The following is a 55,168-nucleotide window of genomic DNA, read 5'->3' as shown; positions in this document are numbered from 1 at the left end:
GATGAGCTCGGGGTTGGTCATCAGCGCCCGGCCGATGGTCAGCATCTGCTGCTCGCCGCCCGACAATTGCTGGCCGCCGTGGCGGCGGCGCTCGGCGAGGCGCGGGAACAGGGCCAGCACGCGCTCCAGCGTCCAGGGCCGGCGGCCGTCGCGGCCCGGCCGCGCCGCCATCACCAGGTTCTCCATCACCGTGAGCGAGCCGAAGATGCCGCGCCCCTCCGGCACGTAGGCGATGCCGCCGCGGGCGATCGCCTCCGGAGGGCTGCGGGCGATGTCGCGGCCGGCGAGGCGGATCGACCCGCGCCGGTCGGCGACCAGGCCCATGAGCGAGCGCAGCAGCGTCGTCTTGCCCATGCCGTTGCGGCCGACGAGGGCGATCGCCTCGCCCGGGGCGACCTCCAGGTCGAGGCCCTTCAGCACCTGGCTCGCGCCATAGAAGGCCTCGAGCCGCTCGACGGCCAGCAAGGGCGTCATGGTGATCCTCCGTCGCCCAGATAGGCTTGGCGCACCTGCGGGTCGCGGCGCACGTCGTGTGGCAGGCCGCTGGCGATCACCCGCCCGTCGGCCATCACCGTCAGCCGATCGGCCAGCGCGAACACCGCATCCATGTCGTGCTCCACCAACAGCACGGCGCGTCCGGCCTTGAGTGTGCGGATCAGCGCGGTGATGGCGCGGGCCTCCTCCGCGCCCATGCCGGCCAGCGGCTCGTCGAGCAGCAGCACATGGGCGCCGCCGGCGACCACCATGGCGATCTCTAGCGCGCGCTGCTCGCCGTGGCTCAGCAGCTCGGCCCGCACGGCGGCGCGGTCGGCCAGGCCTACCGCCGCGAGCGCGGCGGCGGCCAGCCCCTCGATCGCCGCTTCGTCCCGGCGCCGGGGTAGCAGACCGAGCGGGCGGGCGGCCCGCGCCTGCGCGGCGAGCCCGGCGTTCTCCAGGGCGCTCAGGGCGCGGAAGATCGTCGTTTTCTGGTAGGCGCGGCCGAGGCCCAGGCGCCCGCGGCGGTCCGGTCCGAGGCGCCGCAGCGAGCGGCCGTCGAGGAGGATGTCGCCGGCGCTCGCGGCCAGATCGCCGGACAGCAGGTTGATGAGCGTCGACTTGCCGGCGCCGTTGGGGCCGATGACGGCGTGGATCTCGCCGCGCCGCAGCTCGAGGCTGACTCCCGCCACGGCGCGCAGGCCGCCGAAGCGGCGCTCGAGGTTCTCGGCCCGCAGCGCGACCTCAGGCATGGCGCACCGGCCTGAGCGCTTCCATCTGATCGGGTGGAACCGCCCGATCAGATAGAAGTGCTCCAGATTCAATGGCTTGGAGCATTTCTGTCCGATCAGATGAGTCCATCTGATCGGGAAATGCTCTTGCGGGCGCACCCGCATCCTTGGCCGCGGTAGGCGGCGGGGTGCCGTGGCCACGTGGCGCCGCGCCCGCGCCGAAGGCGACGCCGGCGAGCCGCCGCAGGCTGCCGGGCGCCGCCAGGACGACCCCGATGATGACCAGTCCCTCGATCAGTTTCCAGTGCTCGGTCGTGAGCTTCAGCACCTCCTCCAGGCCCATCAGCACGGCGGCGCCGAGGAGCGGGCCGGCCACGGTGCGCAGGCCGCCGAGCAGGACCATCACCAGCAGCACGGCCGAGAGGTGCCAGCCCAGCATCTGCGGCGCCACGAAGCCGAACTGCGCCGCGGCAAAGTAGCCGGCCAGCGCCGTCAGCGCGCCCGACAGCACGAAGGCTGTGAGCTGGAGGCGGTAGATCGGAAAGCCGAGCGAGCGGGCGCGCCGCTCGTTGTCGCGGGCGGCCTGCAGCGCGCGGCCGAAGGGCGCCGCGACGAGGTGGCGGAGCAGGGCGATGACGCCGCCCGCCAGCGCCAGCACGAGCCAGAAGAACTGCGCCGGCTTCTCCAGATCCACCAGGGTCAGGCCCGCTACGGCGACCTCGGGCTTGAAATAGATGAAGGTGCCATCCGAGCCGCCGGCGAACGTCGCGTCCTGGAACAGGTAGAACAGCATCTCGCCGAAGGCGAGCGTCACCATGATGAAGTAGAGGCCGCGGGTGCGCAGCGACAAGGCGCCGATGACCAGCGCCGCGAGCGCCACGGCGGCTAGCGCCAGCGGCAGGCTCCACCACAGGGACGCCGGGTCGTCGCGCGGCGCCGTCAGCGCCAGCACGTAGCCGGCGAGGCCGAAGAAGGCGCCGTGACAGAGGCTGACCAGGCCGCCGAAGCCGACGACCAGGTTGAGCGCCATGGCGGCGATGCCCATGAGCAGGATCTTGGTGGCGAACTGCACATAATAGCCGGGCGCCAAGAGCGGCAGCGCGGCGAGCGCCATGAGCAGCGCGAAGACGAGCCAGGAGCGTCTGCCGGCGGCGCTCATCATGCCTCCCGCCGGCCGAGGATGCCGGTCGGCCGCCAGATCAGGACGAGGGCCATCACCACGTAGATCAGCATGCTCGACAGGCTGGGGAAGAACACCTTGCCGAAGGTGTCGGTGAGCCCGACGAGAAGCGCGCCGATGGCGGCGCCGGTGACCGAGCCGATACCGCCGAGCACCACCACGACGAAGGACAGGATCAGCATGCCGTCGCCCATGCCGGGGAAGACGGTCGAGATCGGCGCCACCACGAGGCCGGCCAGCGCGGCGAGCGCGATGCCCGCGGCGAAGACGGTGCGGTTGACGGTGTCGAAGGGGATGCCCAGCGCCCGCGTCATCTCGCGGTTCTCGGCGCCGGCCCGCACGATCATGCCGATGCGGGTGCGGTGGATGAGGGCGAATACGCCGGCCGCCACGACGAGGCAGAAGGCGCAGACGGCGAGCCGGTACACCGGATAGGTCTGCACATCCGTCAGCCGGATGCCGCCGTCGAGCAGCGCCGGCACGGCGACCGAATGCACGTCCTTGCCGAACAGGATCTGCCGCGCCTCGTCGATGACCAGGATGAGGCCGTAGCTCATCAGCACCTGGGTGAGGTGGTCGCGACCGTAGAGGCGCTTGACCAGCACCTCCTCCAGCGCCAGGCCGAGACAGAAGGCGATGGCGACGCCGCCCACCAACGCCAGCCAGAAGCTGCCGGTGGTCACCGTCAGCCAATACGCCAGGTAGGCGCCCAGCATGTAGAAGGCGCCGTGCGCCAGGTTGATGACGCCGAGAATGCCGAAGATCAGCGTGAGGCCGCTGGCCACCAAAAAGAGCACCAGCCCGTACTGGACGCCGTTCAGCAGTTGGACGGCGAAGGTCTGCAAGTCCATGGAATGATGCCCGGGCAGGAGGGGGCTGAAACGCTTCCCGTTCGGGTCGTCTACCCGAACGGGAAGCGTTCCGGATTCAAAGACTTGGAGCATTTCTACCGATCAGATGGTTCCATCTGATCGGGTAATGCTCTAGGCAGAGGCGACGGGCGCGCCGCTGCCGCGCGCCCGCGTCCGGTCACGAGGCGATGCGGCAGCCGCGGGCCGGATCGTCGACGTTGGCCTGCGCGACCGCCACATAGGCGTTGGCGCCGTTGCGGACCTCGCGCAGATAGATGTTCTGGATCGGGTTGTGGGCCTTGTTGAAGCTCACCGGGCCGCGCGGGCTGTCGAGCCGGGCGGCCCCCATGGCCTTGATCAAAGCGTCGCGCTGGCTGAAGTCGCCCTTGACGGCGGCGAGCCCGACGGCGAGCAGCGCGGCCGCGTCGTAGCCCTGCACCGCATAGATGTCGCCGACCTCGTTGGTCTTCGTCTTGAAGGCGGCGAGGAAGGCCTTGTTGGCGGGAGTGTCGAGGTCGTCGGCGTAGTGGAGCGTGGTGCGGATGCGGTCGGCCGCCTCGCCCTGCGCCTTCAGCGTGCCGTCGGTCAGGAAGCCCGGCCCGTAGAGCGGGATCTGCCCCTTGAGGCCGGCCGCCGCATAGTCGCGCACGAACTTGACCGCGCCGCCGCCGGCGAAGAAGGCGTGCACTGCATCCGGCTTGATGGCGGCGATGCGGGTGAGCAGCGCCTGGAACTCGACCTCCGGGAAGGGCAGGGCGAGCTCCTCGACCACGGTACCGCCCGCCTTGCCAAAACCTTCCTTGAAGGCGGCCATCATCTCCTGGCCGGCGGTGTAGCGCCAGGTGATGGTGACGACCTTCTTGTGCCCCGCGTCGGCAATCACCTTGCCCATGGGGAAATTGACCTGCCAGTTGGAGAACGACGTCCGGAAGATGTTGGGCGCGCAGAGCGGGCCGGTGGCATCGTTGGCTCCGGCGTTGGGGATCAGCAGCAGCGTGCCCGTGTCCCGCGCCACCTTCACCATGGCCATGGCGACGCCGGAATGGACGGTGCCGAGCACCACGTCGACCTTGTCGCGCGAGACCAGCCTGTTCATGTTGTCGGTCGCCGCTTCCGGCTTCGACTCGTCGTCGACCTGGACGAAGCTGATGTCGCGGCCGCCGAGCTTGCCGCCGTTCATCTCGACGAACAGGCGGAAGCCTTGGTCGCAGAACTGGCCGAGCTTGGCGTAGGTGCCGGTGTAGGGGAGCATCAGGCCGACGCGCAGGGGCACGGCCTGAGCCAGGGCGGGCTTGGCGAGCGAGCCCGCCGCGCCGAGCGCGCTCCACGCCGCGGCGCCCTTCAACAGCCCACGCCTCGTGCTGCGCAGCCGGCAGTCGTCCTCGGCCTTCATGCGATCCTCCCTGGCCCTTGCTGCGGGCGTGCCTGGCGCCGCGCATGTGTTGTCATGCATCATAGTGCGTATATTTTTTGAATTGCAAGAATTATAATGCATAGTACGAACCGCCGCGGCCCGTACCCGCCGCGCCGAAGGCCGAACGGCCGAACCCGCACCGACGTGCCAACAGGAGGGGGAGAGAGATGCCAAACGAGGGCGCCGCCGTGTCGGCTCCATGGACCAGTCCGGCCGTGCCGCCGCCCTCCACCCGCTTCGCGCCGGCGCGCGTCGACGTCGAGCGCCGCGCCGACGGCGCCCTCGTGCTGCGCTCGCCCCTGCCGCTCGACGAGGCGCCGCGCAGCCTGGGGGTGCTGCTGGACCAGTGGGCGGAGCGCGCGCCCGACCGGACGTTCCTGGCCCAGCGGGCCGGGGCTGCGCCGGCGGAGGAGTGGCGCATCCTCACCTACGGCGAGGCACAGCGGCTGACCCGCGCCGTCGCCCAGGCCCTGCTCGACCGCGGCCTCACGGCGGAGCGGCCGATCCTGATCCTGGCCGAGAACGGCATCGACCACGCGGTGATGATGCTCGCCGCCATGCATGTCGGCATCCCGGTGGCGCCGGTGTCGACCGCCTACGCCCGGCTCAGCCGCGATTTCGCCAAGCTCCGCCACCTCGCGGAGCTCGTCGCGCCGGAGCTCGTCTTCATCGACGACCTCGCGGCGTACGGGGCGGCGCTCGAGGCGGTGGACTTCGGCGGCGCCGAGATCGTCGCGGCGGCGGGGGCCGAGGGCCTCGGTGCAACACCTTTCGGCGAGCTCTGCGCCACGCTGCCGACCGCGGCGGTCGACCGCGCCCATGCGGCCGTCGGCCCCGACACGATCGCCAAGATCCTGTTCACCTCCGGCTCCACCGATCTGCCGAAGGGCGTCATCAACACCCAGCGCATGCTCTGCTCCAACCAGGAGAGCACGGCCCAGATCTGGCCGTTCCTGGAGGACGAGGCGCCGGTCATCGTCGACTGGCTGCCCTGGAACCACACCTTCGGCGGCAATTACAATTTCAACCTGGTGCTGCGCAACGGCGGCACCTTGTTCATCGACGAGGGGCGGCCGACGCCGGCGCTGTTCGCCCGCTCCGTGGCCAATCTGAAGGCGGTGGCGCCGACCGCCTATTTCAACGTGCCGCGCGGCTATGCCTGCCTGCTCGACCAGCTCGAGGTCGACCCGGCCTTCAACGCGCATTTCTTCAGTCGGCTGAAGATCGTGTTCTATGCCGCCGCCGCCCTATCGCAGCCGCTGTGGCAGCGGCTCGAGGCGTGCTCGCGCGCGGCGCGCGGCCATGTGGTGCCCATGCTGTCGGGCTGGGGCATGACCGAGACGGCGCCCTGCGTCACCAATGGCCATTTCGCGGTGGACCGGGCCGGCATCATCGGGCTGCCCATGCCCGGCTGCGAGCTGATGCTGGCGCCGTCCGGCGAGCGGCTGGAGATGCGGGTGCGCGGCCCCAACGTCACGCCCGGCTATTGGCGCCGCCCCGACCTCACCGCCGCCGCCTTCGCCGACGGCTGGTTCAAGACCGGGGACGCCGCCCGCTTCGCCGATCCGGAGGTGCCGGCCAAGGGCATCCTGTTCGACGGGCGCGTGGCCGAGAACTTCAAGCTCAGCACCGGCACCTGGGTCAACGTCGGCATGCTGCGCCTCGCCGTGCTCGCCGCCGCCGCGCCGCTCATCGACGATGCCGTCATCACCGGCCACGACCGCGACGCGATCGGCCTCCTCGCCTTCCCCAACCTCGCCGCCTGCCGGACGCTTTGCGCAGATCTGGCCGCCGACGCGCCGGCCGAGGCCGTGGTGGCGCATCCGGCGGTGCGCGAAGCGATTGGCGCTGCGCTCGCCCGCCACAACGCCGCCGCACCGGGGAGCTCGACGGCGGTGGCGCGCCTGCTGTTCACGCTGGAGGCGCCGTCCATCGACGCCAGCGAGATCACCGACAAGGGCTACATCAACCAGCGGGCGGTGCTGCTGCGCCGGGCCGCGGAGGTCGAGCGGCTGCACGGCGACGCGCCGGACGCCGCGGTGATTGCCGCGGCGTCGGCGGGGTAGGCCTCGCGGCTTCGGTCTCCAAAGTCGATGGATGGCCGGGTCAAGCCCGGCCATGACGCTGGGAGGTCGGCACCTCACGCCTATGGTGTCATGCCCGGGCTTGACCCGGGCATCCATCCGCTCGAAGGCCCCCCGGGTTCGTCCTCCCGATCCGCTATACCTGCTGCGGGGCGCGGCGGCGTCCGGAGGATCGGTCAGCCCATGTCCGGCAGCGTCTTCGCCATCATCCTGTTCGCCGCGGCGCTGCACGCCACCTGGAACGCCATCATCAAGGGCGCCGGCGACAAGCTGATGATGACGGTGCTGGTGGCCGGCGCGGCGGCGCTCATCGCCGGGCTGGCGCTGCCGCTGCTGCCGGCGCCGGCCGCCGCGAGCTGGCCCTACCTGGCGGCCTCCGCCGTCGTGCAGGTAGGCTACTACGTGCTGGTGGCGCGCGCCTACCACGTCGCCGACATGAGCCAGACCTATCCGCTCATGCGCGGTGCGGCGCCGCTGCTGGTGGCCCTGGTGGGGGCGCTGTGGATCGGCGAGGCGCTGTCGCCGCGGGCCTGGCTCGGCATCGCCGTCACCTGCCTCGGCATCCTCGCCATGGCGGCGGGCGGCCGCAGCGGCAGCCGCCAGGGCATCGCCGTGGCGCTCGCCAATGCAGTGGTCATCGCCGCCTACACGCTGATCGACGGTGCCGGCGTGCGCGCCTCCGGCGCGCCGGCCGCCTATACGCTCTGGGTGTTCCTGCTCACCGGCCTGCCGCTCGCCGCCTGGGCGCTGCTGCGCCAGCGCGCGGCCCTCGGCGCGGCGATCGCCCACCGCTGGCGGCTCGGGCTCGTCGGCGGTGCCTGCACGCTCGTCTCCTACGGGCTGGCGCTATGGGCGATGACGGCGGCACCGGTCGCCGTCATCGCCGCCCTGCGCGAGACCTCGATCCTGTTCGGCACGGCGATCTCCGGGCTGTTGCTCGGCGAGCGTGTCGGCCGGGCGCGCCTCGCGGCGGTGCTGACGATCGCCGTCGGCGCGGCCGTGCTGCGGCTCGCCTGACGTCGGGCTCCCGCTCGTGCGGTGGCGCGGTTCTTGCGGATAATCCTGCGGCACGATTAGCTTGGTCTTCCATCTCCAGCGGGCGTCGCGGCATGGCACGTGGCAACGAGCACGCAGCGTTGAGCTCCATCCGCCCCGGCGTGGCCGCGGCGGGGCGCGAGATGGCGCCGATCGGCGCTTTCGACGAGGCGCTGTTGGCGCTCCATGCGCAGACGGACGTGGTGCTGTCCGATGCGTTCCTCGACGGCGCCATCGGCCGCCTGTCCATGAGCCTGGGTTTCGATGCGGCCTGGCTCGGCCATGCCAGCTTCGACGGCGCGGGGCTGCCGCTGCTGCTCGGCGAGTATCGGCACAAGCTGCCCAAGGGCTTTGCCCAGGAATGGCGGCGCATCCGCGATCTCGACCCCCTTGCCGCCGAGTTCGCCCGGCAGCGCGACCATGCGGTGGCGCAGTTCGGCGAGGAGACGCCGGCCGCGCTGCGTCGCGTGCTCGACCGGCACGGCATCCGCGCCGCCGTCTCGGTGACGGCGCCGGGCCTCGTGACCGACGGCTTTCTGTTCCTGTCGCTCTACCGCGGTGCGGACGGCGCAGCTTTCACCGCGGAGGACGTCGGCCATGCACGGCTGTTTCTGCGCCATCTCGCCGTGGCGCTGCGCAACCGGCTGGCGGCGAACGCCTGGGGGGCGGGCTCGTCGACAGCGACGCTCACCCTCGACGGGCGCCTCGAGCACGTATCGGGCGCCTTCCTGAAGCGGCTGGCGGACGCTGGCATCGAGGCGCCGGGCGGCCGCCTGCCGGCGCGGCTGACGCAAATGCTGGTCGCCCGCGGCTGCTACGGCGACGAGCAGATCCGGCTGCGGCTGCGGGAGCTGTTCGGGCTGGGGCTGCTGGAGATCGACGAGGCGGAGCGCGCCCGGCCGCTGACGCCGCGCGAGCGGCAGGTGGCCGAAGCCTATGCGCGCGGCGCGAGCTTCCGCGAGATCGCCCGGGCGCTCGACGTCTCGCCGCACACGGCCCGCAACCACATCCGGGCGATCTTCGGCAAGCTGCACGTCACCAGCAAGCTGGGCCTCGCCGCTGCCCTCGGCCATCGGCCGGATCAATAGCGCAAATGCGCTATCGGGGCGGCTCCTCCGCCGTTGCAGGCTAGCGCCTCCAACGACGAGGGAGCCAGGTCCGATGAAGCTGTCCGAATATGCCGCGCACGACGCCGTCGGCCTGAGCGAGCTGGTGCGCAAGGGCGAGGTCACCGGGGACGAGCTGGCCGCCTGCGCCAACGCGGCCATCGATGCGGTGAACGACCGCCTCAACGTGATGGCGCGCCGGCTGGAGACGCCGCTCGCGGGCGCGGCGGACGGGCCGTTCGCCGGCGTGCCGTTCCTGGTCAAGGACATCGTCCTGCACCTGGCCGGCGTGCCCCATCGCATGGGCACCCGGCTGCTGGCCGCCGGCCAGTACGTGCCCGAGCAGAGCTCCGAGCTGTTCGCCCGCTTCCGCCAGGCGGGGCTCAACACGGTCGGCGTCACCACGACGCCCGAGTTCGGCTTCAACGCGACCACCGAGGCGCTGCTCTACGGACCTACCCGCAACCCGTGGGACGTCACCCGCTCGCCCGGCGGCTCGTCGGGCGGCAGCGCCGCCGCCGTGGCCGCCGGGGTGGTGCCGATGGCCCACGCCAACGACGGCGGCGGCTCCATCCGCATCCCCGCCGCCAGCTGCGGCGTCGTCGGGCTGAAGCCGACCCGCGGGCGCACGCCGATCGGGCCGGACTACATGCTGCCGCTCATGGGCATGGGCATCGAGTTCGCGGTGACGCGCAGCGTGCGCGACGCAGCCCTCCTGCTCGACTGCGTCGAGGGCCCGGAGATCGGGGCGATGTTTGAGATCCAGCGACCGGCGGAGCACTACGCCGAGGTCGTCGGCCGGCCGACGCGCAAGCTCAAGCTCGCCCTGGCCACCCATGTGCCGGGGCTGCCCGAGCCCGATCCGCACGTCGCCGAGGCGGTGCGGGCGACGGCGCTGCTGCTGGAGGGGGAGGGGCATGCGGTGGTCGAGGCGGCGCCCGCCTTCGACCGCGAGGCCTGGAGCCGGGCGAGCTACGTCGCCTGGATGGGCTTCCTGGCGGCCGGCGCCTTCGGGCTCGCCGACATGCTCGGCGTCACGCCGTCGGCCGACAACCTGGAGGCGGCGACGCTGGCCTGCGCCGAGGCCGGCGCCAAGCTCACGGCCATGGATTACGAGATGGCCTTCGTGCAGATGAACGCCGTCAACCGCGCGCTGGGCCACTTCATGGCCGGCTACGACGCGCTCATCATGCCGTGCCTGCGCCATTCACCGGTGAAGCTCGGCTTCCTCGATCAGAACGCGCCGCTCAGCGCCGAAGGCTGGTTCAACCACCTCTTCGACACGGTGCCCTACACGGGCCTGTTCAACATGACCGGACAGCCGGCCATCAGCGTGCCGGCCGGCTGGCACGACGGCCTGCCGCTCGCGGTGCAGATCGTCGCGCCCATGGGCGACGAGGCGACGCTGCTGCAGCTCGCCCGCGATCTGGAGGCGGCCCGCCCGTGGGCACAGGTGCGCCCGCCGGTGTTCGCGGCCTGAGCCAGGAGGGCTCCAGGTCCACAGGTTTAGGGAAACTCTGCACAGACGTCTTGACGCTTTGGCGCCGTCGTTGCCGCAGCGCACCCCGCGTGCGGCTGTCGCATGCACATCGCGACGAGGCACGTTCTGCTGGCGTTGAGGCGGCTGGACCCCACCCCCACAAGCCCCTCCGCTTTGCTCGGGACAGCCTCCCCGCAAGGGGGGAGGCCGTTCGTCTGGCCGGCTCGCCTACTCTCCCAAAGGCTGCAAGCATGTGCTCCTCCCTCCCCCCACGAAGTGGCGGGGAGGGGTAGGGGTGGGCGGCGGTCCAGCTTGCAATACGATTTCAGAGCAAGGGCTTACGCTACAGCGTCCAGATGCGTGAATCCGATGGCCGCAGGCGGGGCGAGGTGCGCAGCGGCCGCGCCGCACGCCGTCTGCCGCGGCGGAGCGAAGCGTCGACATCACTGTGCGAAAGCGCCTAGAGCATTTCTCTGCAATTGGATGAGATCATCCAATTGCAGAGAAATGCTCATAACTTTTTGAATCTGGAGCGCTTTTCTGCGATTGGGTGGGTCCACCCAATCGCAAAGCGCTCTAGCGGGCCGCCGGATCGGCAGTCCCGCCGGCCTCCGCCTGCGCCAGCCGCTCCACCTCGGCGCGGATCTGCTGGCGGACCGACACGTGCTGGGCGGCGACGGCGGCGCTCATGCCGCGCAGCGCCCGGCGCAGGCCGTGCACCTGGTCGACGAGATCGAGGATCACACCGATGCCGTCGTCGTTGACGCCCATCGGCCCGGTGAGGTCGCGGATCAGCTGCGCCCGCGCCACGTCGATGGCCGAGTAGCCGGCGCTGGCGGCCGCGCCCGTCTGGCGGACCCAGCCGGTGGCGACCCACAGCTCCAGCACGCGCGGCTCGATGCCCGCCTGCCGGCACAGCTCCGTCGCATCGATGCTCATATCCCCATCTCCTTGCGCGGATCGTGGGCCTTGCCGGCCGCCCAGCCCTCGGCGAAGGCTTCGAGCTCCGGATCGGGCGTCTCGGGCAGCACCACCCGCAGGGTCAGGTATTCGTCGCCCCGTCCGGCCACGCCCTTGCCCTTGAGCCGCAGCACGCGGCCGGTGCTGGACCCCTTGGGGACGGTGACGCTCACGGCCCCGGTGGGCGTCGGCACCGTCACCTTGCCGCCGAGCACCGCCTCCACCAGCGAGATCGGCACCTCCAGGCGGATGTCGTCGCCGTCGCGCTTGAAGTGGGGATGCGGCTTCACCGCGATCTCGATCAGAGCGTCGCCGGCTTCGCCGCCCTCCGGTCCGGGCTCGCCCTTGCCCTTGAGCCGCAGCGTCTGCCCGTCCTGCGCGGCGGGCGGCATGGCGACGTCGAGCGCCGAGCCGTCGGGCAGCACGATGCGCCGGGTGGCGCCGTTCACCGCGTCGAGGAAGTCGACGTCCAGGTGATAGTGCCGGTCGCGCCCGCGCAGGCGGACGCCGCGCGGGCCGCCGCCGCGGGCGAAGAAGGCGGCGAGGATGTCGTCGGCATCGCCCATGTCGGCATAGCCGGCGCCGCCGCCGTAGGCCCCGGCGGCCTCGCCGGCGTCGGCGAAATCGCGGTAGTAGCGGCGCTGCGGCCGCTCGGCGCCGGAGGCGTCGATCTCGCCGCGGTCGAAGCGGCCGCGCTTCTCCTCGTCGCCCAGGATGTCGTAGGCGGCCGATATCGCCTGGAATTTCTTCTCGGCCTCCTTGTCGCCCGGGTTCAGATCCGGGTGCAGCTTCTTGGCCAGCCCACGGAAGGCCTGCTGGATATCCTTCTGCGAGGCGTTCCTCGCTACACCGAGCAACTCGTAAGGGTCGGCATCCGCCATCGAATCCGGTCTCCCGCGCTCCACGCGCGCCAGCATCGCCCAGGCGGCGCGCCTGATCCAGCCCGCTCGCGCGTGGCCGGGGCCACGAGCGTCATGGCGGGCGCGCTAATCCGCGCCCGAGGCGGACGCGAGCGCCGCCGTCAGGTGATCGCGCAGGGCGCGCACGCGCGGCACGGCCGACTTGTGCCGCGGCCAGACGACGTAGATGCGGGCGCGCGGCAGCGTGATGTCGGCGGCCACCGGGCGCAGCCGGCCCGCCCTGAGGTCGTCGCCGATCAGATAGTCGGGAAGGCCAGCGATGCCGAGGCCGGCCAGGGCCATGATCCTGACGGCTTCCACGTCGCTGAGGATCATCCGCGGCCGTATCTGCAGCCGCCGGGTGACGCCGCCGTAGCGCACCGGCCAGATGGTCCGCGGCGCATAGGTGCGCTGCACGAGGCAGCGCTCTGGGACAAGGTCGTCGGGGCCATGGATGGGGTTGTGCTCGAGGTAGTCGGGCGTGGCGCAGATGGCGACGCGCATCCGGCCCACCAGCTTCGCTTCGAGCCCGGACTCGTGCGGCTCGGCCAGCCGCACGGCTAGATCGTAGCCCTCCGACAGCAGGTCCGCGTAGCGATCCGACAGGTCGATATCGAAGCGGACCAACGGGTGGCAGGCGCAAAACGGGGCGAGGGCCGGCAGCACGACGAGCCGCCCGAAGCTGGACGGCAGCGTGATGCGCAGCGGCCCCTGAGCGCGGGCGTCGTCGTCGTTGAGGTCGGCCTCGGCGTCGGCGAGGCTGGCGACCAGCGTGCGCACCACCTCGCCGTAGCGCTCGCCCGCCTCGGTGAGCATCAGGCGGCGCGTCGTGCGCTCCAGCAGCCGGCGGCCGAGCTGACGCTCCAGCTCGGCGACGCGGCGGCTCACGGTCGACTGGGTGACGCCGAGCTCGCGGGCGGCGGCGGTGAAGCCGCCGGCCTCGATCACCTTCAGGAAGGCCGCCACATTCTGGAGGTTGGCGCTATTCATCGAGCTAGTCGATAAATGAAATCCTGGGCCATGGGGAAGTCCCGCTGCGGCCGAGACCTTAAGTTCGCGCGGTTGGCGGCGCGGCGGTTGTTTCTGGGCCTGCGCGGCTTCACCCATCTGGAGCTGCTTCATGAAGACCGTGCGGGCCGAATCCATCGACTCCATCGATGACTACCGTCTCATCGAGGTGGCGACGCCGACACCCGCGGCCGGGCAGGTCCTCGTCAAGGTCCACGCCTGCGGCATGGGCTACGTCGACGCCCTCGTGGCGCTCGGCCGCTACCAGGTGAAGCCGCCGACCCCATTCACCCCTGGCATGGAGGTCGGCGGCGTCGTCGCGGCCGTCGGCGCCGGGGTCTCGCAGGTCGGGCCGGGCGACCGGGTGATGGCCTCCGCCTTCGGCGGCGGGCTGGCCGAATATGCGGTCGCGGCGGCGGAGACGGTGCGGCGCATCCCCGACGCCATGAGCTTCGGCCAGGCGGCCGGCTTCCGCACCAATTACGTCACCGCGCTACACGGGCTCAAGGACCGGGCGGCCTTGCAGCCGGGCGAGCGCCTATTGGTGCTGGGCGCGGCCGGTGGCGTCGGCGTGGCGGCCGTGCAGATCGGCGCGCTGCTCGGCGCCGAGGTCATCGCCGCCGCCTCCACGCCGGCGAAGCGCGCGTTTGCCCAGGAGCACGGGGCGCAGCACATCCTCGATACCGAGCCGGAGGGCTGGCGCGAGCGGCTGAAGGCGGCCTGCGGCGGCGCCGGGCCGGACGTGGTGTTCGATCCCGTCTGCGGCCCGCTGTTCGAGCCGGCCTTCCGCTCGCAGAGCTGGCGCGGCCGTCATCTGGTGGTGGGCTTCGCCGGCGGCCCGATCCCCAAGCTGCCGGTGAACCTGCCGCTGATGAAGGGCGCTGCCCTGGTCGGCGTCGACGTGCGGCAGTTCTTCCTGTTCGAGGCCGAGCGCGCCCAGGCGCATGTGACCCAGCTGCTCGCCTGGGTGGAGGAGGGCCGGCTGGCGCCGCCCGTCGGCCGCCGCTTTCCGCTCGCCGCCTTCGCCGAGGCGATGGAATTCGCCCTGTCCGGCCAGGGCTGGGGCAAGACCATCATCGACATCGCCGAGTGATCGGCCTGGAGCGCGTCCCGATCGGAGAGAAACGCTCCCGATGAAAAGACCTGGAGCTGCGGGGCGAGCGGTCGGGCCTACCGCCACTGCTGCGGCGAATAGTCGACGGCTTGCAGGATGCGCTCCTCGATCCCGCCGACCATGTCGCCGCTCACCGCCGCCGTCTCGCGCTTGATCCGGGCCCACTCCTCGTCCGCCATGAACCGGGCCCAGCGGTCCTTCATGACAGCCTCGTCGGGCCAGCGGACCACGTAGACGAACTCCGCGCGCTCGCCCGTCCTGGTCTCCCAGGCCGCGGTGATGTCGAAGTCGTAGCGCCGCATGATGCGCATGGCGTGGTCGCGGAAGCGGGCGTGGAAGGCCGCCTTGTTACTGTCGAATATTTCGTAGATCCGCAGCTGGTAGATCATTCCGTTGGCTTTCGAAGAGTTGTTCGCCAGTGCAAGGCCTGCGGCGAGGTGGACGATGGCGATGGCGAGGATGGCCCGTCGCAGGGCCGCGGCGGCGGCGCGCAGACGCCCGAACGGCATGGTGGATCCTCCGTCGTGAAGGGGCGGGACGCTGCAGCGGTCCCATAGTGCCGTCGCCGGGCGATAGGCGCCAATACTATCGATGAGCCGCCACGATCGGCGCTTGCTATCGCGCGGCCGCAGGATCGCCCGGCGCGGCCAGGGCCAGGAGGCGCTGCACGGCCGGTGGCTGCGGCCGGTCCTGCCAGCACAGCGCGCGCTCGAACCGGGCCTGCCGGCTCGTGATCGGCCGATAGACGATCTCGCCGGCGCGGAAGCCGGCCATGCTGCCGGGAACGATCGAGACCCCGGCGGCGACGGCCACCAGCGACAGCACCGCGTGCATGCCGTGCGCCTCCTGCACCACACGGGGGACGAAGCCCGCCTCCGCGCACAGGCGGATGGCCCGCAGGTGGAAGCCCCGCCCCTCCACCGCCGGCCACAGCACGAAGGGCTCGTCGGCAAGCGCGCCGAGACGCAGGCGGGAGCGGCCGGCGAGGGGATGCTCGTGCGGCAGCGCCATGGCCAGGCGGTCCGCATCGAAGGGCGCCAGGGCCATGTCGGCGCTGTCCGCCGCGGGCGGGATGAGCACGGCCACGTCGGCCCGCTGCTCCCTCAGCATCGCGACCTGCTGCGCCGTCGTCGCCTCGCGCAGCTCCAGGCGAATGCCCGGGCAATCCTGGCGGAAGCGGCGGATGAGGGCCGGCAGGCGCCCATAGAGCGCACTGCCGACATAGGACACGCGCACGATGCCGGCGCGGCCGTCCGCCGCCTCCTGCGCCGCGGCGACGGCGCGCTCCGCCTGGCGGACCGTGCGCCGCGCCTCGTCCAGGAAGGCGGCGCCGGCCGCGGTGAGCCGCACCGTGCGGTTGCCGCGCTCGATCAGCCGGGCGCCGATCTCCGCCTCCAGGCTGCGGACCGAAGCGGTGAGCGGCGGCTGCGACATGTTCAGCCGGGCCGCCGCCCGATGAAAATGCAGCTCCTCGGCCACGGCGATGAAATGCCGGAGCTGGCGCAGATCGATCATCCGCCCTCCTGTCGATGCGGGGGATACGATAGAGCCGGCGCGGCTCTGCCGCAGCAATGGCCGCTTCCAACCGCCCGCTTGCGCTGGCCACGATCCGGGGGGCACGATCGCGCGCGGCGGGGCATGTCACACCTGAGCGGTCCGTGTCGTCTTGATCGACACGCTCCACACGTCCCGGGAGGCAAGATGGTGCATCGCGTCGATCTCGACGCCTACTGCCGGCGCATCGGCTACGGCGGCCCGCGCACGCCGACGCTCGCGACCCTGACCGCCCTGCACGAGCTGCACCCGGCGGCCATCCCGTTCGAGGCGATCGACGTGCTGCTCGGCCGGCCGGTGGAGCTCGATCCCGCCGCGGTCGAGGCGAAGCTGGTCCACGGCGGGCGCGGCGGCTACTGCTTCGAGCACAACAGCCTGTTCAAGCGCGTGCTGGAGGCGATCGGCTTTGCCGTCACGGCGCACCTCGGCCGTGTCTATTGGGCAAGGGCCGCGCCGGCTGCCGTCCCGGCGCGCACGCACATGGCGCTCGCCGTCGCCGTCGACGGCGACGAATGGCTGGCGGACGTGGGCTTCGGCGCCTGCGTGCCGACGGCGCCGCTGCGCCTGGGTGATCCGGCGCCCCGGCGCCTGCGCCACGATACCCTGCGCGTGCGGCCGACGGCGGACGGCTGGGCCCTGGAGGCCTTCATCGACGATGCCTGGGTCACGGCCTACGACCTGTCGCGCACGCCCCAGCACGAGAGCGACTTCACCGTCGCCAACTGGTTCACCGCCACCCACCCGGGCAGCCACTTCACCCATGAGCTGATCCTGGCCCGCGTGGCGCCGGAGGTGAAATACACGCTGCTGCGCAACCGGCTGACGATCCGGCCGGTGGACGGCGAGGCGCAGCGCGTCGAGCTCACCGCGCCGCAGCTCCACGAGGCCCTGCGAGACCTGTTCCGCCTGACGCCGCAGCCGGACTGGGCGCCCCTGCTCGAGGCGATGGCCAGCGGCAGGGCCTGGCCATAGATGCCCGCGCCGGAGCGCTTGCTGGGCTGCGGGCCGCGTCTGATCGGACACGCCCTCGCCGGGCGTGCGAATGATCCCCCAGAAAGTGGACACCGGTTTTTGGACAAGATCATGCTCAAAACAAGGACTTAGAGAGGGATGATGATTCGAGGAAAAGTCATCCCGCCCTAAGGTGGGCGGCCACCCTTCGGCGTGGCAGCGGGGACGCCAGCACATGATCGGTCTCGACGACATCAAGGAAGCCGCTGCGCGCATTGAGGGCCAGGTCGTGCGCACGCCGCAGCTCTACGGCCAGGTGCTGTCGGACATGGCCGGCGCCCGCGTCTGGATCAAGTTCGAGAACCACCAGTTCACCGCCTCGTTCAAGGAGCGCGGCGCCCTCAACAAGCTGCTGACGCTCGATCCGGCGGTGCGGGCGCGCGGCGTCGCCGCCATGTCCGCCGGCAACCACGCGCAGGGCGTCGCCTTCCACGCCAGGCGGCTCGGCGTGCCGGCCACCATCGTCATGCCGCGGGCCACTCCGCTCACCAAGGTGGAGCACACCCGCGCCCACGGCGCCGAGGTGGTGCTGGCCGGCGACAGCCTGGCCGACGCGGCCGCCCGGGCGGCCGAGATCACGGCCGAGCGCGGCTTGACCTTCATCCACCCCTACGACGACCCGCAGGTGATCGCCGGCGCCGGCACCGTCGGCCTCGAGATGCTCGAGGATCAGCCCGGCCTCGATACGCTGATCGTGCCGATCGGCGGCGGCGGCCTGATCTCCGGCATCGCCACCGCCGCCAAGGCCATCAACCCCGCGATCCGGGTGGTCGGGGTGCAGGCGGCGCGCTATCCCGCCATGCACTGCGCGGTGAACGGCGCCGCGCTCGCCGGCGGCGGCAGCACCATCGCCGAGGGCATCGCCGTGAAGTATCCGGGCGAGCTCACCCGGGCCATCGTCCGCGCCCGCGTCGACGAGGTGCTGCTGGTCGACGAGCAGGCGCTGGAAGAGGCGGTGGCGCTCTATCTCAACATCGAGAAGACGGTGGCCGAAGGCGCCGGCGCCGCCGCGCTCGCCGGTCTGCTGGCCCACCGCGAGCGCTTCCGCGGCCGGTCGGTGGGGGTGGTGCTGTCGGGCGGCAACATCGATCCGCGCCTGCTGGCCTCGATCCTGGTGCGCGAGCTGATGCGGGAGCGCCGCATCGTCAAGCTGCGCATCGCCATCGCCGACCAGCCGGGGCTTTTGGCGCGTATCGCCACCACGCTCGGCGAGGCCGGTGCCAACATCCTCGAGGTGCAGCACCACCGCAGCCTGCTGGCGCTCTCGGCGCGCGACGCCGACGTGGAGGTGACCTTCGAGGCCATGGACGCGGACCACGCCGACGCCATCATCGCCGCCGTCCGCGCCGCGGGCTTCGATGCCGCGGTGGTGTCGTCGTGAGGCCCGAGCGGCGCAAGAGCCCCGGATCCAAAGGTCGGGAGCCTGCCTGTCCGACCGGATGAGGCGCATCCGACCGGACAGGGGGGCGACGCGGATCTAGGCCTGCTGGCCGGGATCCACGGGCCCGCCGCTCTCGCGCCAGTCCTTGAAGGCGCCGAGATTGTAGACGCGGTCGTAGCCCATGTCCTTGAGCACCTTGCCCGCCAGCGCCGAGCGGCCGCCGGAGGCGCAATAAACGATAATGGTCTTGCTCCTGTCGAAGGCCTTGTCGTGGTAGGGCGTGTCCGCGTCGGCGCGGAACTCCAGCATGCCCCGCGATACGTTCAGGGCGCCCGCGACCTTGCCGGTGGCGGCGACCTCCGGCGGGTCGCGCACGTCGACGACCAGCGTATCGGGCTTCGCCATCATCTCGCGCGCCTGCGCCGGCGTCACACGCGGCACGACCGCGTTGGCCGCTTCCATCATCTGCTTCACGTTCGTTGCCATTCCTGCTCCTCCTCCAAGCACGACGCCGTCCCCGGCCGCCGCGCTGGGGCCGCCGCCGCGGGGGCGGCGTCTTGGGGCGTTTGATATCGCTCGCGGCCGTTGCGGCGAATGATCGCGCATCCGGATTGCCTGATCGCCCGTCCAAACCGACAATGAGCGTGATGACGGACCCGCTCGCAGATGTGCTTCGCTCGGTTCGCCTGATCGGCGGCGTCTTCCTCGATGCCCGCTTCACGGCGCCGTGGTGCGTGACCGCGCGGATCGCCGCCGCGGACCTGAAGGACATCCTGGCCGCGCCGGGCGAGATGATCGCCTATCACGTCGTCATCCGCGGCGGTCTGCTGGCATACGTCGATGACGAGCCCGCCCTCGAGGTGCAGGCGGGCGAGGTCGTCCTGCTGCCGCGCAACGACGTGCACCTCCTGGCCAGCGCGCCGGGGCTCGGGCCGGTGAGCGCCAGGGATCTGATCCAGCCGGCGCCGGACGGCGGCCTCGCCCGCATCTCGCACGGCGGCGGTGGCGCCGAGACCCACGTCGTGTGCGGCTTCCTGGCCAGCGACGGCACGTACAATCCGCTGCTCGCCGCCCTGCCGCGGCTGCTCAAGCTCGACGTCCGCCACGGCCTGTCGCGGGATTGGATCGAGGCGTCGGTGCGTTTCGCCGCCGCCGAGCTCGCGGCGGGCCGGCTGGCGTCGTCGAGCGTCATGTCGCGCCTGTCGGAGACGCTGCTGGTGGAGGCCGTCCGCCACTACGCGTCGACGCTGGCGGACCCGCCGGCCGGCTGGCTCAAGGGACTGCGGGACCAGCATGTGGGGCGGGCGCTGGCCCTCATCCACCGGGACATCAGCATTCCCTGGTCGGCGGAGGCGCTGGCGCGGGAGGTGGCGTTGTCGCGCAGCGCCTTCATGGACCGCTTCCGCGCGCTCGTCGGCATGCCGCCGATCCGCTATCTGACGCTGCTGCGCCTGTCGAACGCCAAGCAGCAGCTGCGCGAGCAGGGCCGCAGCGTGGGCCAGCTCGCCCACGCCATCGGCTACGAATCCGAGGAGGCCTTCAGCCGGGCATTCAAGCGCGCCTTCGGCGTGTCGCCCGCGCGCTGGCGCGACGGCGCAGCCGCGGGCGAGCCGCCGCCGGCCTGACCGGCGGGCGGAACCGGAGGGCTCGCGTGCGGATGACAAGCGCGGTCGCCGCATTTATCGTGATGGCGAATTTTCCGCGAGGCGCCGCCGTCGTGCACGCGCCTCGCCGATGGCCGCACGGGGACCATGCCGCTTTCGGTACGCTCGTTGAAGACCGACGCAGACGCCGGACGGGGCCAGGCCCGATCCGAATCGATGGCCGACCGGAGCTATCGCCTGCTGCGGGAGGCCTTGCTGCGCGGCGATTTCGCCCCCGGGCAGGGGATCAGCCTGCGCGGCGCCGCCGATGCGCTCGGCGTGAGCGAGATGCCGGTGCGGCAGGCCTTGAGCCGTCTGCAGGCGGAGGGGGCGCTCAGGGCGGGCGACGGCGGCATGCTGGCCGTGCCGGAGCTGACCGAGCGCACGGCCGTGGAGATCCGCGATCTGCGGATCGCGCTCGAGGGGATGGCCGCGGCCCGCGCCGCCGATCTCGCCACCGACGACGACGTGGCCATCGTCGCGGCGCGGCTCGAGCCGTTGGAGGCCGCGGTGTGCGCCGGCGACATGCGCGCCTACCTGGTGGCCAACCGCGATTTCCATTTCAGCATCTACGACATCGCCGGATCGGAGCTGGTCGTGCCGCTCGTCGACCGACTGTGGGTGGGGTATTCGGCTTACACGCGGCTGGGCACTCCGGCCGACGTCGCGGGCACGCTCAAGAACCACCGCGACATGCTGAAGGGGATGCAGCGGCGGGATGCGGTGCTGGTCCGCGCCGCCGTCGTCCAGGACTGCTGCGACAGCTGCGAGATCCTGCTGCGCATCCTGGCCGAGGAGCGTGCCGCCGGGCACGCGGCGGTGTTCGACGGCACCGCGCGGCCGATGCTGCGCCGCCGCGGGCGGCCGCCGAAGCGCTGACGACGCACAGACGACGTCCTGCGGGCCGCCGCCGACGCTCCGGCCGTGGATCATCCAAGACCGACGTTTTGCGTGATCGCGTGTTTCGGATTTTCCGCGGAATAGCGTGATACCGCTATGTCGACCCCGCACCGCGGTGCGCCGGCCATGAACGGGCACGCCGCGTCGACCGTCGCCGTTCGCGCGTCGATCTCTGGAAAATAAGATAATTATTTCAACCTATTGTCTGTTCTCTATCGATCGTCGCGAAGGCTTCGAAGTCGTGCGTCTCGGCGGCCTTCGGTTTCCGCACCGATTCGCCGCTTGACAGCTTCAGCGGCTCGATAAAATATTGTGATCGCGATTTATAAACGAAGGGTCGCCCCAGCGAGCCCCCGCCCCCGACACCCGTGACCGGTCACCCGTCCAGACCTGTCCTCAGGTCAGGCCCTGCCCGGGGAGGAGAGCGGCAAAGGCCATCGCTCGGGAAGCGACCCGCACGCCGGAGGAAACGATGAGCACGTCTGCCCGAACAGTCGGCGAAATGATCGACGAGATGCCTCTCACGCGCCGCTACTGGACGTCCATGTCCCTGCTCGGCGCGCTGACCATCGCCGATTACTTCGACTTCTACGTCGTCGCCTTCCTGGTGGCGGTGCTCGGCCCACAGTGGAACCTCACCTTCGGCCAGTCGGCGATCATCCTGCTCAGCGCCGGCCTCGGCTCGATCGTCGGCGCCCTCGTCTGGGGCAGCCTGTCCGACCACCACGGCCGCCGCGTCGCCCTCGTGCTCGGCACCGTCCTGTGCGGTGTCAGCGCCGCGTCGGTGGCGCTGGTGCCCGACGGCGGCTGGATCCTGTTCGCCGTGCTCCGCTTCTTCGTCGGCGTCGGGCTGGCCGGCGCGGCGACGCCCGGCATGGCGCTCGCCGTCGAGTACACGCCGCGGCGGTGGCGCACGATCCTCACCGGGCTGCTCGTCGTCGCCGCCACCGTCGGCACGCTCATCGCCTCGACCACGATCGCGGGGCTCCTGTCGTACCTGGGGTGGCGCGGGGTCGCGGCCGTCGGCATCGTGCCGGCGTTCCTCGGCCTGGTGGTCCTGGCCGTGGCGCCGGAATCGGCCCGCTGGCTGGCGTCGCGCGGGCGCATGGGCGAGGCGCGGCAGGCGCTGGCGCGCATGGCCGGGGTCCCGGCTTCCGCCCTCGCCATGCCGGCCGCCGACGCGGGCTCGCCCGGGACGGTGCCGTTCAGAGCGCTGCTCCGCGACATGCGCCGCTTCTGGCTGACGATCCTGCTGTGGGCCGGCACGCTCACCGCCAACTACGGCATCTACCTGTGGGGGCCGACGCTGGTGGCGCTGCTGCTCGGCGCCACACCGGCGGAGACGGCACGGATCTTCATGCTGGTCTCGCTCATGGGGATCCTGGGCAAGATCATCTTCTCGATCTTGCCGCAGAAGCTCGGCCGCCGCCGTTGCAACGAGATCGGTTGCTTCGGCATCGTCATCGTGCTCGTCGCCATCGCGCTGTTCCACGATGAGCGGATCGCGGGCGTGCCCGTGTTGGCGCCGCTGCTGATCCTGGGCGCGCTGTTCTTCGACGGCGTCATCGCCAACCTGGCGCCCTATACCGTCGAGATCTATCCGACGGAGCTGGCGGCGCGCGGCTACGGGCTCGGCCAGGCCGCCAACGGCGTGGGCAAGATCGCCGGCCCGCTGGTGCTGGCGCTCATCGCCGGTGCCAGCAACTTCGTCGCGCCGAAGGCCACGATCGAGGCGGCGACGCCCGCCTTCCTGTTCCTGGCAGCCTGCGCCCTGGCGTCGGCCCTGGCATCGGTGCTGATCCCCATCGATCCGCTGGAACCTGGCGCGGAGGCCGCGGCGCATGCTGCCGACCCGGTGCCGGCCGCGGCCCGACCCAGTCAAGTCTAGCCCAAGTACAGCCGCGCTAGGCCGCGCCCAAGACCTTGCACGACGGTGCCGGCGAAAAAATTCGCCCATCCCCCAATGAGCTCAACTGGAGACGATACGATGTCCGCTGCATCCCTGTCAGACAAGGCCGACGCCGGCCGGACCATCGCCAGCCGCGCGGGCGAATATCGGGCCGAAGGCTACGTGCACTGGCCTGAAGACCCGGCGCTCAGCTTTCAGTTCCTGCGCGTCCTGGCCGCTGCCCAGGAGGGGGCGAGCACCATCGGCGAATGCTTCCTGGCGGCCTCGCGCATCGATCCGGCCGATCACGACACGTGGCATACGGCCTGGGTCGCCATGGGCGACCGCAGCCGCGAACGGGCCGAGCGGGCGCTCGCCGCCGGCCATGTGGAAACGGCGCGCATGAACTGGCTGCGCGCCGCCAATTACTATCGCTCCGGCGAGTTCCTGCTTCAGCCCGACGATCCGCGCCGCCTCAAAACCTTCGACAAGGTCGAGGCCTGCTCCCATCATTACCTGCGGTTGCTGCAGCCGGCCGGCGAGGTCGTCCGCATTCCCTATGTGGACGGCGCCCATCTCGACGCCTACTTTCTGCGCGCGCCGGCGGCCGCGGCGCCGACACCCGTGATGATCGCCTTCGGCGGGCTCGACGAGTTCAAGGACGAGCTGTTGCACGAGATGCCGAAGCACGCCTTCGCGCGCGGCCTGTCGCTGCTGCTGGTCGACCTGCCCGGGCAGGGCGGAACGCTGCGCCGGCAAAAGATCGCCAATCGCCATGACACCGAGGTCCCGGTGAGCGCCTGCGTGGACTACCTCGTCGGCCGCGGCGACATCGACCCCGAGCGCATCGCCCTCTATGGCGCCAGCCTGGGTGGCTATTACGCGCCGCGGGCCGCCTGCTTCGAGCTCCGCATCAAGGCGGTGGTGTCCGACGGCGCGATCTGGGACCAGGAGCTGCTCGTCCGGCGCCTGATCGTCGACAACGCGGAGTCGGAGCTTGCCATGCTGGCGAAATGGGTGTTCGGCGCGGCCACGGTGCACGACGTCCTCGAGAAGTCGAAGGCGTTCAAGCTGGACGGCGTGCTGGACAAGCTGCGCTGCCCCTATCTCATCACCCACGGGGGGGGGGCGGACTGGCTCGGTCTCGACGTGGCGCAGCTGTCGTTCGACTACGCCAGGCGCCACGGCGTCGACGTGACCCTAAAAATCTTCGAGCCGCAGGAGACCGGCGCGGCGCACTGCCAGATCGACAATCCGACCCTCGGCCAGGAGTTCATCTGCGACTGGATCGCCGACCGCCTTGGCGTCGACCAGGCGCAGCTGCCGCGGGCGGCGTGATCGCGGCGCATCGCGCCGAACGGCACGGATTATGCCAATCCGGGCGCAACTGCGGCAGCAGGACGAGCAGGAAGCGAGGATCCACATGAACAGGCTGGACGGCAAGGTCGCCATCATCACCGGCGGCTCGCAAGGCATCGGCGAGGCTATCGCAAAGGCCTATGCGGCCGAAGGCGCGCGGGTCGCCATCGTCTACAGCCGCAATGCCGACGCGGCCGGCGCGGTGGTCGCGGCGATCGAAGCCGCCGGCGGCGAGGCAAAGGCTTTTCGCGGCGACTGCTCGCAGGTCGCCGACATCCGCCGCGTGGTCTCCGAGATCGGCGACGCCTTCGGCCGCATCGACATTTTGGTCAACAACGCCGGCACCTTCAGGACGGTGCCGATCACCGAGACGACGGAAGCGATCTGGGACGAGCAGATCGACCTCAACCTGAAGGGCACGTTCTTCTGCTCGCAGGCGGTGCTGCCCTACTTCCGGCGCCAGGGCGGCGGCAGGATCGTCAACCTGAGCTCGATCGCCGGCGTCGGCGCCTTTCCGAACTGCGCGGCCTATTGCGCCTCCAAGGGCGGCGTCACCATGCTGACGCGGGCCATGGCGGCGGAGCTGGCCAAGGAGCGCATCAACGTCAACGCCATCGCGCCCGGCAATGTCGCCACGCCGATCAACGCGCACCTGCGCGGGCCCGGCAGCGAGGCGTACCTCAAGCTGATGAGCGACAACACGCCCACCGGCCGGGCGTTCATGGACGTGGAGGACATGACCGGCGCGGCCGTCTTCCTGGCCAGCGACGAGGCAAGGGGGGTGCATGGCGCCGTCCTGATGGTGGACGACGGCTGGGCCGCCTGAGCGGCGCGTCGGGAACCGATCCCGCCCTTGTCGGGGCGGGCGCCCATACCTCCAACGGCCGATCGACCTACCGCGAGTTGTCGACTTGGCGCCGCGGCAGCCTTGGCCTGACAACGGGGGCTCGTGACCCCGTTGGAGGCCCCATGCTGACCAGGCCATCAGCCCTGCCGGGCGATCGCTGGACGACCGTGAACCCGATCGAGAACTGTCGCCAGCAACTGCACAAGAAGGCGTTCGCGGTCCGGCACCCGCTCGCCGAGCACCCGCTGTTCACCGTCGAGGCGCTGACGGCCGTCGCCGCGGAGGCTGCGGCCCGCAAGGACGATATCTACGTCGACGTGGGCGATCTGTCGCTGACCGACAAATGGGGCACGACCCCGAAGCCCGACATGACCATTCCGGAGATCATCGACCGCATCGAGACGGCCGGGGCCTGGCTGGTGATGAAGCACGTGGAGAAGAACCCGGCCTACAAGCGCGTCCTTGACGACTACGAGGCGTTCATCCGCGACCTCGCCGGGCCGGAGGGATCGAAGCTTCTCCGCAACGCCGAGATGCTGGTGTTCATGACCTCGCCGCGGCGCAAGACGCCCTATCACTTCGATGCCGAGGTCAATGTCCTGGTGCAGATCCACGGCTCCAAGGACCTGTGGGTGTGCGATCCCCTCGACCGCAGCATCACCACCGAGGAGGAGATCGAGCGCTACTACGCCGTCGACATCACCGCCGGCACCTACAAGCCGCACGCCGAACGGGCGGCGCAGAAGTTTACGCTGCGTCCCGGCGATGCCGTGCACATCCCCACCCACGGCGCCCACTGGGTGCAGAACCACGACGAGGTCTCGATTTCGCTGAGCCTCAACCTGGAGCTGCCCAACTGGATGCACGCCGACGTCTACCGCGCCAACCACTACCTGCGCCGCTTCGGCCTGGCGCCGCGGCCGCCGGGGCGCTCGCCGCTCGCCGACCGCTCCAAGGCCGCGGCGATCGACGGCCTGCGCCGCGCCAAGCGCCTGGTGAAGGGGTAGGGAGCTTCGGCCGATCCGTGGGAGATCGAGACGAATGGCGCCATGGCACGGGTTTGGGTTTCCAAGTCGATGGATAGCCGGGGTCAAGCCCGGCTATGACGTTGAGGATAAAGGTCTTCCGCCTCTACGATCGTCATGGTCGGGCTTGACCCGGCCATCCATCCGCTGAAAGAATCAAGGCCTGTGCGCAGGCCCGCGAGCCCGCTTGCCGGTCGATGCCGGCGGCGGCTTCGATGAGGCTGCTCTGACCAGCTGGAGATGAGTCGACCGCCATAGGCGAACTTTGCCTTCGCCGGCGGCTTTCAATGAGGCTCCAACGGTGCAACTGGAGATGAGGCAGGTGCTCGACCAGCACCCGCACGAATGGCTCGCTTCAATGAGGCTCCAGCGGTTCAGCTGGAGATGAGGCTATCCCGCGCAAGCTGCCCGGCCTATCGCGCTGGATGCTTCAATGAGGCTCCAGCGGTTCAGCTGGAGATGAGCAGGTCGCGCAGATCGCTCGCGCCAAACTCCTCTTGGCTTCAATGAGGCTCCAGCGGTTCAGCTGGAGATGAGGCAGACGGAGGACGATCGCCGGCAGGCGCTGGTGGTGCTTCAATGAGGCTCCAGCGGTTCAGCTGGAGATGAGGTTCGGTCGCCTTCCGCAATCCGGACGGCAGCACGGAGGCTTCAATGAGGCTCCAGCCGTTCAGCTGGAGATGAGAGATCTTCGATGTCGCCATCGGCCTTATCCAGGAAGGGCTTCAATGAGGCTCCAGCCGTTCAGCTGGAGATGAGCTTGGTGCCCGGCGTCAGCTCGTAGCCGATGATGACGCTTCAATGAGGCTCCAGCGGTTCAGCTGGAGATGAGGACGCTCGACGAGATCACGCTTGGGCCGGGGCCGACCGCTTCAATGAGGCTCCAGCGGTTCAGCTGGAGATGAGGTCAATGCCCTGCAGAAGGGCTCGTGGCCCTATGAGCTTCAATGAGGCTCCAGCGGTTCAGCTGGAGATGAGCCGTCTTCGGCAGATAGAGGGGTGATGACCACCCGGGCTTCAATGAGGCTCCAGCGGTTCAGCTGGAGATGAGGGCGATGGGTTCGACATCACGGCCACCATCGTGAAGCTTCAATGAGGCTCCAGCGGTTCAGCTGGAGATGAGCAGGCCGGCGCGCAGCTCCGAATGGCACAGGCCCGGCTTCAATGAGGCTCCAGCGGTTCAGCTGGAGATGAGGCCCTGGGCATACCTCTTCTTCGACGAGGCCCATGGCCATGTTGCTTCAATGAGGCTCCAGCGGTTCAGCTGGAGATGAGACCGCCACGCGTGGGCTCTACCACAGGAAGGCGATGCCGCTTCAATGAGGCTCCAGCGGTTCAGCTGGAGATGAGACCGCCACGCGTGGGCTCTACCACAGGAAGGCGATGCCGCTTCAATGAGGCTCCAGCGGTTCAGCTGGAGATGAGGCCACCGAGTGATGGCAACCACAATCACCTACGCCATCGCTTCAATGAGGCTCCAGCGGTTCAGCTGGAGATGAGGGCCCCTCCAAATTCGTCGTATCCGACAGGCGCTTTCGGGGCCTTTTGCGAGGGGTTGCCGGCGCGAGCAGCTCAGAGCGTTGCCAAGCGGCCCACGACATTCTCCACGTTGTCAAAGAGCCTGCAAGATCAAGGTCGTATCGGCCTGCGAGCGCTGCCGCACGAATCCGGCGCGCCGGAGCGCTCGCGTGGCCGCGGCAGCCTAGCCGATTCCGGCCCTGCGGCCCAGTCGCGCCCGCGGCTGGGCGCCGGCGCCTACTTCTTCACCAGCGGGCAGGCCGACGTGGCGAGGGACTGGAAGGCCTGGTCGCCCGGCACGGTGTCGACGATCTTGTAGACGTCCCACTTGCCCGTCGATTCCGCCGGCGACTTCACCTGCACCAGGTACATGTCGTGGATCATCTGGCCGTCGTCGCGGATGTGGCCGTTCCTGGCGAACAGATCGTTGATCGGCGTCTGCTTCATCTGGGCGACGACGGCCTTGGCCTCGTCGGTCTTGGCTGCCGCGACCGCCTTGAGGTAGTGGCTCACGGCGGAATAGATGCCCGCCTGCATCATCGTCGGCATGCGGCCGATCTTGTCGTAGAAGCGCTTGGCGAAGGCGCGGGTCTGGTCGTCCTTGTCCCAGTAGAAGGCGTCGGTGAGCATCATGCCCTGGGCGATGTCGAGGCCGACGCCGGGCACGTCGGTGATGCCGAACAGGAGGCCGATCAGCTTCTGGCCGCCGCTGACCAGGCCGAACTCGGACGCCTGCTTGATGACGTTCTGGGTGTCCTGGCCGGAATCGGCCAGCGCCACCACCTTGGCCTTGGAGGTCTGCGCTTGCAGCACCTGTGAGGCGAAATCGGCGTTGTTGAACGGGTGCTTGGCGCTGCCCAGCACCTTGCCGCCGTTGGCCTGCACCACGGCGGTGGCGTCCCGCTCCAGCTGGTGGCCGAAGGTGTAGTCGGCGGTGATGAAGAACCAGGTGTCGTCGCCGCGCTTGGCCAGCGCCTTGCCGGCGACATTGGCGAGCGCGTAGGTGTTGTAGACCCACTGGATGCCGTTGGGCGAGCAGGCGGCCCCCGTCAGCTCCGAGGAGCCGGGGCCGGCCATCAGGAACACCCTGTTCTTCTCGCGGGTGAGCTGCTGCACGCCGAGCGCGATGGACGACACCGGCACGTCGAGGATGACGTCGACGTGCTCCACGTCGTACCAGCGCCGCGCGGTGGCCAGCCCGATGTCGGTCTTGCTCTGGTGGTCGGCGAAGGTGAGCTCGATCGGCTTGCCCAGCACGGTGCCGCCAAAGTCCTCGATGGCCATCTGCGCGGCCACCACCGAGCCCTTGCCGGTGCCGTCGGCGCTGGGGCCGCTGAGATCGGTGAGCACGCCGAGCTTGACGACGTCGTCGGAGACCTGGGCGGACGCCGGGGCGCCCGCGAGGGCGCAGGCGAGGGCAGCGGCGGCGATGACGGCGGCTCTTTTCACGCGGACGTTCCTTCCCGTTCGATCGTTGTGTCCCGGCGGCAGGTACAGCGGCCGCCGGGAATCTGCGGCAGGGTGCGTCGCCGCGGCCCGCCTGCGCAACCCGGCCTTGAGCATGGCGGCCCGCGGTTTTTGCAGCGCTGCCGCGGAGCTCGGCCGGATCCCTGCGTCCGCTCGCCATGGTTGAATGGCGCGGCGTAGCCGCTAGACTGCCAGCGTGGGCTGTGCCGGGCAGGTGAGATGAGCGCTCCGTCCCTGTTGAGATCGGTCGTGGTGGCGGTGCTGCTTGCGTTTGCCGGGCCGGCCGCCGCCGCGCCCGCCGTTGCGCCGGCGGGCTTCGACGAGGCCCGGCTGAGCTTCGAGACGCAACTGACGGTGGCGCAGAGGCTCGACGTCCAGGTGCTGCTGATCGCCGCCGGCTATCTGACGGCGGTGCCGATCGAGGGCTTCAGCCTGCGCACCTTTGCCGCGCTGCAGCGCGCCGCCGGCGCCTGCGGCCTGCCGCCGATCGGCATCGTTACCGGCGGTCTGCTGGCATGCCTGCGCCGGGCGGCCGACCCCATGTTCGACCTCTGGGGCTTCGAGAAGGTGCGCCACCCCAGGCGCCCCGTGTCGATCTGGGTGCCCCTCGGGCTCGGCCTGGATGTGAGCCGGAACGCCGACGGCATCATCTACCAGGACCCCGAGAGCCGGTTGATGCTCGGCTTTCTGGCGCTGAAGGGCACCATCGCGGACATCTATGCGCAGGCCAATGCGGAGATGGCCCGCGACGGCTCGACCATCCACTACCGGGTCTTCAAGGATGGCTGGTTCGTGATCTCGGCGACAAGCCGGACCGGGCTCGACCGGTATCATCGCTTCCATCAGGACGGCCCCTATGTCACCGGCTTCATGCTCTCGTGGAACAATGCCAACGGCAACGTCTCGGGCGAGCGGATCGCCATCCTGATGTCGGCGTCGCTGTGGTCGCGCATGACCGGGGCGCCCTTCGTCGAGCCGCCGTATCGCCAGCCGCAGGCGGTGAGCCGGCCGGAGCCTCCGGCCGCGCCGGTGCCGGCCCCCGCCCCGCCGCCTCCCGCGGCGCCCGCCCGCCCGGTCCCGCCGGCGCCGGAGCCGCAACCGGTCGACCAGGTGCAGACCGGCACGGGCTTCTTCGTCGCCGCCGACGGCAGCTTCATCACCAACGCCCACGTGGTCGAGGGCTGCACCATGATCCGGGTGAGGCGGGAGGATGGCGCCGTTGAGGACGGGCGCCTGGTGGCGAAGGACACGGTCAATGATCTCGCCCTGCTCAAGGTGCAGACGGCTCCGCCGGGCAGCGTCGCGGCGCTCCGGGGCACGGTGCGGCTGGGCGAGGGCGTCGCCGCCTTCGGCTTCCCTCACGCCGACATCCTTTCCACGTCCGGCAATTTCACCCTGGGCAACGTCACCGCGCTCAGCGGGCTCGGCGACGACGTGCGCTTCATGCAGGTCTCGACCCCGGTGCAGGCCGGCAACTCCGGCGGACCGCTGCTCGACCAGTCGGGCAATTTGGTGGGCGTGGTCACCGCCAAGCTCAACGCGCTCAAGGTGGCCATCGCCAGCGGCGACCTGCCCCAGAACGTGAACTTTGCCCTGAAGGCCTCGATCCTCGGCGCCTTCCTCGACGCCAACCGCGTCGCCTACGGCACGGGCTCGGTCGCGCCGAAGGCGCTCGAGCCCGCCGACATCGCCGACCGGGCACGGGCCATCAGCGCCATGGTGGGCTGCCGCTAAGGTCGTGACGGACGGAGCCCGACCCCGACGCCAGGTTTCCAAGTCGATGGATAGCCGGCCGGGCTTGACCCGCCATCCATCCGCTCGATGGGCGCACGCCTGCGCCCCGACGCCACGTTGGCGCCGGATCGACGGGGATGGCGGGAGGCGATAGGCTGAATTCTCTCAAGTGCCGCGCCAGACCGGCCCGCGACTATACCTGCTTGCAGCGGCTAGGGAGATGAATATGAAGGTCCACGAAGCTCTGGCCAGATCTATACTCGATCAAGACGTCGAGGTCATGTTCGGGCTGATCGGCGATGCCAATCTCTACATGGTGGACAGCTTCATCAAACAGGGACGGGCGCGCTATGTCGCCGCCGCCAACGAAGCGGGCGCCGTGCTGATGGCGATCGGCTATGCGCACGTGTCCGGCAAGGTCGGGGTGGCCACCGTCACGCACGGACCGGCGGTGACGAACACGCTGACCGCGCTCATCGAAGCCTGCAAGGCGTCGCTGCCCGTCGTGCTGCTGGCGGGGGACACGGCGGTTGCCGACCGGTTCCATATCCAGAACATCGACCAGCGCGAGTTCTTCCTCGCGACGGGGGCGGGCTTCGTGCAGCTGCGCGCGCCCGAGACGGTCGCCGAGGATGTCGCCACCGCCTTCCGGCGAGCCCGCGTCGAGCGGCGGCCGGTCGTCCTCAACATGCCCGCCGACTTCCAGTGGCTGGAGACGAACTACGTCACGCGCCGCCATTACGTGCCCGAGCGCAGCGAGCACATCGTCGACGGCCTGGAGATGGACAATGCCGTCGGCATCATCGCCGCCGCCAGGCGTCCCGTCGTGCTCTGCGGCCGCGGCGCCTGCGAGCCGGAGGCGCGCGCGCACCTGCGGGCCTTGGCCGACCGCATCGGGGCGCCGGTGGCCTCGACGCTCAAGGCCAAGGGGGCGTTCGACGGCCACCCCTTCAATCTCGGCATCTTCGGCACCTTCAGCACGCCCGTTGCGCTCGACACCATCATGAAGAGCGACTGCATCATCGCCTTCGGCGCCGGTCTCAACCAGTATACGACCGCGCAGGGCAGCCTCCTCAAAGGAAAGCGCCTGATTCATGTGAGCGCGCAGCCGGGGGACCTGGGCCGCCACGTCGTCCCCGATGCCGGCCTGGTGGGCGAGCCCGGGCGGACGGCGCAGCGGATGGTCGAGCTGCTGGACGAGGCGGAGATCGCGCCCTCCGGCCACTGCACGGAGGAGCTGCGCGAGGCGATCGCGGGCTTCAGCTACGGGCCGCTCGCCGTCCCCAAGCCGCGCCCGTCGACGGTCGACATCCGGCAGGCGCTGCGCGCGCTGGACCAAGCGGTCGCCCCGGAGCGCACGCTCGTCACCGATGCCGGCCGCTTCCTGATCGAGGCGTGGCCGCTCATGACCGTCAAGGATCCGCGCTCCTTCGTCTACACGGTGAACTTCGGCTCGATCGGCTTCGGCGTGGCCGAGGCAGTGGGCGCGGCGCTCGCCTCGGAGGGGCGCCCCACGCTGCTGATCACGGGCGACGGCGGCTTCATGCTGGGCGGCCTCGGCGAATTCCATTCGGCCGTCCGGGCCAAGGTCGACCTGGTGGTCGTCATCTGCAACGACGGCAGCTATGGCGCGGAGCACATCCAGTTCCGCAGCAAGCAGATGGACCCGGCGATCTCGCTGTTCGACTGGCCGGATTTCGCGCCGGTGGCCGAGACGCTCGGCGGCACCGGCATCACCGTCCGCTCCGAGGCGGACCTGGCGCAGGCGGTGACGGCGATCCGGGGTGGGGCACGGCCGCTGCTGATCGACCTCAAGCTCGACCCCGACAGCATGCCGTCGATCGGCCATTAGTGCGGACCGTTCCAGCGTCATGGCCGGGCTTGACGCTGGCAGGGCGGGAGCTGCGCCTCAGAACCCCGACGTCACCTGGCTCTCCGTCAGCGCCGCCCCGGCCCGGGCGCTGCGCTCGCCGCTGATCCGCCGCCCCGGCCGGTCCTGGTCGTTGGACTTGGCGGTGGCGAGGCGCAGCACGGCGGCGTAGCTCGGCTGCACCTCCATGCGGCCGGCGTGGGGCCCCTTCGACAGGATCTCGTGCACCCGCGGCAGGTTATAGCAGGGCACATACATCATCAGGTGATGCTCGAGGTGGTAGTTCACGTAGTAGGGCGCGATGAACAGCCGCTCCAGCACGTTGGCCCGCGTGGTGCGGGTGTTGCGCAGCGGGTCGTCGTTGTCGGGCACGACGGCGTGCTCGGCGATGTTGCGGATGCGGGTGATGACCATCATCCAGGTCAGCAGCGGCAGCAGCCACAGCAGCGGATAAGCCCACCATACGCCGGCCAAGGTGAAGCCGGCGAAGAGCACCAGGTTCACCACCACCTGCGGCCCGAGCTTGCCCCAGAAGCGGGCGAGCCGCTGCCGCCACGGCATGGAACTGTCGCCGAGCGCGTTGCGGATCTGCGCCTTGCGCTGCGAGAAACCGGTGCGCCCGGTGATGTCGCGCCAGAACTTGCGGCGATAGCTCATCGGCGTGATCGGGAAGGGGGCGGAGAGGACGAGATCGGGGTCGTCCTCCTGCTGGGTGCGGGCGTGGTGCTGGAGGTGGTAGGCGCGGTAGGCCCGCGTCTCGGCGAACACCGGGTAGGCGCACAGCCATTGGCTGAGTCCCATATTGAGCCGCGCCCCGTCGGCCAGGCTGCCGTGGGCCCCGTCGTGCATCAGGATGGAGAGGCCGAGCTGGCGCGAGCCGATGATGCCGACCGCCAGGATGAAGGTCAGCGGGTTGGGCCAGACGGCGACCATGGCGACGGAGCCGAGGATCAGCGCCCAGGCGTGCGCGATCAAGGCAGGGCCCTTCCAGCTCGAGCGGGTGCGGACCTCGGCGAGCTCCGCGTCGCTCATCAGGTCCTTGGCGCGGAGGCGGTGGTTCGTCATGGCGTTTCCTCGGTGTTGTTGTGTTGCTTTTTCAGGTCGCGTCGAAGGCGCCGCTTGGTCCCGCTCCTCGCAAGCGGCTATCGAATGCGCTGGGCGGAGGCGCTAGCGGCCGGGGCCATCGGTTCGAACCACGCGCAAACGTCCGTCGCCCGGCTCATCGGCCATCGGAGCGATCAGGCGCAGCATCTCGGTGACGAGGTCGTCGGGCGAGCGTCCCATCGCCTGGCCTTCCACGGTGACGCCGACGGCGACGGCCCAGAAGCGGCGGGCCACGGTCTCCGGATCGGACGGCGGCCGCCAGCCGCGGGCGGCGACCTCGGCGGCGTAGGCGCGCAGGCCCTCCGCGTGCAGCCGCTCGATGGTGCGCTCGACGAAGGGGGCAAGGTCCTGGCGGCGGCGGGTCAGCGTCATCGCCTCGACGAAGAAGCCGAGCCCGTCCGGCCGCAGCACGCTCTCCACCAGCGCGCGGGTATAGTCCGGCGCCGAGCGCGCCCGCGCCGCCCGTTCCTCGGCGGCGCGCGCCAGGTGCAGCGCGTCGCGGCAGGCCGCCTCGACGAACAGCGCCTCCTTGGTGCGGAAGTAATAGGTGATCTGGCTGGGGAAGGCGTCGGCCGCCGCCGCGATGTCGGCGATGGAGACGCCGGCGAGGCCGCGCTCCTTGAACAGCAGGCTCGCGGCGTCGAGCAGCAGCGAGCGCGTCTGGCGTCCGGCCGCCCGCGTCGCCCGGATGGCGTGCTTGGGATCGGGCGGGAGAACGAGGCGGGGGCCACCCTTCATGCCGGGCTCCGGGCGCACGCGCGCAATCTACGATCTTCTTTGTTTGTATGCCATACAATAACGACTGTCAAATGCCTGGGAAGGCGTCGAACCCCGCGCGGCCCAGCGCTACGGGGCGGCCCTACAGCATGTCCGGCCGGAACAGCGACCTGCGGCTGATCACCTTGCCCGACACCACGAACACGCCGTCGCCGGTGTAGTGCAGCGTTTCCGGGTGCTTCGGCGTGGGCGCCACGTGCGCCTTCACCACCTCGAAGATGAAGAAGTTGTAGCGGTCGACCAGCGCGTCGTCGCGCAGGCGGCATTCGAAGCTGGCGTGGCATTCGCCGATCAGCGGTGCCTCGACCTGCTGCGCCGGCTCGGCCGTCAGCCCGAAGTGCGCGAACTTGTCGATGGTGGCGCCCGAGGTGTTGCCGATGCCGACCACCGTGTCGGTCAGCGCCGTGGTCGGCAGGTTGATGACGCAGGCGCCGCTGTCGCGGATCATGCGGAAGCTGTGGTTGCCGCCCGAGATCATCAGCCCGACCAGCGACGGCGTGAACTCCAGGATGGTGTGCCAGCCGAGCGTCATGATGTTGTCGCGGCCGCCGGCGCTGGACGACACCAGCACGATCGGGCCAGGCTCCAGGTAGCGGCGCACCTGGCTCACGGGAAAATCGGACTTGCGGGGATGCTTCGGCACGGCCAGCCTCGTCGCGGTCGGTGTCGACAGCCATCATAACCGTCGCCATCGGCGGCCGCACGGCAGGGAGCGAGACGACGATGAAGCAGCAGATCGGGATGATTGGCATCGGCCTCATGGGGCACGGCATCGCCAGGAACCTCGCCAGGCACGGCTATCCGCTCACCGTGATGGAGCACCCCGGCAACCGCCCGCTCGACGAGCTCCTGGCGGCGGGCGTCCGCACCGCGGCGAGCGCGGCGGCGGTGGCGCGGGGCGCGGATGTCGTCATCCTGTGCGTGACGGGCACCCCGGAGGTCGAGGCGGTGCTGACCGGGCCCGGCGGCGTGCTCGAGGGCCTGCGCCCCGGCGCCATCGTGATCGATTGCTCGACGGCCGTGCCCCAATCGACCAAGCGGATGGCTGCGCTCGTCGAGAAGGCCGGCGGCCGCTTCATCGATGCGCCCATGACGCGGACCGCCAAGCACGCCCACGAGGGCAAGCTGAACCTCCTGGTCGGCGGCCCGCCCGAGACGTTCGCGGAGGTGCGGCCGATCCTCGCCTGCTTCGCCGAGAACATCACCTACGCCGGCGAGGTCGGCGCCGGGCACCAGCTCAAGCTCCTGCACAATTGCGTGTCGCTCGGCTTTGTCGCGCTGCTTGCCGAAGCCGCCGCATGCGCGGCGCGGGCCGGCATCGCGCCGGAGGTGTTCGTCGACACGCTCGCCGCCGGCGGTGGCGGCGGGGCCGCATTGGAGCGGGTCAAGCCCTACCTGGCGAGCGGCGATTCCTCGGGCCTTCAGTTCACCGTGGCCAACGCCTTCAAGGACCTGACCTATTATACCGAGATGGCGCAGGGCCTGGGCGCGGCGCACGGCATCGCCGACGGGGTGGCGGCGACCCTGGAGCGCGTCGTCCAGCACGGCCACACCCAGGCGATGATGCCGGAGCTGGTCACCCTGCTGGGCGAGGGCGGCACCGGCGGCTAGCACCGGGCTCGCGGTCTCAAGTCGATGGATGGCCGGGTCAAGCCCGGCCATGACGTTGAAATGTAACGCTCTTCCGTCATGCCCGGGCTTGACCCGGGCATGACGGAAGAGCCCCGCCGCCTACAGGCTGAGGATGTATCTCGCGTAGGGCGCCCGGTCCTCCTCCGGGAGCCGGTCGAGCGGGCCGTAGAGCTTGGCGGTGCCGTCGCAGATGGCCTTGTCGTCGGTCCGCGCCTCGAGCGCCGTGCGGTCGGCGTCGTCGAAGCCCAGGGTGGCGAGGGCTTGGCCGCCGTCCTCCTCGGTGAGCACGCGCGCCTTGGGCTTGCCCCGGCCGCTCGCATAAGCCTGCTCCAGGGCCTTGAGGCTGTCGTCGAACAGCCGCCGCGCCTCGGCATCGAGGCTGCCCGGGTTCTTGATGCCGGTCATGCCAAACTCCGCGCAGAGCGCCGGATTGGCCGTCTGCAGGTAGCGCACCAGCGCGACGTGCGCGGCCCAGGCGGCGAGAATGGAACCGTCGTCCGCCGCCTGCAGCGCCGGCGCCACGTAGCTGGCCCGCCACTGCCCGACCAGGCGGCGGCCGTCCTGCCCGCCCTCGATGGCGGTCTTGAGCTCCGCCTTCAGCGCAGGGTTGTCCTGCATGATCCGGCCGAACAGCGGCGTCGCCGCGAACTGGGCGACCGCCTTGTCGAGGCTGTCCGTCGGCGGCCTGGCGGCGCCGCCATAGTGCATGGCGAACCCCGCGATGCCGGCCGCCAGCGCGCCGCTCAGCACGACGATGACGCTGGTGAGACGCTTGCGTCCCGGGCTCGCCGCAGGATCGTTGAGGAGGTAGCGCACCCCCATCCCGACGATGATGGCGATGAGCACGTAGAGCAGGCTGTTCACGATCATGGAGACTCCCCTGGAGGGTTTCGCGATCGGGCGGGCGCGCACCCAATCGCGGCGCGCTCCAGATGAACAGAGCTGGAGCATGTCTCCACCATTGGATGATGCTCATCCCATGGCGAAGTGCCGCGGTCGCCGCATATCACAACTTATCCGGGTGGCGCCAGCCGCGGGCGCGGACCGCGGTGGCCGCGGCGGCGCGCCGGGCCGGCGTGGCCGGCCCACGCGACGAATCCGCTCTATCGTGTCGGATCGATCAGGGCTCTCCGTTCTCCGTTCGCCGCTCGTGCTGGATGGTGTCGATCAAAGCCCGCAAGGCGGACGAAACATGGCGACGGCCCGGATAGTAGAGGCACACGCCTGGGAACGATGGGCACCAATCACCCAGCACCCGTTCGAGACGGCCCGTGCGTAGCGCGTCCATGACGAGAAAGTCCGGCACGAAGGCGATCCCTATGCCATCGATGGCCGCGTCCACCATCATGGCCTGATCGGTCAACGTGAGCGGACCATTGACGTCGATCGTTTCTGCAATGCCGTGTCGCTCGAACTCCCAGCGATAAATCATCCTGCTTTCGAAGCGGAAACGAATGCAGTCGTGCCGATACAAATCCTGAGGTGCGGTTGGCCGGCCTCGGGCCTCCAGATAGGCGGACGAAGCAACAGCCGCAAATTGGACAGTTTCAACCAGGCGGACCGCAATCATATCTTGCGGAACGGATTCCGCGAGGCGAATACCTGCATCGAAGCCTTCGGCAATGATGTCGGTCAGCTTTCCGTCCGTGACGATGTCGAGATGTATCTGGGGATAGGCCCGTAAGAAGCGCGCCAGCAGCGGGCGAAGGATCATCCGGATGGCCGCATCGCTGGCATTGATGCGCACCGTGCCGCTCGGTACTCCGCGGAAATCGTGGACCTCCTGCAAAGCTTCCGCAATCGCCCCCACGGCCGGACGGAGCTTGGCGGCAAGGCGCTCCCCAGCCTCGGTCAAGGACACGCTGCGCGTCGTCCGGTTGAACAGGCGCACGCCGAGGCGCTGCTCGAGGCTCTTCACTGAATGACTGACGGCCGAACGGGTTACGCCGAGTTCGATCGACGCCACACGAAAACTGCGCTGGTTGGCGACCGCGAGAAATACGTTCAGCGCGAAAAGGTCGCCAGCACCAGATTGGTGAGCACTCTTCATCACGTCGGCAAGGATCGGAGAGATTGTTGCGATAGTCAAGATTGCCTAGCATGGAGCCATTCCATCGGGAGGATTGCTGGAGGATTGCTCCTGGGCCGGTCTTATCGTTGGCCGAAATCCTCGTGCAGCGCTCCCCAGCACCGGCAGGCGCCCCTTGTGGGGGGCTGCGCCAACATCGGACATGGAAGGCGAAGAGCGACCAATGCCAAAGAAAATCCTGATCACCGGCGCCAGTTCCGGTTTCGGCCGCGGGGCAGCGATCGAGCTCGCCCGCCGTGGGCACAAGGTCGTCGCCACCGCCGAAACCTGGCCTCAGGTCCGAAGCCTGCGTGCCGACGCGGCGGAAGCCAAGGTCGAGCTCGACGTCATCAAGCTCAACCTCCTGGACGACATCGATATTGCGCACGCCAACAGCTACGATCCCGACGTTCTGGTGCTCAATGCCGGCGTGATGGAAAGCGGCTCCGTCATCGACATCCCGATGGAGCGCGTGCGTGAATCTTTCGAGATCAATGTTTTCGGTCACATCAGGCTGGCGCAGGGAATCGTCCCGAAGATGGTGGCGCGCAAATCCGGCAAGGTGGTGTGGACCTCATCGATGGGCGGCATTCTCGTCATTCCGTTCGTCGGCGTGTATTGCGCGACGAAGCATGCCATCGAGGCCATCGCCGGCTCCATGAAGGCCGAGCTGGCGCCATACGGCGTCAAGGTCGCGACCGTGAACCCGGGTGTGTTCGGAACCGGCTTCAACGATACCGGCGCGGAGAGCCATACGCAGTGGTACGACGCCGATCGCGCAGTCGTTCCCATGCCGGATTTTGCCGGCGCGCTTGCGGATCAGTTCGATCCTCAGGAGATGATCGACGCGATGGTCGAGATCATTCCTGCCGACGAGCATCTCTACCGCACGATGCGCCCCGCGGCCACGATCGCCACCGCGAAGCAATGGCAGGACACGGAGTGGACGCAGAATGCCTGACCTCACGCTCGACTACGCGCAGCGTCTCGTGGCTCGAGGCCGCGCCGCCGCGGAAGAGGTCGGCATGAACGCTGTTTTCGCCGTTCTCGATCAGGGCGCGAATCTCGTGACGTTCTCTCGAATGGACGGCGCGTGGCTGGCTTCGAACGAACTGGCCATCGCGAAGGCACGCACGTCCGTCATGTTCCAGGCGCCCACCGAAGCCCTGAACGCGCCGTTGCAGATCGGCCAGCCGCTTCTGCATTTCGATCACATTCACAACGGCGGTCTGCTCCTCGTGGGAGGCGGGGTGCCGCTGTTCGCCGCCGACGGGACGCTGATCGGCGGTCTGGGCGTTTCGGGAGGGAGCCCCGAACAGGATGCCGCTCTCGCCCGGTCGGCCACTGCGCAATAGAGCGCCTTGCGATCGGGTGGACTCGCCCAATCGCAAAAAGAAGCGCTCTCGATTCGAAAGTAATGAGCGTTGCTCCGCCAATGGATGACCTCATCCAATGGCGGAATGCTCTAGTGTGGTGGATCTGAAGTTCCTGCTCCCCACATGGCATCCACGTTCAGGACCTTCAGATCCATTAAACCACACTAGAATCATAGAGTTGCTAGTGTGGCTTAGGAATCCGAAATTCGCTCCCAGCGCTGCCCCAGGGTGGTGCGAATTTCGGATTCGCCACACTAGCCGGCAGCTTCGAACAGCGGGCAGAAGGGCAGCATGCCGGTCTGCGGGTGGCAGTTCACATATTCGAAGCTCGCCGCTGCCGGCATGACGAACAGCTCGTGCCACGTCACCACCTCGCGCTTCGCCCCGAACTTGCGGTTCATGGCGATGGCGTGGTGGTAGATGTCGAGGTGCGTCTGGTGCGACCTGGCCCAGGCTTCCAACTGCTCCAGCGACAGGAAATAGGCGAGCACCGAGGTCTCGGGCCGCCCGGCGCCCGCGGCGTCGAGGTTGGTCATCACGCGCAGCGCCAGCGTGCCGGTGTCGCCCTTGTGGTCCGTCAGGTAGTCCATGCCGCGCATCAGCTTGGGCTGGAGGTTGTCCCGGTAGTCGCCGAGCTGCTCGGGGCCGGCGCCCTCCCAGAACTGGCCGGAGCGCAGCACGCACATGTTGTGCGGCGTGGCGGCGGTGAGCCGCCGGCCGCGGCTCGCCACCGGCCGGGCCTCGGGTGGCGCCGCCTTCAGCGGGCTCTCCAGCGCGTCGATGGCCGAGAGCGGGATGCGGTCGCGCGCCGCGCCGAAATAGCCGTTGGTGGTCATCGGCACGATGGCCGCGCCCGCCGTCCGCGCCAGGCCGATGCGGTAGCCGGGCGCCGAATAGATCGTCTCGTGTCGGTCGTAGGGCACGGCGATGGTCTCGCGCCAATAGCCGATCCCGGGCTCGGTGAGCCGCGCCTCGTTGGCCAGCCAATGGGCGACCGTCGAGGCCTGCGACCAGCGGGCGTAGGCGGTGGCGTCGGTCCAGTAGCCCACGGCGACGGCGTTGGTCTCCCCCGCCTCGTCGACGAAGCGCATCACCTCGTGCGCCGCCGGCCCGTCCGCCTCCGCGAAGCTTGCGGCGAGCCGCGCGAAGAAGGCAGCCTGTCGCTCTGCCGGCAGCTCCCGGCCCTGGATGGCGTAATAGGCCGAGACCAGCTCGCCGACCGGCCGCTCCCAGCGCAGGGTGTAGCGCGGCGCCGCCGGCTGATGGCCCTCCGGCCGGCGCGCCGGCACGGTGCGCGGATACTCCACGTGGAAGGTCATGCCGGCTGCCTTGCGATATTCGATATTTCGAATTAAGTTCGATATGAAGAATATGCGGTTCCGGGCGACGGCGTCAAGACAAGGCGTCTCCAAGCCGATGGATAGCCGGGTCACGGCTATGACGTTGCAAATGAGGGCGTCCCGCCTCCGAGCCGCGTCATGGCCGGGCCTGGCCCGTGCCGCAACGCCTTGACAGCCGGCGCCCCGCCGCCGAGTCCCCACGCTTCGGCCTATCGAAGCCGCCCCCATCCGGAGCCGCCCATGCCCGCATCCCCGGCCAAGGCCAAGAGTGCCCCTGCGCTGGTGCGCGGCCTGCGCGTGCTGGAGATGATCGCCGCCGCGCCCGCGCCGCTCAACCTCACCGCCATCGCCGCTGGCCTCGGCGTCGCCATGAGCTCCGCCCACTCCATCTGCATCACGCTGGTGAACGAGGGCTACATCGAGCGGGCCGGCGACGGCAGCTTCGGGCTCACCCTGCGCGTGCTCGATCTCGCCCGCGCCAAGATCGCCACCTACGGCCTCGCCCAGCATTTCCACGCCGCCTGCGACGAGATCCAGCTCATCCGCGAGAACGGCGCCACCATGAGCGTGCTCGACGGCGCCGACGTCTACTTCATCGCCGCCCGCAACAGCCCCCAGCCCCTGGGCGTAACCTTCAAGGCGGGCGCGCGGATGCCCGCCTGCTGCATGGCCAGCGGCCGCGCCGTGCTGGCGAGCCTGACCGATGAGGAGGTGTGCCGGCTCTATCCCGATGAGGACTTGCCGCAGCTCACCAAGGATCACCCAAAGCACCGCAGAGAGCTGCTCGCCATCCTCGCCGAGGCGCGGCGGGACGGCTACGCCAAGGAGATCAAGGGCACGCGCCCGCACATGTGTTCCTACGGCGCCCTGGTCGCCACGCCCTCGGGCCGCCCGGTCGCCGGCGTGGCGATCACCATGTACGAGGGCGACCTTACGCCTGGGGTGGAGAGGCAGGCAATCGGCGCCATCCGCCTGCTGGCCGACAAGCTCTCGCGGTTCGGGGATCTGGTGGGCTAGAGGGGGCGCGGGCGGGTATGGCGTCTCGCCACCTGGAGGTGTAATCGCCGATCACGCTTAAGCTTCGTCGTCTGCGGGGGGCGCAGCCGGGGTCTGTCTGCGAGGGAGAGTTCATGACCCGGTTGTTGGCGGCCGCCTTTGGTCTCGGCTTCGCGCTGGCGGCATCCGCCGCCTCGGCGGATCATCCCCTGGACAAGTATGTCACCGACGGGGAGGTCAAGGCGGCTCTGCAGCTCGCCCTGGCCAGCATCACCAGAGCGAAGTGCGAGGACTCCAAGCCATGCGCTCCCGCGACTGCCGCGGAGAAGGCGTATCCGCCCATCTCGATCAACGAGGCTCGGGCCGCGATGAGGGCGGGCATAGTGTCCGGCATCGCCGAGCATTGCGGGCTCGACTGGCAGCGGCGCACCTTCATTCCCATGATGGCCTACCACCGCCACACGGTGCAGATGAACGAGCGGCAAACGACGCTGATCGCTTTGCTGCACGGCATACAGCAAGGGAAGGTCGTGCGCGCGCTCCAGAGCTCCGGCCCATGCTCGGCCGACATGAGAGCCAAGGTCAACGCGCAATTGCCTGGACGCCAGTAGCCCCGGGGGCCGCAAGGCGTCGGCGTTTGACTGATCAAGCGCTCGTGCGCTTGGCGATCGGGTGCGCCCAATCGCCAAGGAAGCGCTCCAGATTCAAAAGGCTATGAGCTGGCAGAGCCGGCACTGGCGGACGCTGTATGGTCGTCAGGCGTGCGACTCTTCATTGCGGCGCGCCGGCCCTGATCTTCGCAAGGATCGCTTCCGCCCTGTCGAGCCGCACGTGTCCGCCGGTCTTGAGGTGGCTCACAACGGCTTCGATTTCGTCGCCGGTGGCCCCCGCGGCTGCTGCGACGTTGCGGGCGTGGAGCGACATATGCCCCTTCTGGATTCCCTCGGCGGCCAGGGCGCGAAGGGCGCCGACGTTCTGAGCCAGTCCGACAGCCGTGATGACCCGTGCCAGCTCCTGCGCCGACTCGACCCCGAGCAGCTTGACCCCGGCGCGGGCAACCGGATGGGTCTTCGTCGCTCCGCCCACCAGGCCGACCGCCATCGGGACTTCCAGCGTTCCGACGAGATGTCCGTTCGCATCGGTTTCGAAGTGGGACAGCGACGTGTAGCGCCCGGTCGACGCGGCGTGGGAGTGCGCCCCCGCCTCGACGGCCCGCGTGTCGTTGCCCGTCGCCAGAACGACGGCGGTGATGCCGTTCATGATGCCCTTGTTGTGAGTGGCCGCCCGGTAGGGATCGGCGGCCGCGAAGCGATAGGCGTCGACGATGCCGCTCACCACGTCCTCCCCGCCGAGAGCGTCACGATCGAAGACGGCGCGCACTCGCGCGAGCCGCCGATCCGCCTTGTTGGTGAGGATGCGGAGGCGCACGCGCCCGCCGGCGAGGGCGGCGACGCGGGGCGCGATCGCTTCCGCCATGGTGTTGACGGCGTTTGCGCCCATCGCGTCACGCACGTCCACGCTGAGATGCAGGACCACGTAGACGGCGCTGCCGGCCTCGACGATGCGGACCTCGATGCTTCTCGCGCCGCCGCCGAGTTTTACCAGGAGAGGATCCTGGTCGTTGGCCAGGGCCAGGAGCTCCGCCTCGGCCTCGTAGAGACGCAGACGGGCTCCGCGCGGATCGGGCACACCCACGACCTGCACCTGGGACACCATGATCGGCAGGTCGGTCGAGGCATGGAAGCCGCCTTGCCGGCGCGCGACAGAGGCCATGTTGCTGGCCGCGGCCACGACCGACGGCTCCTCGGTCGCCATGGGGATGAGATAGTCGCGCCCGTCGATCGTGAAATTCGCCGCGATGCCGACCGGGATGGACAACGTCCCCACCACGTTCTCGATCATGCGGTCGGCGATGGCCAGCATGTCCGGATCGTGCGGGACGAGACAGGAGAGCTCGGAGTCCGCGAGCCCCGCCGAGCGGGCTGCGGCCGCGAGGCGGTCGCTCGGGGACAGCTTGTAGAAACCAGGAAGACGACTGTTGACCGACATCGACGACGAACCCTGCTCTTGTCCGAACAGAGGTGTTAGATGAGGTCGGCCCGCATTCTTCAATGGCGCGAACCCATATCCGATCGCGCGATGACAGTGCGTCTCCTACAATGCGTCAGGGCGGGCAAATGCCTCACGGCGGGCAAATGCCTTGCTGCGGAAGTGTCTCGCTCAACCAGTGCAGCCGCAGCGCCATGTGGAGTTCCAGCCCGCGGTTCGGTTCCGACCAATCGGGGCAGAGGGCGCCGATCGCATCCAGACGCTGCCGCATCGTGTTGACATGAACCCCCAGCGTGTCCGCAGCCCGCTGGAGACTCCGGCCGGCTTCGAAATACGCGAACAGGGTCGGCGCCAATTGGGCCTTGCGCCGCCGGTCGTGGTCGAGCAGGTGGCCGATCGTCTGGCGGATGAACTGGCGTGCCGCCTCCTCCCCCTGCCCGTCGAACAGCAGGCTGTAGAGGGAGAGTGTCTTTTCGGGGACGACCCGGCCGCTCTGGCCCAGGCTGCGGAGCAGTGCAAGGCCGCGCCGAAGCCGCTGGTACTCGGCCACTGCCTCGGCGATGCCCGAAACCGGCTGCGACGCAACGATGTTGTAGGGGAGGCGGCCGCTTTCCTTCAGCGCGTCGGCGATCCGCCCGGCCAGTTCCGTCCAGTCGGGATTCGTCGTCGCGACCGCGAGGTCGCCGTTGAACGCGGCGCCGATCGTCTGCCGGCCGGATGCGGCCGCCCGCAAGGCCTGCGGCAGGTGAGCGGCAAATCCGTCCTTGCAGGAGACGAGAAGGATCGTGACCGGCCAGGACAGGGAGACGCCCGCCGGCAGGGCGTGGGCGCTCTCGGCTCCGAACGGATCCGACGTGCCTCGCAAGAGTGCCGAGACGATGTCGGCCACGTTGCGATAGGCGGTTTCGGCGACGCGCTCCATCGACAGGAGAACGATGCCGGTCACCAGCGCCGCCCGCTCGAGGGTGCGGATCTCCGACGAGGACATGGGCTTCGACCGGACGAAGACGAGCGCGCCGAGGCGGACGGAGCCGCTCGTGACAGCCGCCACGGTGACGGTCCGGGCGGCCTCCTCGATCTGCACGGAGCGACCGAGGCGAACGCTGTCCCGGACGGCGGCGGCGAGCGCAGTCTCGGGCATCCCATCGGGAAGGGCGCCGGCGATGGAGATCTGGCGCTCGTCGAGGATCACCGCGTCACCGCCCAGCAGCGTCGCCGCGCGCTGCCGAAGGTCCTCCAGCGATCCGCCCCGGGCGATGAGCTCCGTCAAACGTTCGTGGGCGACGGCGGCGCTCTCGACGTCCTCGGCCTTGGCCCGCAGGGCGACGTTGGCGTCCCGGGCCATCCGCAGCGCCCGCTGTCCCTCCTCCAGCAGGCGCGCATTCTCGATGGCGAGCGCCGCGAAGGTGCCGAGCGACTGGAGGATCGAGATTTCCTGCGGATTGTAGGAGCGCTCGTATCTATCGGCGACGAACAGCACGCCGATGATCTGCGCTTCGAGCTCCAGCGGGATGCCCAGGATCGAGACCACGCCTTCGGACGAGATCGCCGCATCGATCACCGCGTCGTGGTGAAACGTCCGATCGAGCCCGTACCGGCTCGATTGGCACGGCCTGCGCGTCCGCACCACGCTGCCGCAGATGCCGACGTCGCGCGGGACGACGATGCTGGCGAACGCCTCCGATATCACGCCTTCGGTGGCGCGGACATGGAAGGCGCTCCGCTCGTCGGGCGCGGCGGACAGGTACGCGATGTCGCTGCCGACGAGTTGCCTCGCGCGGCGGATGATGGCCTGAAGGACTTGGTCCGTGTCGCGCATCGCCGACAGGTCGCGAGCCGTCTCGTTGAGGGCGATGAGCTCGCGCTCCCGCTTCAGCTTGTGCTCGACATTCTCGCGGAGCCGGATCGCCAGCGCCATGTCGGCTTCGAGCTGGCCGCGAAGCTCGGGCCGGAGGGTGCGGATCTGGGCTCCGAGCAGGTCGAAGGCGGACGCCGGAGCGCCCTGGTCGAGAAGGCCGAGCATGCGGGAATAGAAACCGGAGACGGGATCCATCCCGCACTCCGCTCCGATCGTCTCCGGCGCCTGCTGTTCCACGCATAGCTCCGTTCGGCACGGGTGGGGCGACGTTTTGCAGCTAACGCAGCTGCGCGCCGCACGTGATGGATGATTTCTACACGTTCAGCCAGATTTATTGGAGGCTGCCTCTATTTCGCGCATCCGGGCGGTCGGGCAGAAGGGACGCGAAACCACGGCGGGTGGAAATGTCTGAGCATGTTCGTATCGTCGAAGTCGGCCCTCGGGACGGGCTGCAGGGCGAACCCACGTCGTTGCCGGCAGCCGTGCGAGCCGAATGGGTGGACCTGCTGATCGAAGCGGGGTTGAAGTCGCTCGAGGTCGGAAGCTTCGTCTCGGCGCGCCGCGTGCCGCAGATGGCGGACACGGCGAGCGTTCTGGCGGGGCTGCGCCGGCGGGCCGAGGGGCGCTGCATCGCGCTGGTGCCGAACGTGCAGGGATTGGAGGACGCGATCGCGGCCGGAGTCGACGAGGTCGCGGTCTTCGCTTCGGCCAGCGAAGCTTTCTCCCGCCGCAACATCAACTGCTCCGTGGCCGAGAGCATCGAGCGGTTCAGGCCGATCTTCGCCCGCCTCGAGGGGACGATCCCCGTGCGGGGCTACGTCTCCTGCGCGTTCGGCTGCCCCTACGAGGGGCAGGTTCCGGTCTCGGCGGTGACCGACCTGGCGAGCCGCCTGACGGAACTGGGCTGCTACGAGGTATCTGTCGCCGACACGATCGGCGTCGCGACACCGCGCGCCACCACGGCGGTCGTCCGCGCCGTCGCCGACGAGATCGGCAAAAGCCGCGTGGCGCTTCATTTCCACGACACGCGAGGTCAGGCGCTCGCCAACATGTATGCCAGTCTGGAGACAGGCATCAGAACGTTCGACAGTTCCGTGGCCGGCCTGGGCGGCTGCCCGTTCGCGGCCGGCGCGACGGGCAACGTCGCGACGGAGGATGTCGTCTACATGCTGCATGGCATGGGCCTGTCGACAGGGATCGACCTCGCCGCTCTGATCGGGGCGGGAGAGTTCGTGTCGCGCCATCTCGGGCGCCGAACGGGGTCGCGGGTCGCCCGCGCCGAACAAGCACGCGCGGCCACATAATCGGGAAGAGGAAACGCGATGGGAGTTTCGAAGGCGCAGGACTGCGATGCGCGCGAGGAGGCGCGACCGCTGGAGGGTGTGACCGTGCTCGACATCACCCGCGTCGTCGCTGGACCGTTCTGTTCCATGCTGCTCGCGGATCTCGGCGCGACGGTCATCAAGGTCGAGCATCCCGACGATCCCGACTATGCCCGCAGCTTCCCGCCCATGGTCGCCGGCCAGCAGGATGAGGCGGAAAGCGCCTTTTTCGCCCAGTTCAATCGCAACAAGCGCGGGATCACGGTGAACCTGAAATCACCGGCCGGAAAGGAGCTCCTGAAGCAGCTCGTCCGCCATGCCGACGTCCTGGTCGAGAACTTTCGTCCGGGCACCATGGACAAGCTCGGGCTCGGCTACGAGGAGCTGCGGCGCTGCAATCCGCGGCTGATCTACACCGCGATCAGCGGGTTCGGGCGAACCGGCCCGAACTCCTCGCGTCCGGCCTTCGACAATACCGGCCAGGCGGTCGGCGGATTGTGGTCGATGAACGGCTATCCCGACCGGCCGCCGGTGCGCGTCGGCACCATCATCGGCGATCTCGCGGCGTCGCTCTATGCGACCATCGGGACGCTCGCGGCCCTGCGCACGGCCGAACGGACGGGCTGCGGCCAGGTGGTCGATGTCTCGCAGCAGGACTCGATCCTCACGCTGACCGAGAACGCCGTCGTCCGCTACACGACCAAGGGCGAGGTCGCCGCGCCGCTCGGCAACGACCATCCCTTCGTGCGGCCCTACGGCCAATTCCCGTGCAAGGATGGCTACGTGTTCTTCGGCGGCTACACGGACAAGTTCTGGCGCCTGACCTGCGAGATGTTCGGCGAGCCGCAGCATGCGGACGATCCGGAGCTCGACACGATGGACAAGCGCTTCGATCCGGACGTGTCGGAGCGAAAGGTCAAGCCGCTCCTCGAGCGCTGGTTCAGCGGCTACGACAAGGCCCAGCTCGAGGCGATGGCTGGCGACCGGATCCCGCTCAGCGCCATCCGGACCGTGCCGGAGGTGGTCGAGGACCCTCACGTTGCGGCCCGCAACATGATCGTGGAGATCCCGGTCGCGGGCGAGCCGGTGCGGATGTTCGGGTCGCCGATCAAGCTGTCCCGGACGGGCGAGATTCCGCGCGGCAAGGCGCCTGCGCCCGGGGAGCACACGCGGACGATCCTGTCGGAGCTCCTCGGCCTGGACGACGGCGACATCCAGCGCCTCATCGACGGCGGAGCGGTCTGAGATGTCGATCGAGGTGAACCGCGAAGGCGCGGTCGCGACCATCCGGATCTCCCGTCCGGACAAGCTCAACGCGCTGTCGCTGGCGATGTACGAGGATCTGGGGCGCGCCTTCATCGAGGCCGCCGACGATGACAGGGTCCGGGCGATCGTGCTCGCCGGGGCGGGAACGCGGGCGTTCTGCGTCGGCGCCGATCTCACGGAATCCATCCCGGCCTTGGCCAGCGACCGCTTCGACATCAGTGCGTGGGATCCGGCCCACCTGAAGAACGTGCCGCTCTACAAGCCGGTCGTCTGCGCCATCCGCGGGCTCTGCGTCGGCGGCGGCTTCGAGATCATGCTGGCGACCGACATCCGGATCGCCTCCGACGAGGCCGTCTTCCAGCTTCCCGAGCCGATCCATGGCTTTGTCCCGGCCGGCGGCACACTGGTCCGTCTCGTCCGCCAGATCGGCCATGCGCACGCGATGGAGATCCTGGTGACGGGACAGCGCTTCTCCAGCGCCGACATGCTGGCGCGCGGCGTGGTGAACCGCATCGTGCCGTCCGACGACGTCGAGCCTGCCGCACAAGAGCTGGCGGGACGCATGGCGGAACTCAGCCCGACAGCGATCCAGACGATCAAGCAGGCCGTGCTCACCCTCCAGGACCTCCCGTACCGCGAGGCCTTCGCGGCGGAGGCGAAACTCGGGCAGCGAACCTTCACGAGCGATGACGCCAGGCGCGGGCTGGCCGCGTTCGCCTCGCGGAGCAAGGGCTGAGGCACGGCCGCCTGTCCGAAAGCCACACCTGCGCGGCCGCGAGGTGTCGATGACGGACGTTGAGCAACGCCCGGCGCGCGACCACAGAATATCCAACGAGGGCCGACCTCGATCGGCCGATGAAATGTCCGGAGGGAACGATGAAGGGCTTGAACACAATCTCGCTTGGCCTGCTCGGCATCGCCGCGGTGACGGCCATGCCGTTCGCGGCGTGGGCACAGACGCCGGCCGTGTCCGACGATGTCGTTCGCATCGGCGTGATCGAGGACATGTCCGGCGTCTACGCCGACATCACCGGCATGGGCGTGGTGACGGCTGCCCAGATGGCGATCGACGAAGTCGGCGGGAAGGTGCTCGGCAAGCCCGTCGAGCTCGTCTACGCCGACCACCAGAACAAGCCCGACATCGCGGCATCGATCGCCAGGAAGTGGTTCGACGAAGGCAAGGTCGACGCGATCCTCGACGTCGCCTCGTCGTCCCCGGCCCTGGCGGTCATCGAGGTTGCCAAGGAGAAGGGCAAGATCATCACCCTCTCGTCGCCAGGATCGACCCGGATCACCAACGAGAATTGCGGGCCCTACGTCGTGCATTGGGCCTACGACACCTATGCCATCGCGCAGAGCACGGGCCAGGCGCTCGCGCGGCAGGGGTTCGACACGTGGTACTTCGTGACCGCCGACTACGCCTTCGGCCAGGGGCTGCAAGCCCAGGCGACCCGCGTCGTCACGGACAACAAGGGACGGGTGCTCGGCAGCGTCAAGGTTCCGGTCGGAACGGCGGATTTCGGCTCCGCCCTCCTGGCGGCCCAGGCATCGGGTGCGAAGGTCGTGGCCCTGGCGAACGCCGGCAACGACACCATCAACTCGATCAAGCAGGCGGCCCAGTTCGGCCTGACGCAGGGCGGCCAGAAGCTCGCCACGCTGGGCGGCTTCATCAACGACGTCCACGGTCTCGGACTGGGCGAGGCGCAGGGGCTGACGATCACGGAAGCATCATACTGGGACACCAACGATGAGACCCGTGCCTGGTCGAAGACCTTCTTCGACAAGGTCAAGTCCATGCCGAACATGCTGCAGACGGGGACCTATTCTTCGGTCCTCCACTATCTGCGGTCCGTCGAAACTGCGAAGACGGACGATTCGGCGGCCGTGATGAAGGCGATGCGCGCCAGCACCGTCAATGACGTGTTCTATAAGAACGGCAAGATCAGAGACGACGGCCGCATGGTGCACGACATGAACCTCTATGAGGTCAAGAAGCCGTCCGAATCCAAGGCGCCGTGGGACTATTACAAGCTCCTGGCGACCATCCCGGGAGAGCAGGCCTTCCAGCCGATCGAGACGTCGACCTGCACTCTGGTGAAGCGGTAGCAGCGTCAGCCGCGCCGAGCCGCCTCGATGGCGGCGACGTCGATCTTCGTCATATCCATCATCGCGACAAACGCGCGTTTGGCTTCATCGCCGCCGGCAGCCAGCGCCTCGGTCAGCACCCGCGGCGTGATTTGCCAGGAGATGCCCCATCTGTCCTTGCACCAGCCGCACGCGCTTTCCTGGCCGCCGTTGCCGACGATGGCGTTCCAGTAGCGGTCGGTCTCCTGCTGATCGTCGGTGGCGATCTGGAACGAGAAGGCTTCGTTGTGCTTGAACGCGGGCCCGCCATTGAGGCCGAGACAGGGGATGCCGGCGACCGTGAATTCGACCGTCAGCACGTCGCCCGCCTTGCCGGAGGGGTAGTCGCTGGGAGCCCGATGGACGGCCCCCAGCGAGCTGTTCGGAAACGTCTCGGCGTAGAAGCGGGCCGCCGCCTCGGCGTCCTTGTCGTACCACAGGCAGATCGTGTTCTTGGCAATCGCCATCGCTTGTCCTTTCGCCCCTGAAGCCAGGTCCGGTCCGGTTTCCGCGCACGCGGAGACGGCTCACGGCCAGCTTCAACGGTGCGCAACGACTCAGGAATGCCGCCGCGCCACCTGACGTTCCGCCCGCAAGGCCTGAAAGGTTATAGCGGCATCGGGGCTGCCGCTTTCAAGCCCCGATGCGGGCCGTGACAAGGGGCGAGAGTCCGGTCAGTCCACCGCGACCGCGCGCTCTTCTCTTACGCCGAGCATGAGCGCGAAGCCGGCCAGGAGCAGCACCAGGATGCCGGTCATGCCGGCGCGCTGGCTGTGGAACAGGGTGGTCAGGCCGGCGACGACGAAGGGGCCGACGAAGGCGGTGGCCGTGCCCGAGAGCGCGTAGAGGCCGAAGAACTCGGTCATGCGGCCGAGCGGGGCGATGCGCGCCAGCATGGTGCGGCTGTTGGCGTAGGCCGCGGTGATGAAGACGGCGACGATGATGGTGAGGCCGAGATAGATCAGCTCGGGCCACGAGCGGAAGAACGGCAGGTCGTGCACCGGCGGCGAGGCCGGATCGTAGGGGATGAAGAAGAGGATCGTCGACGGCGTCATCGACATGGTGAGCAGCAGGCCGAGCGCCGTGCCGCCGATCGACACCAGAATGGCCCGCTTGGAGCCGAGGATGTTGTCGAGCCAGCCGCCGAACACCCCGCCGAAGGTGCCGAAGCAGGACAGGATGATGCCGAAGGCCAGCATGGTCAGCGGCCCCCAGCTGAACACGCCCGCCGCGTAGAGGCCGGAGAGCACCAGGGTCGCCGTCTTGCCGTCGGTGTAGATCATGCGCGCCAGCAGGTAGAGCGCCACGTTGCGGTAGCTGCGCAGGCTCATCAGCGTGCGCTTGAGGCCGCCGAGGCCGCGCACCACCGCATCCTTTGCCGGTAGGCCGGAGCGCACCCGGTCCGGCACGAACAGGAACAGCGGCGTGGCGAGCAGCACCAGCCAGATGGCGGCGATGGGGCCCGACAGCCGCTCCGGCTCGTGCGCCGCCTGGTCGATGCCGAGCCAGGGCACTGACGGAATGAAGCTCCAGGCGACCTGGCCGGGCAGCGTGAAGGCGATCAGGATGAACAGCAGCAGCAGGATGGCCGAGAAGTTGCCGAGCGCCAGCGCCAGGCCCGAGAGGCCGGCGAGCTGCTTGGGGCCAGCCACCGACGGCAGCATGGCGTTGTGGAAGGTCTCCGTGTACGAGACCATGACGCCGAGCACGATGACCAGGGCGCTGACGGCGGCGAGCGACAGCCCCTGGCCGCCGGGCGCGGCGAGCCACAGCAGGACGCCGGCGATCACCATGACGGCGGTGAAGACGCCGAGCCACGGCTTGCGCGCGCCGCCCTGGTCGGCGATGGCGCCGAGCAGCGGCGCGGTCACGGCGACGAAGAGACCGGCGAGGCCGTTGATGGTGCTCCACAGCGCCTGGCCCCGCACGGGATCGCCGACGAGCACGTTGGAGAAATACGGGCCGAACAGATAGATGGTGATGAGGATCACATAGGGGTCGCGCCCGCCCTCGAAGAGGGCCCAGGATAGCTGGCCGAGACGGGAGGCGGCTGCGCCGCCTTCGGTGGCCGCTTCCCCATCCTTCGGCGGCGCGAGCCACCAGGCGCGCATGCGCCCGTTGCCGGCATAGACCGAGGTGCCATCGCTCATCGGAACGTCTCCTCCAAGGCAGGGCGCAAGGGCTGCGCCGTCTTTGTTTTGGCCGTCCGGTCGCGCGGGCTGCCTCCGCGGCGCCGCGCGGCACATGTCGTTCGCGGGGGCAACTGGAGCGTGATCTCCAAAGGCAGATGCCAAGTATTGGCTAAGGTCATGCCCGTTAAATTGCCTCGGGCCCGGATGATGGTTCGAATAGAGCTCAGGCGGTTCTAGCCCTTGGCGCCGTCGAAGAAGGCGGTGAAGCCGGCCGGCGCGTAGGGGCCGATGCAGATCTGCTCCAGCACGCCGATGCCGGTGCGAACGCCGTCGCTGGCGCGCACCACCTGCTGCACGTGGATATTCTCCGGCGCCAGCATGTCGAGGGCGCCGGGGTCGAACGACTCGTGGCCCGTCTCCAGCTCGCCCTTCCACATGCCCTGGCCCCAGGTCGGATGGCCGTAGCCCAGTCCCTTCATCTGGAACTTCAGGAGCGGCTCGAGCGCGATGGTCCGCGTGCTGCCCTCGTGATCGACGAGGTCGATCTCGGCGGACTTGGCCAGCCGCGAGCCCGGCACGTAGGCGACGCGATGGCGCGCGTCGGCCATGCGCCGGTCGCGGCCGTCCTCCACGCCCGGCACCTCCGCCTCACTGGCGTACAGGGGCGCGACGATGCCTTCCCGCACCAGGGCTTCCCCGCGCGGGCCGTCGAAGAAGATGGCGTGCGAGATGTGGTCGTCCCACACCAGCGGCGCCCACAGGAAGAAGGCGCCGCCCGGCGTGGCGGGGGCGCCGCCCTGCTCGGCCTCGCCCACCCGCCGCACGCCCCAGGAGCGGTCCTTGGTGCCGAGGCAGACCTCATCGTCGACGGCGATGGTGCCGTCGGGATGGCGGACGCGGCCGCTCCAGCGGCCGAACTGGTCGAAGCGGGTGGCGTCCATGGCGCGACGGGCGCCCGCCCACAGGGTCTGCCGCGCCTCCTGGATCGCCGCGGTGCGGGCCGAGAAGGTCAGATCGCAGGCGATGCCGCTGGCATTGTCCTCCAGCACGACGCGGCTGCGGCGCATGGGCTCGATCACCTCCAGGCGGAAGGGGCCCACCTGCATCTCCGTGCGCTCGGTCGGCGCCCGCCGCGAGCCGTAGAAGCAGTGCTGGCGGCCGCCCGGCTGGACGATGCTGAAGGCGCAATCCAGGATGCCGCGATGCGGATAGATCGCCATGCCGATGCCGAAGTAATAGGAGCCGTCGCGCGCGTAGCCGTTGAACCAGGTCCGGTCATAGACGTTGCGGTCGCTCGTGGCCGGCACGGCGATCGGCTCGGGCGTCTGGTGGATGGGAAAATCGTCGAGCTTGTTGAGCATGGTCGGGTCTCCGGATCGGGCGCCGTGCGGTCTAGACGATGCTCAGCGGCGGCATGAGGCTGTATTCACGCGTCCATCTGGTAGGTTCGCCGCGCCACATAGCGGGCGAGATAGTCCCAGACCTTGCCGTTGAGCCCGGCGGCCCAGGGCACGCCGCGGGCCTCGAGGTCCTCGACTGCCGCATGCAGCTCGATCAGCACGCGCAAGGCCGCATCGGTGCGCGCGCTCTGCTCGTGTACGCGCAGGCTTTGCGCGTTCAGGCCACGGACCGACAGCATGCGGCTTTCCAGCGCCGGGTCGTGCAGATGCGGGAGCGCTTCGCGAAAGATCTCGCAGATGTCGTTATAGTCGGACGCCAGCACATCTGCCGCCCGGTCGTAGTCCTGCGCGACGATGCTGACGAGCGCCGCCATCAGCGACAGATCAGCCGCCATGTAGCTGTCGCCCGCGCGTGGCATGAGATCCACGGCCAGCCGGGTGGCCAGATGCCGGATGCCGTCGGCGCCGCGCGGGATCATGCCGTCACCTCGTAGAAGCGCCGCGGCGAGCTGGGGGAGAGGTAGTCGAGCAGGATCTGCTGCTGGCGATCGGTCATCAGCCACCCGGCGATCGCCAGGATCGGGTCCTTGCTGGCGCCGCTGTGAAAATCCTCGCTCGACGAGATCCAGATGCCGATGCCCTTGAGCGACGCGAAGATCTTCCACCAGCGGAAGGCCTCCACATCCAGCTCGAGGCCGCTCGCCTCTTCCCAATGCCGTATGGCCTCCTTATGCGGCACCAGCCGGCCGGCGAGCTCGGGCTGCTGCCAGTGCCAGAGCGGATCGAGCGACCAGGCGAGATCCTCCAGCGGGTCGCCGATGTGCGCCATTTCCCAGTCGAGAATGGCCTTGATGTCGCCGCCGGAGGTATAGAGGAAGTTTCCGGTGCGATAATCGCCGTGCACGAGGCTGAGCTTCTGTGCCGGCGGCGGCGGATGCTTCTGCAACCAGCGGACGGCGGCGTGGGCCACCGGATTGGGATGCAGCTCGTCGTCGACGATCACCTTGTGCCAATAGTCCAGCTGCTCCATGGCGCAGGTCGCGACGGTCGGCATGGGCATGAAGCGGTCGAGCCCCAGGGCGATGGGGTCGAGGCGGGCGATCTCGCCCAAGAGGCCCCAGAGCTGGCAGCCCATGCTCTCGCGATGGGCCGGCGGCAGGCCCTCGGGCGAGGCCTCGCAGCCCGTCACCT

At 69.4% G+C, this 55,168-nt stretch carries 49 protein-coding genes and 1 CRISPR repeat array (2 of these 50 running past the window's edge); of the genes, 24 read left to right on the top strand and 25 right to left on the bottom strand.

What is annotated here, in order from left to right; all coding sequences use genetic code 11:
* The 5 genes from ACZ5PO_RS05945 to ACZ5PO_RS05925 form a co-directional block, all read right to left on the bottom strand.
* On the bottom strand, positions 1–474 hold the 5' portion of the coding sequence (locus tag ACZ5PO_RS05945; protein ID WP_464191257.1) for an ABC transporter ATP-binding protein. Its footprint begins 237 nt before the window's first position; only the first 474 of its 711 coding nucleotides appear in the window; its start codon is at positions 472–474; its stop codon lies beyond the left edge, outside the window.
* Positions 471–1,226 (bottom strand): ABC transporter ATP-binding protein, encoded by a 756-nt coding sequence (locus tag ACZ5PO_RS05940; RefSeq protein ID WP_464191255.1) that lies wholly within the window; start codon positions 1,224–1,226, stop codon positions 471–473. The genes ACZ5PO_RS05945 and ACZ5PO_RS05940 overlap by 4 nt, the downstream gene beginning before the upstream one ends.
* The gene (locus ACZ5PO_RS05935; protein WP_464191252.1) at positions 1,219–2,364 is read right to left on the bottom strand and encodes a branched-chain amino acid ABC transporter permease; all 1,146 of its coding nucleotides are present in this window, start codon (positions 2,362–2,364) and stop codon (positions 1,219–1,221) included. Before ACZ5PO_RS05935 ends, ACZ5PO_RS05940 begins: the two co-directional genes overlap by 8 nt.
* Entirely contained in the window at positions 2,364–3,236 is an 873-nt protein-coding gene (locus tag ACZ5PO_RS05930; RefSeq protein ID WP_464191250.1) for a branched-chain amino acid ABC transporter permease, read from the bottom strand. The genes ACZ5PO_RS05935 and ACZ5PO_RS05930 overlap by 1 nt, the downstream gene beginning before the upstream one ends.
* A gap of 178 nt (positions 3,237–3,414) precedes the next feature.
* Entirely contained in the window at positions 3,415–4,629 is a 1,215-nt protein-coding gene (locus tag ACZ5PO_RS05925; RefSeq protein WP_464191248.1) for an ABC transporter substrate-binding protein, read from the bottom strand.
* A gap of 188 nt (positions 4,630–4,817) precedes the next feature.
* Here ACZ5PO_RS05925 and ACZ5PO_RS05920 point away from each other — a divergent pair, with 188 nt between their 5' ends.
* The 4 genes from ACZ5PO_RS05920 to ACZ5PO_RS05905 all read left to right on the top strand — a co-directional run bounded on the left by ACZ5PO_RS05920 (position 4,818) and on the right by ACZ5PO_RS05905 (position 10,355).
* Positions 4,818–6,716, top strand: coding sequence for a feruloyl-CoA synthase (locus ACZ5PO_RS05920; protein ID WP_464191246.1), 1,899 nt, complete (start codon positions 4,818–4,820; stop codon positions 6,714–6,716).
* A gap of 201 nt (positions 6,717–6,917) precedes the next feature.
* Positions 6,918–7,751 (top strand): EamA family transporter, encoded by an 834-nt coding sequence (locus tag ACZ5PO_RS05915; RefSeq protein WP_464191244.1) that lies wholly within the window; start codon positions 6,918–6,920, stop codon positions 7,749–7,751.
* Positions 7,752–7,843: 92 nt separating this feature from the next.
* Positions 7,844–8,857 carry a helix-turn-helix transcriptional regulator gene (locus tag ACZ5PO_RS05910; RefSeq protein WP_464191242.1) on the top strand — a complete coding sequence of 338 codons (1,014 nt, stop codon included), beginning with the start codon at positions 7,844–7,846 and terminating at the stop codon, positions 8,855–8,857.
* Positions 8,858–8,930: 73 nt separating this feature from the next.
* Positions 8,931–10,355: an amidase gene (locus tag ACZ5PO_RS05905; protein ID WP_464191240.1), complete on the top strand. Its 1,425-nt coding sequence runs from the start codon at positions 8,931–8,933 to the stop codon at positions 10,353–10,355.
* Positions 10,356–10,931: 576 nt separating this feature from the next.
* On the opposite strand, the gene ACZ5PO_RS05900 is transcribed toward ACZ5PO_RS05905, so the two are convergent.
* The 3 genes from ACZ5PO_RS05900 to ACZ5PO_RS05890 all read right to left on the bottom strand — a co-directional run bounded on the left by ACZ5PO_RS05900 (position 10,932) and on the right by ACZ5PO_RS05890 (position 13,204).
* Positions 10,932–11,294 (bottom strand): chaperone modulator CbpM, encoded by a 363-nt coding sequence (locus tag ACZ5PO_RS05900; RefSeq protein WP_464191238.1) that lies wholly within the window; start codon positions 11,292–11,294, stop codon positions 10,932–10,934.
* Positions 11,291–12,196 carry a DnaJ C-terminal domain-containing protein gene (locus ACZ5PO_RS05895; protein WP_464191236.1) on the bottom strand — a complete coding sequence of 302 codons (906 nt, stop codon included), beginning with the start codon at positions 12,194–12,196 and terminating at the stop codon, positions 11,291–11,293. The genes ACZ5PO_RS05900 and ACZ5PO_RS05895 overlap by 4 nt, the downstream gene beginning before the upstream one ends.
* A gap of 105 nt (positions 12,197–12,301) precedes the next feature.
* Entirely contained in the window at positions 12,302–13,204 is a 903-nt protein-coding gene (locus tag ACZ5PO_RS05890) for a LysR family transcriptional regulator (RefSeq protein ID WP_464191234.1), read from the bottom strand.
* Between the two features lie 130 nt (positions 13,205–13,334).
* On the opposite strand from ACZ5PO_RS05890, the gene ACZ5PO_RS05885 reads away from it, so the two are divergent.
* Entirely contained in the window at positions 13,335–14,315 is a 981-nt protein-coding gene (locus tag ACZ5PO_RS05885; protein WP_464191232.1) for an NADPH:quinone oxidoreductase family protein, read from the top strand.
* A 77-nt stretch (positions 14,316–14,392) separates the two neighbouring features.
* Here ACZ5PO_RS05885 and ACZ5PO_RS05880 read toward each other — a convergent pair whose 3' ends face one another.
* Together ACZ5PO_RS05880 and ACZ5PO_RS05875 are read right to left on the bottom strand one after the other, a co-directional pair.
* Positions 14,393–14,845: an NIPSNAP family protein gene (locus tag ACZ5PO_RS05880; protein ID WP_464191230.1), complete on the bottom strand. Its 453-nt coding sequence runs from the start codon at positions 14,843–14,845 to the stop codon at positions 14,393–14,395.
* A gap of 106 nt (positions 14,846–14,951) precedes the next feature.
* On the bottom strand, positions 14,952–15,851 hold the full coding sequence (locus ACZ5PO_RS05875; RefSeq protein ID WP_464191228.1) for a LysR family transcriptional regulator: 900 nt from the start codon (positions 15,849–15,851) through the stop codon (positions 14,952–14,954).
* A gap of 186 nt (positions 15,852–16,037) precedes the next feature.
* Between ACZ5PO_RS05875 and ACZ5PO_RS05870 the strand changes: the two genes are divergently transcribed.
* Positions 16,038–16,862 (top strand): arylamine N-acetyltransferase family protein, encoded by an 825-nt coding sequence (locus ACZ5PO_RS05870; RefSeq protein ID WP_464191226.1) that lies wholly within the window; start codon positions 16,038–16,040, stop codon positions 16,860–16,862.
* A 214-nt stretch (positions 16,863–17,076) separates the two neighbouring features.
* Positions 17,077–18,282: a threonine ammonia-lyase gene (locus tag ACZ5PO_RS05865; RefSeq protein WP_464191223.1), complete on the top strand. Its 1,206-nt coding sequence runs from the start codon at positions 17,077–17,079 to the stop codon at positions 18,280–18,282.
* A 96-nt stretch (positions 18,283–18,378) separates the two neighbouring features.
* On the opposite strand, the gene ACZ5PO_RS05860 is transcribed toward ACZ5PO_RS05865, so the two are convergent.
* Positions 18,379–18,768 carry a rhodanese-like domain-containing protein gene (locus ACZ5PO_RS05860; protein ID WP_464191221.1) on the bottom strand — a complete coding sequence of 130 codons (390 nt, stop codon included), beginning with the start codon at positions 18,766–18,768 and terminating at the stop codon, positions 18,379–18,381.
* A gap of 161 nt (positions 18,769–18,929) precedes the next feature.
* Here ACZ5PO_RS05860 and ACZ5PO_RS05855 point away from each other — a divergent pair, with 161 nt between their 5' ends.
* From ACZ5PO_RS05855 to ACZ5PO_RS05830, 6 genes are all read left to right on the top strand, one after another.
* On the top strand, positions 18,930–19,907 hold the full coding sequence (locus ACZ5PO_RS05855; protein WP_464191219.1) for an AraC family transcriptional regulator: 978 nt from the start codon (positions 18,930–18,932) through the stop codon (positions 19,905–19,907).
* Positions 19,908–20,102: 195 nt separating this feature from the next.
* A complete protein-coding gene (locus tag ACZ5PO_RS05850) occupies positions 20,103–20,804 on the top strand; it encodes a GntR family transcriptional regulator (protein WP_464191217.1) in 702 nt (233 codons plus the stop codon).
* A 493-nt stretch (positions 20,805–21,297) separates the two neighbouring features.
* Positions 21,298–22,713 (top strand): MFS transporter, encoded by a 1,416-nt coding sequence (locus ACZ5PO_RS05845; protein WP_464191215.1) that lies wholly within the window; start codon positions 21,298–21,300, stop codon positions 22,711–22,713.
* 99 nt (positions 22,714–22,812) lie between these two features.
* A complete protein-coding gene (locus tag ACZ5PO_RS05840; protein WP_464191212.1) occupies positions 22,813–24,051 on the top strand; it encodes an alpha/beta hydrolase family protein in 1,239 nt (412 codons plus the stop codon).
* Positions 24,052–24,136: 85 nt separating this feature from the next.
* Positions 24,137–24,898 (top strand): SDR family NAD(P)-dependent oxidoreductase, encoded by a 762-nt coding sequence (locus ACZ5PO_RS05835; RefSeq protein WP_464191210.1) that lies wholly within the window; start codon positions 24,137–24,139, stop codon positions 24,896–24,898.
* Between the two features lie 143 nt (positions 24,899–25,041).
* Entirely contained in the window at positions 25,042–25,926 is an 885-nt protein-coding gene (locus tag ACZ5PO_RS05830) for a cupin-like domain-containing protein (protein ID WP_464191208.1), read from the top strand.
* Between the two features lie 299 nt (positions 25,927–26,225).
* A CRISPR array of direct repeats spans positions 26,226–27,444; the repeat unit is 37 nt; unit sequence GCTTCAATGAGGCTCCAGCGGTTCAGCTGGAGATGAG.
* 255 nt (positions 27,445–27,699) lie between these two features.
* On the opposite strand, the gene ACZ5PO_RS05825 is transcribed toward ACZ5PO_RS05830, so the two are convergent.
* Positions 27,700–28,911: an ABC transporter substrate-binding protein gene (locus ACZ5PO_RS05825; RefSeq protein WP_464191206.1), complete on the bottom strand. Its 1,212-nt coding sequence runs from the start codon at positions 28,909–28,911 to the stop codon at positions 27,700–27,702.
* A 237-nt stretch (positions 28,912–29,148) separates the two neighbouring features.
* On the opposite strand from ACZ5PO_RS05825, the gene ACZ5PO_RS05820 reads away from it, so the two are divergent.
* Positions 29,149–30,663, top strand: a complete 1,515-nt coding sequence (locus ACZ5PO_RS05820) for a S1C family serine protease (protein WP_464191204.1) — start codon at positions 29,149–29,151, stop codon at positions 30,661–30,663.
* Positions 30,664–30,889: 226 nt separating this feature from the next.
* Positions 30,890–32,515 carry a thiamine pyrophosphate-binding protein gene (locus tag ACZ5PO_RS05815; protein WP_464191202.1) on the top strand — a complete coding sequence of 542 codons (1,626 nt, stop codon included), beginning with the start codon at positions 30,890–30,892 and terminating at the stop codon, positions 32,513–32,515.
* Positions 32,516–32,572: 57 nt separating this feature from the next.
* Here ACZ5PO_RS05815 and ACZ5PO_RS05810 read toward each other — a convergent pair whose 3' ends face one another.
* The 3 genes from ACZ5PO_RS05810 to ACZ5PO_RS05800 form a co-directional block, all read right to left on the bottom strand.
* Complete coding sequence (locus ACZ5PO_RS05810; protein ID WP_464191200.1) at positions 32,573–33,598, bottom strand: fatty acid desaturase family protein; 1,026 nt, start codon at positions 33,596–33,598, stop codon at positions 32,573–32,575.
* Positions 33,599–33,700: 102 nt separating this feature from the next.
* On the bottom strand, positions 33,701–34,375 hold the full coding sequence (locus ACZ5PO_RS05805) for a TetR/AcrR family transcriptional regulator C-terminal domain-containing protein (protein WP_464191198.1): 675 nt from the start codon (positions 34,373–34,375) through the stop codon (positions 33,701–33,703).
* Positions 34,376–34,496: 121 nt separating this feature from the next.
* Entirely contained in the window at positions 34,497–35,057 is a 561-nt protein-coding gene (locus ACZ5PO_RS05800) for a flavin reductase family protein (protein ID WP_464191196.1), read from the bottom strand.
* 80 nt (positions 35,058–35,137) lie between these two features.
* On the opposite strand from ACZ5PO_RS05800, the gene ACZ5PO_RS05795 reads away from it, so the two are divergent.
* A complete protein-coding gene (locus ACZ5PO_RS05795) occupies positions 35,138–36,025 on the top strand; it encodes an NAD(P)-dependent oxidoreductase (protein WP_464191194.1) in 888 nt (295 codons plus the stop codon).
* A 120-nt stretch (positions 36,026–36,145) separates the two neighbouring features.
* Here the strand turns inward: ACZ5PO_RS05795 and ACZ5PO_RS05790 are convergent, their stop codons facing one another.
* Together ACZ5PO_RS05790 and ACZ5PO_RS05785 are read right to left on the bottom strand one after the other, a co-directional pair.
* Positions 36,146–36,916: a hypothetical protein gene (locus ACZ5PO_RS05790; RefSeq protein WP_464191192.1), complete on the bottom strand. Its 771-nt coding sequence runs from the start codon at positions 36,914–36,916 to the stop codon at positions 36,146–36,148.
* 250 nt (positions 36,917–37,166) lie between these two features.
* Positions 37,167–38,135, bottom strand: coding sequence for a LysR family transcriptional regulator (locus ACZ5PO_RS05785; RefSeq protein WP_464191190.1), 969 nt, complete (start codon positions 38,133–38,135; stop codon positions 37,167–37,169).
* A 142-nt stretch (positions 38,136–38,277) separates the two neighbouring features.
* On the opposite strand from ACZ5PO_RS05785, the gene ACZ5PO_RS05780 reads away from it, so the two are divergent.
* Positions 38,278–39,075: an SDR family oxidoreductase gene (locus ACZ5PO_RS05780; RefSeq protein WP_464191188.1), complete on the top strand. Its 798-nt coding sequence runs from the start codon at positions 38,278–38,280 to the stop codon at positions 39,073–39,075.
* The gene (locus tag ACZ5PO_RS05775; protein WP_464191186.1) at positions 39,068–39,469 is read left to right on the top strand and encodes a GlcG/HbpS family heme-binding protein; all 402 of its coding nucleotides are present in this window, start codon (positions 39,068–39,070) and stop codon (positions 39,467–39,469) included. The genes ACZ5PO_RS05780 and ACZ5PO_RS05775 overlap by 8 nt, the downstream gene beginning before the upstream one ends.
* Positions 39,470–39,744: 275 nt before the next feature.
* On the opposite strand, the gene ACZ5PO_RS05770 is transcribed toward ACZ5PO_RS05775, so the two are convergent.
* On the bottom strand, positions 39,745–40,809 hold the full coding sequence (locus ACZ5PO_RS05770; RefSeq protein WP_464191184.1) for a phenylacetaldoxime dehydratase family protein: 1,065 nt from the start codon (positions 40,807–40,809) through the stop codon (positions 39,745–39,747).
* A 261-nt stretch (positions 40,810–41,070) separates the two neighbouring features.
* On the opposite strand from ACZ5PO_RS05770, the gene ACZ5PO_RS05765 reads away from it, so the two are divergent.
* Together ACZ5PO_RS05765 and ACZ5PO_RS05760 are read left to right on the top strand one after the other, a co-directional pair.
* Positions 41,071–41,847 carry an IclR family transcriptional regulator gene (locus tag ACZ5PO_RS05765; protein ID WP_464191182.1) on the top strand — a complete coding sequence of 259 codons (777 nt, stop codon included), beginning with the start codon at positions 41,071–41,073 and terminating at the stop codon, positions 41,845–41,847.
* A gap of 113 nt (positions 41,848–41,960) precedes the next feature.
* The gene (locus ACZ5PO_RS05760; RefSeq protein WP_464191180.1) at positions 41,961–42,437 is read left to right on the top strand and encodes a hypothetical protein; all 477 of its coding nucleotides are present in this window, start codon (positions 41,961–41,963) and stop codon (positions 42,435–42,437) included.
* A gap of 160 nt (positions 42,438–42,597) precedes the next feature.
* On the opposite strand, the gene ACZ5PO_RS05755 is transcribed toward ACZ5PO_RS05760, so the two are convergent.
* Complete coding sequence (locus ACZ5PO_RS05755) at positions 42,598–43,938, bottom strand: hydroxymethylglutaryl-CoA reductase, degradative (protein WP_464191178.1); 1,341 nt, start codon at positions 43,936–43,938, stop codon at positions 42,598–42,600.
* 70 nt (positions 43,939–44,008) lie between these two features.
* The gene (locus ACZ5PO_RS05750) at positions 44,009–45,928 is read right to left on the bottom strand and encodes a helix-turn-helix domain-containing protein (protein ID WP_464191176.1); all 1,920 of its coding nucleotides are present in this window, start codon (positions 45,926–45,928) and stop codon (positions 44,009–44,011) included.
* 107 nt (positions 45,929–46,035) lie between these two features.
* Between ACZ5PO_RS05750 and ACZ5PO_RS05745 the strand changes: the two genes are divergently transcribed.
* The 4 genes from ACZ5PO_RS05745 to ACZ5PO_RS05730 all read left to right on the top strand — a co-directional run bounded on the left by ACZ5PO_RS05745 (position 46,036) and on the right by ACZ5PO_RS05730 (position 50,427).
* A complete protein-coding gene (locus ACZ5PO_RS05745; RefSeq protein ID WP_464191174.1) occupies positions 46,036–47,037 on the top strand; it encodes a hydroxymethylglutaryl-CoA lyase in 1,002 nt (333 codons plus the stop codon).
* Between the two features lie 18 nt (positions 47,038–47,055).
* Positions 47,056–48,300 carry a CaiB/BaiF CoA transferase family protein gene (locus ACZ5PO_RS05740; protein ID WP_464191172.1) on the top strand — a complete coding sequence of 415 codons (1,245 nt, stop codon included), beginning with the start codon at positions 47,056–47,058 and terminating at the stop codon, positions 48,298–48,300.
* A 1-nt stretch (position 48,301) separates the two neighbouring features.
* Positions 48,302–49,057 carry an enoyl-CoA hydratase/isomerase family protein gene (locus ACZ5PO_RS05735; RefSeq protein WP_464191170.1) on the top strand — a complete coding sequence of 252 codons (756 nt, stop codon included), beginning with the start codon at positions 48,302–48,304 and terminating at the stop codon, positions 49,055–49,057.
* Between the two features lie 140 nt (positions 49,058–49,197).
* Positions 49,198–50,427: an ABC transporter substrate-binding protein gene (locus ACZ5PO_RS05730; protein WP_464191168.1), complete on the top strand. Its 1,230-nt coding sequence runs from the start codon at positions 49,198–49,200 to the stop codon at positions 50,425–50,427.
* Positions 50,428–50,432: 5 nt separating this feature from the next.
* On the opposite strand, the gene ACZ5PO_RS05725 is transcribed toward ACZ5PO_RS05730, so the two are convergent.
* The 5 genes from ACZ5PO_RS05725 to ACZ5PO_RS05705 all read right to left on the bottom strand — a co-directional run.
* A complete protein-coding gene (locus ACZ5PO_RS05725; protein WP_464196698.1) occupies positions 50,433–50,906 on the bottom strand; it encodes a VOC family protein in 474 nt (157 codons plus the stop codon).
* A 213-nt stretch (positions 50,907–51,119) separates the two neighbouring features.
* Positions 51,120–52,595 (bottom strand): MFS transporter, encoded by a 1,476-nt coding sequence (locus ACZ5PO_RS05720; protein WP_464191166.1) that lies wholly within the window; start codon positions 52,593–52,595, stop codon positions 51,120–51,122.
* Positions 52,596–52,810: 215 nt separating this feature from the next.
* A complete protein-coding gene (locus tag ACZ5PO_RS05715; protein ID WP_464191164.1) occupies positions 52,811–53,938 on the bottom strand; it encodes an Rv3169 family protein in 1,128 nt (375 codons plus the stop codon).
* Between the two features lie 65 nt (positions 53,939–54,003).
* On the bottom strand, positions 54,004–54,456 hold the full coding sequence (locus tag ACZ5PO_RS05710) for a hypothetical protein (RefSeq protein WP_464191162.1): 453 nt from the start codon (positions 54,454–54,456) through the stop codon (positions 54,004–54,006).
* Positions 54,453–55,168, bottom strand: the 3' portion of a protein-coding gene (locus ACZ5PO_RS05705; RefSeq protein ID WP_464191159.1) for a phosphotransferase family protein. Its footprint extends 322 nt past the window's final position; the window shows 716 of its 1,038 coding nt (coding positions 323–1,038); its start codon lies beyond the right edge, outside the window; its stop codon occupies positions 54,453–54,455. The genes ACZ5PO_RS05710 and ACZ5PO_RS05705 overlap by 4 nt, the downstream gene beginning before the upstream one ends.

This window comes from Chelatococcus sp. KU-N122, from assembly GCF_055391085.1.
Note: the sequence above shows the minus strand (reverse complement) of the source record. Positions and strands in the feature narration are given on the sequence as shown.

What these genes read in the sequence shown, in the direction of transcription:
- ACZ5PO_RS05940 (WP_464191255.1), bottom strand. Translation starts at nt 1,226, where the DNA reads ATGCCTGAGGTCGCGCTGCGGGCCGAGAACCTCGAGCGCCGCTTCGGC.
- ACZ5PO_RS05935 (WP_464191252.1), bottom strand. Translation starts at nt 2,364, where the DNA reads ATGAGCGCCGCCGGCAGACGCTCCTGGCTCGTCTTCGCGCTGCTCATG.
- ACZ5PO_RS05930 (WP_464191250.1), bottom strand. Translation starts at nt 3,236, where the DNA reads ATGGACTTGCAGACCTTCGCCGTCCAACTGCTGAACGGCGTCCAGTAC.
- ACZ5PO_RS05925 (WP_464191248.1), bottom strand. Translation starts at nt 4,629, where the DNA reads ATGAAGGCCGAGGACGACTGCCGGCTGCGCAGCACGAGGCGTGGGCTG.
- ACZ5PO_RS05920 (WP_464191246.1), top strand. Translation starts at nt 4,818, where the DNA reads ATGCCAAACGAGGGCGCCGCCGTGTCGGCTCCATGGACCAGTCCGGCC.
- ACZ5PO_RS05915 (WP_464191244.1), top strand. Translation starts at nt 6,918, where the DNA reads ATGTCCGGCAGCGTCTTCGCCATCATCCTGTTCGCCGCGGCGCTGCAC.
- ACZ5PO_RS05910 (WP_464191242.1), top strand. Translation starts at nt 7,844, where the DNA reads ATGGCACGTGGCAACGAGCACGCAGCGTTGAGCTCCATCCGCCCCGGC.
- ACZ5PO_RS05905 (WP_464191240.1), top strand. Translation starts at nt 8,931, where the DNA reads ATGAAGCTGTCCGAATATGCCGCGCACGACGCCGTCGGCCTGAGCGAG.
- ACZ5PO_RS05900 (WP_464191238.1), bottom strand. Translation starts at nt 11,294, where the DNA reads ATGAGCATCGATGCGACGGAGCTGTGCCGGCAGGCGGGCATCGAGCCG.
- ACZ5PO_RS05895 (WP_464191236.1), bottom strand. Translation starts at nt 12,196, where the DNA reads ATGGCGGATGCCGACCCTTACGAGTTGCTCGGTGTAGCGAGGAACGCC.
- ACZ5PO_RS05890 (WP_464191234.1), bottom strand. Translation starts at nt 13,204, where the DNA reads ATGAATAGCGCCAACCTCCAGAATGTGGCGGCCTTCCTGAAGGTGATC.
- ACZ5PO_RS05885 (WP_464191232.1), top strand. Translation starts at nt 13,335, where the DNA reads ATGAAGACCGTGCGGGCCGAATCCATCGACTCCATCGATGACTACCGT.
- ACZ5PO_RS05880 (WP_464191230.1), bottom strand. Translation starts at nt 14,845, where the DNA reads ATGCCGTTCGGGCGTCTGCGCGCCGCCGCCGCGGCCCTGCGACGGGCC.
- ACZ5PO_RS05875 (WP_464191228.1), bottom strand. Translation starts at nt 15,851, where the DNA reads ATGATCGATCTGCGCCAGCTCCGGCATTTCATCGCCGTGGCCGAGGAG.
- ACZ5PO_RS05870 (WP_464191226.1), top strand. Translation starts at nt 16,038, where the DNA reads ATGGTGCATCGCGTCGATCTCGACGCCTACTGCCGGCGCATCGGCTAC.
- ACZ5PO_RS05865 (WP_464191223.1), top strand. Translation starts at nt 17,077, where the DNA reads ATGATCGGTCTCGACGACATCAAGGAAGCCGCTGCGCGCATTGAGGGC.
- ACZ5PO_RS05860 (WP_464191221.1), bottom strand. Translation starts at nt 18,768, where the DNA reads ATGGCAACGAACGTGAAGCAGATGATGGAAGCGGCCAACGCGGTCGTG.
- ACZ5PO_RS05855 (WP_464191219.1), top strand. Translation starts at nt 18,930, where the DNA reads ATGACGGACCCGCTCGCAGATGTGCTTCGCTCGGTTCGCCTGATCGGC.
- ACZ5PO_RS05850 (WP_464191217.1), top strand. Translation starts at nt 20,103, where the DNA reads ATGGCCGACCGGAGCTATCGCCTGCTGCGGGAGGCCTTGCTGCGCGGC.
- ACZ5PO_RS05845 (WP_464191215.1), top strand. Translation starts at nt 21,298, where the DNA reads ATGAGCACGTCTGCCCGAACAGTCGGCGAAATGATCGACGAGATGCCT.
- ACZ5PO_RS05840 (WP_464191212.1), top strand. Translation starts at nt 22,813, where the DNA reads ATGTCCGCTGCATCCCTGTCAGACAAGGCCGACGCCGGCCGGACCATC.
- ACZ5PO_RS05835 (WP_464191210.1), top strand. Translation starts at nt 24,137, where the DNA reads ATGAACAGGCTGGACGGCAAGGTCGCCATCATCACCGGCGGCTCGCAA.
- ACZ5PO_RS05830 (WP_464191208.1), top strand. Translation starts at nt 25,042, where the DNA reads ATGCTGACCAGGCCATCAGCCCTGCCGGGCGATCGCTGGACGACCGTG.
- ACZ5PO_RS05820 (WP_464191204.1), top strand. Translation starts at nt 29,149, where the DNA reads ATGAGCGCTCCGTCCCTGTTGAGATCGGTCGTGGTGGCGGTGCTGCTT.
- ACZ5PO_RS05815 (WP_464191202.1), top strand. Translation starts at nt 30,890, where the DNA reads ATGAAGGTCCACGAAGCTCTGGCCAGATCTATACTCGATCAAGACGTC.
- ACZ5PO_RS05810 (WP_464191200.1), bottom strand. Translation starts at nt 33,598, where the DNA reads ATGACGAACCACCGCCTCCGCGCCAAGGACCTGATGAGCGACGCGGAG.
- ACZ5PO_RS05805 (WP_464191198.1), bottom strand. Translation starts at nt 34,375, where the DNA reads ATGAAGGGTGGCCCCCGCCTCGTTCTCCCGCCCGATCCCAAGCACGCC.
- ACZ5PO_RS05795 (WP_464191194.1), top strand. Translation starts at nt 35,138, where the DNA reads ATGAAGCAGCAGATCGGGATGATTGGCATCGGCCTCATGGGGCACGGC.
- ACZ5PO_RS05790 (WP_464191192.1), bottom strand. Translation starts at nt 36,916, where the DNA reads ATGATCGTGAACAGCCTGCTCTACGTGCTCATCGCCATCATCGTCGGG.
- ACZ5PO_RS05780 (WP_464191188.1), top strand. Translation starts at nt 38,278, where the DNA reads ATGGAAGGCGAAGAGCGACCAATGCCAAAGAAAATCCTGATCACCGGC.
- ACZ5PO_RS05775 (WP_464191186.1), top strand. Translation starts at nt 39,068, where the DNA reads ATGCCTGACCTCACGCTCGACTACGCGCAGCGTCTCGTGGCTCGAGGC.
- ACZ5PO_RS05770 (WP_464191184.1), bottom strand. Translation starts at nt 40,809, where the DNA reads ATGACCTTCCACGTGGAGTATCCGCGCACCGTGCCGGCGCGCCGGCCG.
- ACZ5PO_RS05765 (WP_464191182.1), top strand. Translation starts at nt 41,071, where the DNA reads ATGCCCGCATCCCCGGCCAAGGCCAAGAGTGCCCCTGCGCTGGTGCGC.
- ACZ5PO_RS05760 (WP_464191180.1), top strand. Translation starts at nt 41,961, where the DNA reads ATGACCCGGTTGTTGGCGGCCGCCTTTGGTCTCGGCTTCGCGCTGGCG.
- ACZ5PO_RS05750 (WP_464191176.1), bottom strand. Translation starts at nt 45,928, where the DNA reads ATGGATCCCGTCTCCGGTTTCTATTCCCGCATGCTCGGCCTTCTCGAC.
- ACZ5PO_RS05745 (WP_464191174.1), top strand. Translation starts at nt 46,036, where the DNA reads ATGGATGATTTCTACACGTTCAGCCAGATTTATTGGAGGCTGCCTCTA.
- ACZ5PO_RS05740 (WP_464191172.1), top strand. Translation starts at nt 47,056, where the DNA reads ATGGGAGTTTCGAAGGCGCAGGACTGCGATGCGCGCGAGGAGGCGCGA.
- ACZ5PO_RS05735 (WP_464191170.1), top strand. Translation starts at nt 48,302, where the DNA reads ATGTCGATCGAGGTGAACCGCGAAGGCGCGGTCGCGACCATCCGGATC.
- ACZ5PO_RS05730 (WP_464191168.1), top strand. Translation starts at nt 49,198, where the DNA reads ATGAAGGGCTTGAACACAATCTCGCTTGGCCTGCTCGGCATCGCCGCG.
- ACZ5PO_RS05720 (WP_464191166.1), bottom strand. Translation starts at nt 52,595, where the DNA reads ATGAGCGATGGCACCTCGGTCTATGCCGGCAACGGGCGCATGCGCGCC.
- ACZ5PO_RS05715 (WP_464191164.1), bottom strand. Translation starts at nt 53,938, where the DNA reads ATGCTCAACAAGCTCGACGATTTTCCCATCCACCAGACGCCCGAGCCG.
- ACZ5PO_RS05710 (WP_464191162.1), bottom strand. Translation starts at nt 54,456, where the DNA reads ATGATCCCGCGCGGCGCCGACGGCATCCGGCATCTGGCCACCCGGCTG.